Source organism: Mycobacterium sp. RTGN6 (assembly GCF_033804605.1).
Lineage (GTDB): Bacteria > Actinomycetota > Actinomycetes > Mycobacteriales > Mycobacteriaceae > Mycobacterium.
Window position 1 is genome coordinate 1 of record NZ_JAPZKZ010000002.1, and the last position, 55,718, is coordinate 55,718.

A 55,718-nucleotide genomic window follows, 5' to 3' on the forward strand; every position below is an offset into this window, starting at 1 on the left:
CTGGGCCACCCCAACACAGAGCGTGGGCGTGGACGCCGACGTGTACGCCGCCGGCCCAGTGGTGGGCGTGGACCTCAACGACGGTCATCTCGCGATCCGGCGGTTGGATGCGCACGGCAACCCCGCCGGCACAGCGCAACGCATCGACATCGACCTCACCGGCACCGCAGCCCGCCGCGACGCCCAAGTGCGCCATGCGATCACTCGGCTCATCCACTACACCCGCCGCCACGGAATCGACACGATCGCGGTGGAGGACCTCGACTTCGCCGACGCCCGCACTGTCGGGCGGGAAACCATGGGCCGCGGCCGACGCGGCAAACGGTTCCGCAAAACGGTGGCCGGGATCCCGACCGCGGTGTTCCGCAACCGGCTCACCGCCCAAGCCGCCGCGGCCGGCATCACCCTGTTCGCGGTCAACCCCGCCTACACCAGCGCCTGGGGCGATCAGCACTGGCGCAAACCCTATGAGAACGTCACCCGACACCAGGCAGCCGCCACCGTGATCGGGCGTCGCGCCCAAGGCCACAGGGCCCGGCGACGGAAAGGTGTGACACATCCACGACCAGAGGATCGTGGTGTGAGAGCTACCAACCAGACCGGACCCCACAGCCCAACAGCGACCACCGGGAACCGCCACCAGTCAGGGACACGGGGAATCAAATACCGTCCACCCGACCGGGCACGAACGCGGCAACCGAGCCGGGCAACCGTTACCCCGGCAACGGCCAACAACGGCCAACCCCATCAGTAACGGTTCTGATCGACTACTGAATGCTCACCAGTTCGTCGATGGAGTCGTAGGGCAGTGGCCCGTCGACCCACGCCGACACCACGCTGGAGTTGAGCACGATGCTGCCGCGGTGGTTGTCCAGGAACGCGATGTCGGCGGCGTCACGGCCCGTGCAGATTCGCACCAGGGTCTGACGCGGCGCCAGACACGTCGCATCGACCACGTGCCACCGTCCGTCCACGAAGGCCTCGGCGACGGCGTGAAAGTCCATCGGCTGACAGCCCGGCGCGTACACGGCAACCAATCGGGCAGGCACGTTCACGGCGCGCAACAGCGCGACGACGAGGTGCGCGTAGTCCCTGCAGACCCCGCGCCCGGCGAGCAGCGTGTCGACGGCCCCGTCGATGGGGTCGGACGAGCCGGGTACGTAGTACAGCCGCGATCCCACCCACGAAGAGACCTTCTCCAGCAGGTCTGCGGGATCGGTGAAGTCACCGAATTCGGTGGCCGCGAAGCCGAAGAACTTGTCGGCCTCGGCGTAGCGACTCGGCCGCAGGTACGTCGTCAAGTCGATGTCCTCGACGGGTGCGGGGTGCGCCCGGCCGACGATGGTGGCGTAGTAGTTCACCCATAGGCTGCCCCCGTCCACGTCCAACTTGTGGATCCGATTGCCGTGGTCGCCAATGAGTTCGGTAGCCTGAATCTCGTTGCCGTTCAACGTGAACGAGAGCCGCTCGGTGACGGTTGCCCCGGTGTGTGGGGCCACCGCGATCTGAAATTCGAGCGTGGTGGGCGCGTCGACCCACACGTCTAGCTGGGCGCCGACCTCGCGCCGTAGCTCACCAGCCGGTGACGACATGTGCCCGCCCCTTCTGCAGAAGTACGCCCCGCAGGAGCTGCGGGGCGGGATGACTTCCGTCTACCCCACCACGGGCGAGTTCAATCCGCGCGGCATCGGCGTCAAGACGAGCTCAAGACAGTGCGGACAAGCCCATCCCGATGCATGGGCCAACGGCCGCGCCGACCAGATCGCCGTATTCAGTGCCTCCGCCCATGCGGTCGCGGAACTGGATGCCCGCGGCGATGATGCCGAGCTTGAAGTACGCCAGCGCCATGTAGAAGTCCCAGTGCGCGAGCGGCTGATCCGCGGCGAGCGAATACCGGTGCGCCAGTTCGTCGGCGGACGGGATGAGCGGTGACGCCCACGCCGCGTTCGCATGCACCAGATCGAACGTGGGGTGGCGGTAGACGCACATCAGGGCCGCGTCGGACAGCGGGTCGCCCAACGTCGACATCTCCCAGTCGAGCACCGCCCGCACCTTGGTGGCGTCCTTCTCGTCGAGCATCGTGTTGTCGATGCGGTAGTCGCCGTGCACGATCGCGCTGCGACTCTCCGCCGGAATCCGCTCGCCGAGCTTGGCGTGCAGCAGCTTGACGTCGGCGTCGCGCGGATCGTCCTCGGCGCGCACCAACTCCCACTGCGATCCCCAGCGCCGCACCTGGCGTTCGAGGTATCCGGTCGGCTTGCCGAAGTCGCCGAGCCCGACGGCGTCCGGGTCGACCCTGTGCAGGTCGGCGAGCACCTTGATCAGCGCGTCGACGCAGGCGTCGATGATGGCCGCATCGCCGAGCGCTTCGAGTTCGTCGGCATGCCGGATGACGCGACCCGGCACGTACTCGACCATCTGGAACGGGGCGCCCAGCACCGAGTCGTCGTTGCGCATCGTCACCGCGTGCGCCACCGGCACCGGGGTGTCCTCGAGCGCCGCCACCACCTTGTACTCGCGCGCCATGTCGTGCGCCGACGGGGTCAGCCCGTGCAACGGTGGCCTGCGCAGCACCCACTTCGACGCGTCGTCGAATACCAGGAACGTCAGGTTGGACCGGCCCCCCGAGATGAGCTCGCCGTGAAGCTCACCGGTCCGCGGGATGCCGATCGACGTCAGGTGCTCGTCGAGGGCACCCAGGTCGAGGCCGTCCAGAGTGGATGTCACGGGACTTGTCTACCACCGCTGGTTTCTGGGCAGCAGGTCCCATACGTGCTCGGTGCCGTTGATCGACGCGACGCCCAGCGATCCGTCCCTCGACGACAGCAATCGAGTGACGCCCGCGTAGTCGACCTGTACGCACAGCAGCCGCTGCGTCTGCATGATGTCGTGCACCAACGCATTGATGACGCCTCCATGGCTGAACAGCGCGACGGTGTCCTCGTGGGCGGCGGTGGCGACGATGTCCGCGACGCCGGCCTTGACCCGGGCGATGAAGGCGTCCTCGTCCACCTCGCCGGGGAGGTGGCCGTCGATGAGACGTTGGAGGTCCTCTTGCGACGCCTCCTCTATGGGGACGTAGTGGGCGAGGTCGCGGTCGTACTCGGCGAGCCGTTCATCGACGTCGACGGTCAGCCCGAGCTTGTCGGCCACCGGCTCCGCCGTCTGCAGTGCGCGGCGCTGCGGGCTGCTCACCAACCGGGCGATGGGGAACCGGGCCAGCGCGTCGGGCAACCGCTTGGCCTGCTCGATGCCGTCCTCGGACAGCTCGGGGTCGGACCCCTGGCCGGGTTCGCTTCGCAGCGGCAGTGCATGCCTGATCACCAGCAGTTGCATGTGTGCCACCATATGGCCCGTGCGCGCATTCGCCTGCCCGGTGTGCAACGCCTTCGTCCCGTTCGAGTCGGAACGGTGCGCGAATTGCCAGGCCGCGCTGGGATTTCACCTGCCGTCCAAGTCGATGATGCGGGTGGTCGACGGCGAACAGTGGGTGCGCTGCACTCAACACGGAACGCTTGGCTGCAACTGGTTGGCGCCGGCCGAGTCGACGTACGAGCGGGGCCGTTGCCTGTCGGACTCGTTGATCCGCCGCGAGCCCGCCGCCGACGACACGCTGGCCCGCGAGAAGCTGGTGCCAACGGCCGCCGCGCTGCGCAGGCTGGTCTACCAACTCGACGAACTCGGGCTGCCGATCGAGCCGTTCTGGCGCCGCGAGGGCGGCCTGGCCTTCGACCTGTTGTCGAGCTACACCACCGGCGAGAAGGTGATCATCGGGCACGCCGGCGGCGTCATCACGATCGACTTGGTCGAGTCGCTCGACGACTACCGCGAATCGCTGCGGGTGCGCCTCGGCGAGCCCTATCGCACCATGCTCGGCCACTTCCGGCACGAGGTCGGCCACTACTACCAGAACGTGCTCGTCGAAACCGGCTCCGGCGCAACGCGATATCTCGATGACTGCCGAACCCTGTTCGGCGACGAGCAGGCGAGTTACTCCGAGGCCATCGCACGGCACTACCAGTTCGGCGCCCCGGAGGGTTGGGCCGAGACGTTCATCTCCGAGTACGCCACCATGCACCCGTGGGAGGACTTCGCGGAGTGCTTCGCGCACTATCTGCACATCACCGACACCATCGACACCGCCCGCGAGGCGGGCATGATGCTGCACGCCGACCGCGTGCGCTTCACCGCGACGGACATCGTTCCGCTGGAGTCCTACGCCGACGTGCCGGTCGAACGGATGTTGTCCGACTGGCATTGGATGGCGCTGTTCTTCAACCGGGTCAACACCGCGATGGGCAAGAATCCGTTGTACCCGTTCGACATTCCACCAGCGGTAGTGACCAAGCTCGGCTTCGTCCACCGAGTGGTGCGCTCAGCTGCGAAGGAGACCTGATGGGCTACGCCGACGAACTGTTCGACCTCACCGACAAGGTAGTGCTGGTCACCGGCGGCAGCCGTGGGCTGGGCCGGGAGATGGCGTTCGCCGCCGCGCGGTGCGGCGCCGACGTGGTCATCGCCAGCCGCAACCTCGATTCGTGCGTAGCCACCGCCGAGGAGCTCACCGCCGCGACCGGCCGGGCCGCGTTCCCGTACGCGGTGCACGTCGGACGGTGGGACCAACTCGACGGACTCGTCGACGCGGCCTACGACCGGTTCGGCAAGGTCGACGTGCTGGTGAACAACGCGGGCATGTCTCCGCTCTACGAGTCGCTGTCCACGGTGACCGAGCAGCTGTTCGACGCGGTGATGAACCTCAACTTCAAGGGCCCGTTCCGGCTCTCGACCTTGGTCGGCGAGCGCATGGTCGCCGACGGCGGCGGCTCGATCATCAACGTCAGCACGAGCGGATCCCGGCATCCGCGCCCGGAGATGTTGCCGTACGCGGCGTCCAAGGCCGGGCTCAACGCACTGACCGAGGGCTTCGCGCTGGCCTACGGCCCGACGGTGCGGGTCAACACGTTGATGCCAGGCCCGTTCTTGACCGACATCAGCAAGGCCTGGGACATCCCCGCGGCCCAGGCGGGCGCTGCGGGCTTCGCGCTGAAACGCCTCGGCAACCCGCCCGAGATCATCGGCGCCGCACTGTTTTTGATGTCGGATGCCTCCAGCTACACCAGCGGCTCGATCATCCGCGTCGATGGCGGCATTCCGTAACCGGAATTTACTGTCGCTGTTACGGTAAGCCCATGGCCCATCGCGTCGTGCACTGCGGAACCGGCAACATCGGCGCGGTCGCGCTGAGGGCGATCATCGCCCACCCCGACCTCGAACTGGTCGGCCACTACGTCAGCGCATCCGAGAAGGCTGGACGCGACTCCGGCGAACTCGTCGGGGTGGAGGCCGTCGGCGTCACCGCCACCGACGACTGGACCGACCTGTTCGACCTCGGCGCCGACTGCCTGACCTATTTCGGCAACAGCATCGGCCGCGAGGCCGACGCCATCGCCGACCTGGTCCCGTTCCTGGAACGCGGCACCAACGTCGTGACGTTCTCCGGCTTCGCGATCGCCCACCCGGAAACCACCCCACCCGAGTTGCGTGCGCCCATCGAGTCCGCCTGCCGCAAGGGCCGCAGCAGCTGCTTCTTCACCGGCATCGATCCCGGCTGGGCGACAACGGATCTGGCGATCGCCTCGCTGGCCGTCGCCAATCGAATCGACTGCGTGCGCGTGATGGAACTCGGGTGGTGGGGCGACTACACGGCCGAGTTCGTCTGCCGCGAATACTTCGGCTTCGGCAAGCCCCCTGGCTTCCAGCCGCTCCTGGTCACCGGTGGGTTCATCGAGACGATGTGGGCGCCGACGTTGCAACAGCTGGCCGAGGTGCTGGGCGTCGAGATCGAGGAGACCCGGGTGCTGTACGAGACCGACAGCGTGGACCACGACGTGGAGACGGGCTTCGGCATCGTCGCGGCGGGCACCGCATCGGTCGTGCACTTCGAATACCAGGCCCTGTCCGGGGGTAAGCCGTTCGTGGTGGTGGAGCACGTCGACTGCGTCGCGCGCGACGTCGGCAAGCAATGGAAGCAGCCCTACGGGCCGACCGACCTCTCGTTCCGCATCGCGGTCGAAGGCGACCCCAGCTTCGAGGTCGAGCTGACATTCGGCAAGGGTGGCGACACCCTGTCCGCGATGCCGGTGCTCAACTCGATCCCCGCCGTGTGCGAAGCGCGGCCGGGTCTCCTTGGGCCGCTGGATGTTCCGCGGTACTGGAGTCGCAACGTCAATCGAAACGCCGGAGGTACTAGGGCGTGACGATGTTGAAGTTCGGGTCTGGTCGGTCGAGCACGCCGAGCAACGCGGGCAGTGCGCTCTCGTCTCCCGTCAGCTCCACCCCCGGTGAAGTGGTGTCCCCGGCGGCGAACGCGAGCAGACGCAGCTTGGACGCGAACGTGACGGTGGCAGTCGCCGTCGCCGGATCCGCGGGCACCTTGCGGTGGACCAGCACGCCGTTGCGCAGGGTGAGCCGATAGTCGGCGGCGACGTCGACGAACGTCACGTCGATCACCAAGTCGAGGTCCCATGCCCGCGGCCCGTTCACGTTGATGGCGAACATGTCGAACATCTGCTCGGGAGTGAGTTGGGCCATCAGCGACGGTGACGCCGACTGCGTTGGAGTGCCGAACTTCGCCTCTCGCAGTTCCGTTGCGCCGGAGAGGAAGAAGTTGCGCCACACGGCGTTCTCCGCGCCGTAGGCCAGCTGCTCCAGCGTGTCGGCGTACAGTGCCCGCGCACCGGCATGCGCCTCGTCGGTGAAGATCGCGTGATCGAGTAGCGTTGCCGCCCAGCGGAAGTCACCGTCGGCGAAGGCCTGGCCTGCCAACTCGACCACTCGGTCGACTCCGCCCATCGCCTCGACGTAGCGCGGCCCGATCGCCTCGGGCGGATGCGTCCATAGCCGACCGGGATTGCCGTCGAACCAGCCCATGTAGCGCTGGTACACGGCCTTGACGTTGTGGCTGACCGAGCCGTAGTACCCGTGGGTGTGCCACGCCTTCTCGAGTGCGGGCGGCATCTGGAACGTCTCGGCGATCTCGATACCTGTGAAGCCCTGGTTGAGTTGGCGCAGCGTCTGGTCGTGCAGGTAGGCGTACATATCCCGTTGCAGCGAAAGGAATTCGACGATGCGCTCCTTGCCCCAGGTCGGCCAATGGTGCGAGGCGAATACCACGTCCGCGCGGTCGGAGAACGTGTCGATGGCCTCGGTCAGATAGCCCGACCACCCGTGCGGATCGCGCACCAGCGCGCCGCGCAGCGTCAGCAGGTTGTGCAGGTTGTGGGTGGCGTTCTCGGCCATGCAGAGCGCGCGGAACTTCGGGAAGTAGAAGTGCATCTCGGCGGGCGCCTCGGTGCCTGGCGCCATCTGGAACTCGATGTCGACGCCGTCGACGGTGTGCGTCTCGCCGGTGACGCTGATGTCCACCGTCGGGACGATGAGCGCCACCTCCCCTGTCGATCCGACCTGACCCAGGCCGCACCCGACCTGACCCTGGGGACCCCGCGCGAGCACGGCGCCATACATGTACGAGGCGCGGCGCGCCATCGCCGTCCCGGCATAGACGTTCTCCTGCACGGCGTGCTCGGTGAAGTGCTCGGGTGCGATGATCGCGACCTTGCCTGCGTCGACGTCGGCCTGGCTCGTCACGCCGAGCACGCCGCCGAAGTGGTCGACGTGGCTGTGGGTGTAGATGACCGCGCTGACGGCACGAGCTCCGCGGTGCGCGCGGTACAGCGCCAGCGCCGCCGCCGCCGTCTCGGTGGAGATCAGCGGATCGATCACGATGACGCCCGTGTCACCCTCGATGAAGCTGATGTTGGACAGGTCGAGGCCGCGCACCTGGTAGATCCCCTCGACCACCTCGTAGAGGCCCTGCTTGACGCACAGCTGCGACTGCCGCCAAAGGCTCGGATGCACCGACGTCGGCGCGTCTCCAGAAAGGAACGCGTAGGAATCGTTGTCCCACACCACCCTGCCGTCGGCGGCCTTCACCGCGCAGGGCTCGAGTGCGCCGATGAACCCACGGTCGGCGTCCGCGAAGTCGCGAGTGTCGGCGAGCGGGAGTTCGGTCAGATGGTCGGCGTGGGCGGCTTCGATGACCGCGGCTGGCGGCTTCTGCTCCATTTCTCCAAGCCTGCCATCATGGTTCGCGGCCGGGTGCCAAACTGGCCGCATGGACGTACGTCGCGTGGTCACGGGTCACGACGCCTCGGGCAGGTCGGTCTTCGTCAGCGACGAGACCGTCGCTCCCGACGTGCCGCTGTTGCTGCCGGACGCCGAGTTCCACCAGCTCTGGGGCGGCGACGCCACGCCGTCGTTCCCCGACGACGGCGCCAAGCCGACGTACCGAACGTACTTCGCGCCGATCGGCGGGTTCCGGTTCGGCATGTTCTCGATCCCGCCGGGGACCACCGCAGGCGGCCAGGACGCCGACGTGGCCGCCGCGCTCGAGGACACCGAACGCAAGCTTCCGGGGCTGCTTGCCTACTTGGACCCGACCGACCCCGGAATGCACACCACCGACACCATCGACCTCCTGGTCGTCCTCGAGGGCGCCGTCGTGCTCGAACTCGACGACGGCGCCGAGGTTACGTTGCACCCAGGCGACACCGTCGTGCAGAACGGCACCAGACACCGCTGGCGCAACCCCGGCGACAGCACCGCGCGGCTGGCGGTGTTCATGTGCGGCGCAAAGCATTCCGCTGTGACCCGCGCCGAGTGACCCCCAACGCGCCCGGTACGGGCTCCATCACCGTCACCAGCGCGACGGCCATCGGCGTCGGCGGGATGATGGGCGCCGGGCTCTACACCCTGCTCGGGCTCGCCTCGACGACGGCTGGCGTGTGGCTACCCGCCGCGTTCCTGGTCGGTGGCGCAGTGACGATCTTCAGCGTGTACTCCTACGCCAAGCTCGGGGCCAAGTATCCGAGCCGCGGCGGGGCCGCGCAGTTCCTGATCCGCTGTTTCGGCGACGGCGTGATCGCGGGCGGGCTCAACGTGTTTCAGTTCCTCGGCTGGATCATCGCGATGGCGCTGTACTGCGCGGGGTTCGCCGGATACGTGCGGGCACTGCTGCCATGGGAGACACCCGCGTGGTCGGGCAAGCTCATCGGCATCGGCTTGATCGTCGCGGTGGTGTTCGTGAACATGGTCGGCTCGAAGCTGGTGGGCCGGTCCGAATTGTTCGTCGTGACCATCGAATTGGCGATTCTGGCGGTCTTCGCGGTATTCGGGCTGATGAAGTCGGAGCCTGCCCGCTTCGCCGAGAACGGTGATCACAATTGGTTGGGTGTGCTGTTCGCCGCAGGCCTGCTGTACGTCACCTACGAGGGCTTCGGCGTGGTGACCAACTCCGCAGGTGACATGGCCGACCCCGCGAAGGACCTCCCGCGCGCGATGTTCACCGCGCTCGGCATCGTCGTGGTGGTCTACGTCGTGGTCAGCGCGATCGTCGTGATGACGCTGAGCCTGCCCGCGATGGACGCCAACCAGGGCCACGTGCTGTCCGAGGCCGGGGCCGCCGCGATGGGGCACGTCGGCTTCGTCGTCATCGGCGTCGCCGCGCTGCTGGCCACCGCGTCCGGCGTCAACGCCACCATGTTCGGCGACGCCAACCTGGCCTTCATGGTGGCCAAGTCCGGGGAATTGCCAAGGGATTTCACTCATGGTGTGTGGCGCGGCGGCAACGTGGGCCTGCTCGTCGCAGCGGCGCTGACGGCGCTGTTCGTCGTGTTCTTCCCGCTGTCGGCCGTGGGCTCGATGGCCAGCCTGGCATTCCTGATCGTGTACGGCACGGTGAGCGCAGGCCACCTTCGCGTCCACCGCGAGACTGGCGCCAAGCCGTGGCTGCTGGTGCTGGCCGTGGCGCTGAACCTCGCCCTATTCGTGCTGCTGCTCGGCTACACGATCCACACCGGACCGGCCAGCACGTGGATCACGCTCTTGGCCGTGCTGGTGTTGAGCTTCGTGTTCGAGGTCGGCTACCGGAAGCGCACTGGGCGCAGCCTGAAGCTGGAGGACACGCGTGCGGCCTAGGTGTGGCTGGCTAGCCATTGCTCGCCGCGACGCTTGGACGCTTGCGACAGCCACGCGTCCTGAATGAGCTCGGTCAGTTCGTCGAGCCCGACCCTGTGCAGTTCGCTCGCCCGCACCAGAACCGAGCGGTGTCCGTTGAAGTGGTCGGTCGTGAAGAACGGCGAATCCGGGTCCTGCACCAGCGCCAGCTTGTCGGCCTCGGATTCGACCCAGACGACGATCACGTCCGGGAACGGCGCGTCCGGCCGCGGGTTGCGAAAGAACACGAACGACTTGCCGCCCACTTGGTAGACGGGGTTGCCCTTGGACCCGTCCACCCGAGTCACGTGGGGCATCGCGGCGGCCAGTGCGTGTACGTCGTCGGCCGACGCCGGACGGTCAGACACGGTGCAACACCACGTCCGCCATCACCGAGTGCTCCACCGTCGCGGTCATATAGGTGCAGTGGGGCTGACGACGCCGGTCGGTCGGCGAGCCGGGATTGAGCAGGCGCAGGCCGCTGCCCGTCGTCGTGTCCCAGGGGATGTGACTGTGCCCGAACACCAGGACGTCGGTGTCGGGATGACGGGCCGCCATCCGCGCCTCCCGGCCAGCCGAGGCGCCAGTCTCGTGCACGACGGTGAACCGCACCCCTTCGATCGTCACGTCGGCCCGTTCGGGTAGCCGACGTCGCAACTCGTCGCCGTCGTTGTTGCCCCAGCACGCCACTAGCCGCGACGCCCTGCCTTCGAGCTCGTCGAGCAGCGCAGGCGTCACCCAGTCGCCGGCGTGCATCACCACGTCGGCACGAGCCACCTCGTCCCACAACGCCGCAGGTAGGTGCTTCGCCCGCGTGGGGAGGTGGGTATCGGCGATCAAGAGCAGGCGCACCTGCCAAAGGTATCGAACGGGTACGCTGTCGGCCAGGTGCACGACGTTGCTGTCGTAGCCAATGCGTGCGGAGAAAGCAAGGATGCGCTTGCTTGACATTCCTGATCAACTAGCCAACGATGGCTCCAAACTGGGGGTATCTGTGCTCACACGGCGAAGTTATCCGATTGTCGGAGTGGCTTCAGTAACGCTCGTGGTGTTTGCCTGTTTGCTCATCGGCGGGTGGGGCGGCCCCACCACGACTGGCACAGTAAGCACACTGGGGTCATTGACGTTCAGTCTCTTTGCCTTTGCCTGTGCCACGGCGGCCGCCATCATGACCGCCGGCGGACGGCGGCGCGCATGGGCGGCCATGGCGATCGGACTCTTCGGTTGGGTGGCAGGCGACCTGCTCGGCGTCTACTACGTCCTGATCCGCCAGACGGAACCGCTGTTCCCGTCGATCGCCGACGGGGCCTGCCTCTTACTGCCGGTGGCAGTGTGCGTCGCGTGGGTGCTCAACCCGCCGCTACCACGGCGGGCGGGCATGCGGGCGCTGCTGGACGCGGCAACCGTCGCCTCGGCCGTGTTCCTGGTGCTGTGGGTGACGGACCTGTCCGACGTGTTCGCCACCGCCGAGGGCAGCACGATCGAGCTCGCGGTGGCGTTGGCGTGTCCGATCTCCGACATCGTGATGATCACCATGGCGCTGCTTCTGCTGACCAACACCCCACCCGCGGTGCGCCGCACGGTCGGCATGGTCGCCGCCGGGTTGGTCATCCTCGCGCTGGCCGACAGTGCGTCGGTGTACCTGCGCACCCACGACTCCAACGCCGGTCCCGCCGTCGTCATCGGGTGGGCGGCCGGGCTGTTCGTCATCGGAACGGCTGCGCTGATGGCCGTGACCAACCCACGCTCCCAGGTTCGGCGTGGACCGCGTCGCTCCCAGCTCACGTTGTGGCTCCCATACCTACCGCTGCCCTTCGCGGTGGCGTTCGGCGCCGTGGCGCTATGGCCGGTGCCGCACGCGGCGCCGATCCTGATCGCGGCGGCCGTGATGGTCAGCGCCGCGCTGATCCGCCAGCTGACGATGATCGTCGAGAACCGAAACCTCGTCGACACCGTGGCCGACCAGGCGCTGAGGGACCCGCTGACCGGCCTCGCCAACCGGGTGCTGTTCGCGGATCAGCTGGGGTACGCCATGCGTCTGCAGCAGCGCGACGGACGCGACGTCGCAGTGCTGTCGCTCGACCTCGACGACTTCAAGCTCGTCAACGACAACCTCGGCCACCCCAGCGGCGACGCCCTGTTGCAGGCGGTGGCGGACCGGTTGCGCAGCATCGTCCCCGCGGGCGACACCGTCGCGCGGCTCGGCGGTGACGAGTTCGCCGTCCTCATCGAAGACGGGCCGGCGGAGGAGGTGGCGAACCGGGTCGTCGAGGTGTTCGACAAGCCGTTCTTCCTCGACGGCGAAGAGGTGTACATCCACCCCAGCGTTGGCCTGGCCAACGCACCCTCGCCCGCGGACGGGCTCATCGACGCCGACGAACTGTTCAAGCGCGCCGACCTCGCGATGTACACCGCCAAGCGCGCGGGCATCGGCGGCGTCCAGACCTTCACGTTCGACATGAGGCAGATCGACCGCGCCGAGATCCGGACGACGTGGGCCCAGAACGGCAAACGCCGTCGCGCGCCGCTCGCCAGCATCCAACTGCTCGGCCAGCTGCGCCGGGCCATCGACGATGACGAGCTCACTCTCGTCTACCAGCCCAAGATCAGCCTGTGCACGGGCGGCATCGTCGGCGTCGAGGCGCTGGTCCGGTGGCCGCATCCCGACCTCGGCCTGCTCACCCCGAACCAGTTCCTGCCCTTGGTGCGGCAGAACGGCCTGATGGGCGCCGTCACCGACCTGGTGCTCAACCAGGCCGCCCGCGACGCCGCCGCCTGGTACGAGGCGGGCCAGTGCGACCTACCCGTGGCGATCAATCTGTTCGCGCCGTCGCTCAACGACCTGACGCTGCCCGATCGCATCGGCGCCGCCCTGAACCGGGCGGGACTACCGCCCACCGCGATGTCGGTCGAGATCACCGAACACTTGCTGGTCTCCAACATCCGACGGGCCAGCACCGTCATCTCTGAGCTTCGCGCCAACGGACTCCGGATCGCCATCGACGACTTTGGCAGCGGCTACGCCACCATGAGCTACCTGCGCGATCTCTCCATCGATGAACTGAAGCTCGACCGCCAGTTCATCGCGCCGATCCTGCGCAGCGAGCGGGCCGCGGCGATTGTGCGGTCCGTGATCGATCTGGCCCATGCGCTGGGCATCGCCTGCGTCGCCGAAGGCGTCGAAGACAAGGCCACCGCCGACCGGTTGCGTGACTACGGCTGCGACATCGCGCAGGGCCACTACTTCTCCCGGCCCGTCGCCGCGGACGCGATCCTGGACCTGTGTCAGGTCGGCTGCAGCAGTTCGGCCATCTTCCCCATCACCAGCTGAAGGCCCTTGAAGGGCCGGATCATCACCTTGAACGACGTGATCCTGTCGGCGTCGTTCCAGGCGATCATGTCGATGCCGTTGACGTACATGCCGTCGATGGTGGCGGCGAACTCCAGCACGGCGGACTGCTCGGAGAACCACTGCCCGACGTAGTGGAAGTCGGTGCCCCCGAACAGCTTCGCGGCCGCACCAAGGTACGTCGCCGTCTTGGCCTTGCCTTCCTGCGGGGTGAACACCGCGGGCGAGTAGAAGACGGCGTCGTCGGCCAGGAGTTCATCGAGTGCATCCGGGCCGTGGCCGCCCTCGAGAAACGCGTGCCAACGCTCGATCACGGGTGGAGTCATGCGTCCATGTTCGCAGTGAGTGCGCCCGAAGGGATTCGAACCCCCAACCTTCTGATCCGTAGTCAGATGCTCTATCCGTTGAGCTACGGGCGCGTGGTGATGCGTATTCAATTGTCACAGCTGGCGCTAGCCAGTGTGGCGGAGGCGAGAGGATTTGAACCTCCGGTCCGCTTTAAGGCGGACAACTCATTAGCAGTGAGTCCCATTCGGCCGCTCTGGCACGCCTCCTGAACGATCCGAGGGTACCGGACCCAAGCCTGACCGCCGAGCGCACAGCGTACACAGCCGCAGCGGCCGAAGGCAAAGCACTTGTCCAGCCCGGCCGAGCCCGCCCATAGACTGTCCAGGTGACCGCCCGCCTGCGCCCCGAGCTGGCCGATCTACCGGCGTACACCCCGGGCCGCACGGTCCCCGGGGCCATCAAGATCGCCAGCAACGAGACCGTCGACGGGCCACTGCCCAGCGTGCGCGCCGCCATCGCGAAGGCGGTCGACGGCATCAACCGCTACCCGGACAACGGGTACGTCGAGTTGAAGGAGCGGCTCGCCAAGTACGTGAACTTCGCTCCCGAGCACATCTCGGTGGGGTCCGGGTCCGTCAGCCTTTGCCAGCAGCTCATCCAGATCACCAGCACCGTCGGTGACGAGGTGCTCTTCGGCTGGCGCAGCTTCGAGATCTACCCGCTGCAGGTGCGCACCGCAGGCGCCACCCCCATCCAGGTGCCGCTGCGCGACTACACGTTCGACCTCGACGCGATGCTGGCGGCCGTCACCGACCGGACCCGGCTGATCTTCGTCTGCAATCCCAACAATCCGACGAGCACGGTCGTCGACCCGGATGCGTTGGCGCGCTTCGTCGCCGCGGTGCCGTCGCACATTCTGATCGCCATCGACGAGGCCTACGTCGAGTACATCCGCGACGGCCTGGCGCCGGACAGCTTCGGAATGGTCCGCGAGCACGCCAATGTCGTTGTGCTGCGCACGTTCTCCAAGGCGTACGGACTCGCGGGACTACGCGTGGGATACGCCGTCGGCGATCCGGAGCTCATCACCGCGCTCGGCAAGGTGTACGTGCCGTTCACCGCGACCAGCGTGTCGCAGGCAGCGGCCATCGCGTCCCTTGACGCCGCCGACCAGTTGCTCGAGCGCACCGACGCCGTCGTCGCCGAACGAACGCGGGTGACTGCGGCCTTGCGGGCCGCCGGCTTCACCGTGCCGCCGTCGCAAGCCAACTTCGTGTGGCTCCCGCTGCCGGGGCGTGCCCAAGAGTTCGCGCAGGCCTCGGCGAACGACCGAATCATCGTCCGCCCGTATGGCGAAGACGGAGTGCGCGTCACCGTGGCCGCTCCGCACGAGAACGACGCGTTCCTCGCGTTCGCCACTCGATGGAGGGAAGCACAATGAGCAAGGCCCGCAACACCTTCGACGAGTTGACGGCCCGTGAGGGCGGGCTCCCCGACGCCGAACTCGACGCGTTCTGGGAGACGTTGGAACCCGCGGGCATCGATTTCCTGATCGGCGAGTGGAAGGGCGGAGAGTTCAACACGGGACACCGCTCCAACGGCTTCATGAAGAAGCTCAACTGGTTCGGCAAGACCTTCGTGTCCGCCTCGGACGCCAAGCCGCTGGTATGTCTGGACGCCGACGGCAACAAGTTCTCCAACACCGAGGCGATGAAGGGTGAGGCGAGCCTCTGGATGGAGGACTTCCGCGGCGAGGTGACCGCGACGATGGTCTACGACGGCGCACCCGTCCACGACCATTTCAAGAAGGTCGACGAGAAGACCCTCATGGGAATCATGAACGGCAAGAAGGCCGTCGACGTTAGTTCGGGAACGCCGCGGTACCTGTACTTCTACCTCGAACGCATCTAGCCCGCGCGACCCGTGTAGGCCAGCAGGCGGTTCAGCGCGCTCGCGGCGTCGGGGACATCGATCGGCGCGTCGAACCCGACGCTCTTGCGCCCCTCCGGCGTGATGATGCCGTGCGACAACCCAAGCACGTACTCGCACAACGACTCCGGGGCGTCCACCCGCTGACCCGTCGCCGCCGCGTAGTCCCATGCGTGAACCAGGAACTCGATCGACAGAATCCCGGCCATCACCGCGGCAGGCGCCTCGTTCGGGCCCACCGACACCATCCCGTCGAGCCCGCGCCTGCGCCACGCGTCCAATGCCGGGCGCGCCGCCGACATCACCTGCGCTTCGACGGGCGCCCCGGCATCGCGGTCGGGCAACTCGGCCCCGGCCGCTCCGCCGATCACCGTGATCGAGTTCATCAGGTGATCGGTCAGGCTCGCGACGTCGAATTCGCGGCACGGCGTCTGCTTGCCCGCGTCGCCGGGCTTCAGCGCCGCGAGTACCGGTTGCAGTACGGCGAGGCTGGATTCGGCGCTCTCGAGTTGGTCTGACGGCACGTCGGCGGACATGACGCCACGTTACGACGCCCGGACGCCTATCGTTGCGCAGATGAGCGCGCTCGTTCGGACCGCGGCGGCGGCCCTGATCCTGGTCGGCGCACTCGCCGGCTGCAGCCGCACCACGACCGGCACGGTGGCGATGACCACCGAACCCGGGCCACCGACGACGTCGCGCACGCCGAGCACCACGTCGAAGCCGACGACGCCGCGCTCCCCGACCTCCACCCCCCGAACCCCGACCGTGCCCGCGCCGGCCAACGCACTGACCATGACGTGCAAGGAGTACCTGGGACTCGACGACGAGACCAAGCTCGCGGTCGTTCAGGCGATCCTCGGCGAAGAAGAGTCGTTCCTCGGCCCCGACGAAGCGGAGCTGCTCAAGCCGCTCGCCGACGGGCTGTGCCAGCTGCTGCCCACCAGCCCCGTCAGCGAGGTCCTGATGGGCGGCGGGCTACCCGGGTAGCGATAGCCTTCCTGGCTATGGGCGATACCTACGAATCACTCACTGTCGACGTCGACGGTCACGTCGCACAGGTCACGCTGGTCGGGCCCGGCAAGGGCAACGCGATGGGGCCTGCGTTCTGGGCGGAGCTGCCCGACGTGTTCGCAGCCCTGGATGCCGACCCCGACGTCCGTGCGATCGTGCTCACCGGGTCCGGGCGACACTTCAGCTACGGCCTCGACATCGCGGCGATGGGCGACACCCTCGGCCCAATCCTGGCCGACGGCGCACTGGCCCGACCCCGCGCCGATTTCCACACGAGGCTGCGCACGATGCAGCAGTCGATCACTGCGGTCGCGGACTGCCGCACCCCGGTCATCGCGTCGGTGTCCGGATGGTGCATCGGCGGCGGCGTCGACCTGATCTCCGCCGTCGACATCCGCTACGCCAGTGCGGATGCGAAGTTCTCGGTCCGAGAGGTCAAGCTCGCCATCGTGGCCGACGTCGGCTCGCTGGCGCGGCTGCCGTTGATCCTGAACGACGGGCACCTCCGCGAATTGGCGTTGACGGGCAAGGACATCGACGCGGCGCGCGCCGAGAAGATCGGCTTGGTCAACGACGTCTACCCCGACGCCGAGGCCACGCTGGCCGCCGCGCATGCCACGGCGAAGGAGATCGCCGCCAATCCCCCACTTGTTGTCCAGGGCGTCAAGGACGTGCTCGACGAACAGCGCACCGCCGCCGTGTCGGCGAGCCTTCGCTACGTCGCGGCCTGGAACTCAGCGTTCCTGCCGAGCAAGGACCTCACCGAGGGCATCAGCGCGATGTTCGCCAAGCGAGCGCCCGAGTTCAAGGGCGAGTAACCAGCCAATCGTCAGCAATTCTGCATCAATTCGTCAGAATCGATGGCGTCACCAATTCGTCAGAATTGGCGTCCAATTTGCCGATCTAATTCACCCCTCTAATAATTCTCAGCCGCTCTTTATCTCGCATTCAGCGAAACCACAGCAGTAACTCGTTGCCGCAGGTAGAACGGCTAATCGAACGCGTGATCTCGACCACGATGCGCAATTATTCCCGCACTGTAGGACTTTGTGTTTGTTTTCACTAAGGGGGTGATTTTTCAGATTCGGCGCGGATATTCGTCGGCATGACAGATACAACGCATTTCACATCAGCCGATCGGCTACCCCTGCACACTGTCGGCGCTCCGCGGATCGCAGGCACCGCGGTGGCGTTCACGGAACACCTACACAGCCAGTCCGAGATCACCCGCGAACTCTCCGACGTCGCCCCGCCGGGATTCGAGCGCTTCACACAGACCAGCGGCGTGGAGACCCGCAATCTCGCAGTGCCGCTTTCGCGGTATCCGAAGCTGACGGGGTTCACCGAAGCCAACGCCGCGTACCTCGAGGTTGCAGTCGACCTCGGAGCGCAGGCCGTGTGCTCGGCCCTCGAGGCGGCCCGAATCGAGCCCTCCGAGGTCGACGTCATCGTGACGGTGTCGAGCACCGGCGTCGCAGTGCCGACGATCGACGCACGGCTGGCCTCCCGCGTCGGACTACGCCAAGACGTCAAGCGCGTCCCCTTGTTCGGCCTCGGCTGCGTCGCCGGCGCGGCGGGCATGGCCCGCGTGCACGACTACCTGCGCGGCTACCCGGGGCATGTGGCGGTGCTGCTATCGGTGGAGTTGTGCTCGCTCACACTGCAACGCGACGACGCCTCGATCCCCGCACTCATTGGCCTGTGCCTCTTCGGGGACGGCGCGGCGGCCGTCGTCGCCACCGGAGCAGACCGGGCTCCCGCCTACCCGACCGCGCCGTCGGGCCCGGCGGTGCTTGCCACGCGCAGCAGGCTCCTTCCCGACACGGTCGACGTGATGGGTTGGAACGTCAGCTCCAGCGGCTTTCAGCTCGTGATGTCGCGTGACGTGCCCAAGATGGCCGACGACCACCTTCGTGGCGAGGTCGACCGATTCCTCGCCGACCACGGGTTGACGACGGCGGACATCTCCACGTGGATCTGCCATCCCGGCGGTCCCAAGGTGATCGATTCGATCCAAAACGCGATCGGCCTCGCGCCCGCAGCACTCGCGCACAGCACCAACTCCATGCGGGAGCACGGCAATATCTCGTCCGCATCGGTGCTCGACGTGCTGCGGCGCACGATCGCCGAGCCTCCCGCGCCGGGCTCCCTCGGCGTGATGCTCGCGATGGGGCCGGGCTTCAGCTTCGAGCTACTGCTGCTGAGCTGGTAAGGGACCGATCATGTTCTACTACCTCTTCATCCTCGCCGTCGGCATCGAACGTCTAATCGAACTGGTCGTGTCCCGACGCAACGCCAACTGGTCGATTGCCCAGGGAGGCAAGGAGTTCGGCCAGGGTCACTATCCCGTGATGGTGAGCATGCATACGCTGCTCCTGGCCAGCTGCGTCGTCGAAGTCGCAACGACGCACCGGCCGTTCATTCCTTGGCTGGGCTGGCCCATGGTCGGGCTCGTCGTGCTCAGCACCGTCGTGCGGTGGTGGTGCGTGGCGATCCTTGGCAAGCACTGGAACCCGCGGCTCATCGTCATCCCTGGTGCACCGCTGGTGCACCGCGGACCGTACCGGTGGTTGCACCACCCCAACTACACGGCGGTCGCCGTGGAGGTTGTGGCGCTTCCGCTGATCCACTCGGCCTGGTTGACGGCGATCGTGTTCACCATCGCCAACGCCTTGGTGCTCAACGTGAGGATCCGGGCCGAGAACGTCGCACTGGGTTACGCCACCGCCGCCTGACCGGCTGGGTGGGTGACTGCGAACTTCAGCGCTATCGCGTGGACCAGCAGGCCGACCGCGATCATGATGAAGTCGAAGGCGCCCACCCAGGGGGGCGTTGCGTTGCCGATGTCGATCAGATGACTGATCGTGTGCAGCACGTAGTGCGCGGTGGCGAACGCCAGGGTCGGCACCCGCCAGCCCGGCCACTTGATCGCGGCTAGGTACATCAGCCCGAGCGGCAGTTCGAAGCTTGCCAAGTCGAAGATGTAGTGGACGTTGCGAATTCCGAATCCGCCGACGGTTTCGAACATGAAGCCCGGCGCGAAGATCATCACCAGCCCGAGCACCGTCGAGTAGACGCCGTAAATGACCAGCACCGCAACGACGACCCGCGTCTTGAATCGAGTGTCCATGTCGGCAGCCTAGAGCTAGCCAGCGCGTCTGCTTTGCGCAATCGCGATGGCATGCGCCGTACGTCGCTCGACGAAATCCTCGAAGTAGGGAAGCCGTTCGTGGTGGAGGAGGCCAGGCAGCGTCCAGTTCCATGACCGCTGCAAGGCGCGCAGAAACGCCTCGGGTTCACCCCAAGACAACGTCTTCTGCAAGCCGAAGTACATGGACGCAAGGAATCGTGTCAGCTCGGCGACGCGCAATTCCTTGAAGTCCTGCTGCGCAATGGCATCCTCGGTCGGCGCGGCCATGACGGCCACCCAGGCGTCCAACCGCCGGTCTGCGCGCGCATAGGCATGATCGATCGACTCGAGCAACCGTATCCGAGCGCGTGCTCCAGCACTCGTCACGTCATGAACGGCAACGGCATAAGTCACGTCAATCATCGATTCGAGTCCCGGGAGTCCACGGACGAGAATCGAATCGCGTTCCGCTTCGAGGACTCTGAGATCGTGATCGATCACCGCAACGGCCAGTTCGTCCTTCGACCTGAAGTGCCCGTACACCGACGCCTTGGCAACGCGGGCCTCGTCTGCAATCTCACCCACGCTAACTTCCGCGAAGGGCGTGACGGAAAACCGTCGGGTGGCTGCGTCGAGGATCCGATCACGAACGCTTGCGGATGCGGCACCTGCCGGATCTGGTGTGGTCATTGCGCTCGATCAGATGATGGATTGGACAAAGCCCGCGACGAAAGTAACACGCCCGGTTACGTCTGATGGGCCGCGGAGGGGTACGAAGCTCGCCAGTCGTCCTCGCAGCTTTCCGACTCGATCAGCTCGATTACCGCCGCGACGGTAGCCCGCAACGTTCCGCCATCCGACGCGGCGAGCCGAACCGCCCATCCGGCCTGATTGGGCAAGTCACTGACCGCAAGGTAGACACGCCTGTCGCCCATGAGCACGCTGAGCGACTCGAGGTCTCGCGACAGCGCCGTCATCGTTTCGTCGAACCCTTCACCGGCGACGTACACGGTCCCAAAGGCCGTCGGGGCACGGCGGACCCGCGGCATCGACTCGAGCGTCTGCGCGTCGAGTGCGAGCAGCGTTCCGTCCGGGGCGGTGACGGCCACGCCGGACTCATAGCTGCCAAACGTCTCGTCCGTCAGATCGGGGTGCAGCACAACGGCGTCCACGAGCACCGCCCGCCCACCCGGTTCGACGCACACCTGCAGGCGCTGGCGATAGCGCGCATGCGCAGTGAGGATGCGCGGCGAGGGGTCGAACAGCAGCCGACTGCTCGCGTCCACCCGCAGGCTGGTGTCCTCGACTGCCTGCGCACCACCGTGAACGCCGCTGACGGTCGTCGCACCCTGGCCACGGACCACTGCCGACCCGCCGTCGAGCACCTCGATCCGCTGCCTGACGACGTCACCGGGAATGACCGTGCCAGCACAGTTCTGGATGGTCACCGCCCCGACGCCGGGTCGTGCCGGGTCGGTGAAGACCCGCCCGATCAGCAGCGGCCACCGGTAGCGGCGCCGGGTCAGCGCGGTGCGCCCGGCGACGCTTGCGAACACCAGGTCGAGGGCGCTGCCGGTGCTCACACGAACAGCACCTCCCGCTCGAGCACGTCCATCACCGCCTCGATCCCCTCGCCGCTGCTGGCGTTGGTGGCGAGCACGGCTCGGCCGTTGCGCACTTCGTTGGCTTCCTTCAGCATCAGCGGCAGGTCGACGCGAACATAGGGTGCGAGATCAATCTTGTTGACCACCAACAGATCGCACCGCAGCACACCCGGTCCACGCTTGCGCGGGATGTCATCGCCCCCGGCCACGTCGATTACGAACAGCCAGTAGTCCACCAGATCCCGGGAGAACGTCGACGCAAGGTTGTCACCACCCGATTCGAGCAGAATCAGCTCGGTGTCGGGGTAGGCGGCCTCGAGGGCATCGGCGGCGGCGATGTTCAGTGACGGGTCCTCGCGGATCACGGTGTGCGGACAGCCGCCGGCTTCGACGGCCCGTACGCGCTGCGGGTCGATAAGCCCGGAGCGGCGGATCCGCTCCGCGTCCTCGGCCGTCACCAGATCGTTGGTGATCACCGAGACCGAGCGACTGCGCCGGGCGAATCCAGCGAGCAGCGCCTCGATGAGCGCGGTCTTGCCGGATCCGACCGGCCCGCCGATGCCGATGCGTGCGGCTCTCATCGCAGCATGTACTTCCTCGAAAATGCCACGGTGGCAGCCGGTTCGGCGGTGAGCAGCGCGCCATCGGCGCGGACCTCGAACGTGCGGGGATCGACCTCGACATGAGGAAGGGCGTCGTTGCGCACCATGTCCTTCTTGCGCAGCCCGCGTACCGACTTGATCGGCAGCACGTTCTTGCGCAGTCCCAAGGTCTGCGGTATGCCCGCGTCGATCGCGAGGGAGGACATGAACACGAACCCGAGTTCGGCGGCCGCGTCGCCAAGAGCGCCCCAGTTGGGCCGCTGGATGATCGGTTCCGACGACGAGATGGACCCTGCCGCGTCGCCGAGCGCCGCCCACGCGATCATCCCGTTTTTGAGTACCACCCTCGGTTTGACGCCGAAGAACGCGGGCTGCCAGATCACCAGGTCGGCCACCTTGCCGGGCTCGACGGACCCGATGTGCGCGTCAGCGCCGATCGAAATGGCCGGGTTGATGGTGAGTTTCGCGATGTAGCGCTTGACGCGTTCGTTGTCCGCGACGGCGGTTGTCTCCTCCGGCAGCCGCCCGATGCGCTGCTTCATCACCGCCGCCAGCTGCCAGCAGTTGGTGATGTTCTCGGCGAGCCGGCCCATGCCTTGGGTATCGCTGCCGAAGATCGAGATGGCTCCCATGTCGTGCAGGAAGTCCTCGGCGACCATGGTCTGTGGCCGGATCCGGGCCTCGGCGAACGCAATGTCTTCGGGCGCTTCCCAATTCATCAAGTGCGCGATCATCGTCATCGGCACGCCCTCGTCGAGCCCGGTGATCGTGTAGGGGTTGGTGGGGTTGGTCGTACCGGGAATGACGTTCTCGTAGCCGACGCACCGGATCAGGTCGGGGGCGTGTCCTCCGCCCGCGCCTTCCACGTGATACATGTGGATGGTCCGGCCGTCGATCGTCGACAGCGTCCGCTCGGAGAACCCGAACTCGTTGATCGAGTCGGTGTGCAAGTGCACCGCGAAGTCGGCGGAATCGGCGGCCTGCAGCGTCTTGTCGATGACGGCAGGCGACGCCCCCAAGTCTTCGTGGATCTTCACCGCGCCTGCGCCTGCGGCCACCGATTCCAAGACTGCCGCCGGATCGGAGGACCCGCGGCCGAACGCGACGAAGTTCATGGGTGTGTAATCGCCGGCCTTCAGGAACAGCCCGAGGTTGCGGGGGCTTCCAGTGGCGACTTCGAATGTTGGACCCAGCGATCCACCGATGAGGGTCGTGGTCCCGGTCGACAGCGCATGCTCGACCTGCTGTGGCGAAATCAGGTGCGCGTGGGTTTCGATCGCGCCGGCAGTCACGATCATGCCCTCGGCCGGGATCGGCGTCGTGCTGGTGCCGACGACCAGTCCAGGGGTGACACCGGGCATGGTGTCCGGGTTGCCCGCCTTTCCGATGCCGACGATTCTGCCGTCGCGGATGCCGATGTCCGCCTTGATGATTCCGACCACCGCGTCGACGATGACCGCATTGCCGATGACGTAGTCGAGGGCGCCGTCCGACGGCTTCGTGGAAGGTCGGTACCCCTCGCCATCCCGCACGGACTTGCCTGCGCCGGCGAGCAGCTCATAACCGGGTGCCGTGTCATCCCGTTCGACCTCGACGAAGAGGTCCGAGTCGGCGAGGCGGATCCGATCCCCCTTGGTGGGGCCGAACATGCGGGCGTAGGACTGCCGATCGATCGATGTCACCGGGCCGTCAGCCTTCACGCTGCGCGGCGAGTGCCGCATCGAGTGCGCCGGCTGCGTCGAGTGGCCCGTTGACCACTCCCGAGAAGCCCTGGGCGACACGATCACCGGCCATCGGAACGAGCTTCACCTCCACGGGGATACCGGGTTCGAACCGCACTCCGCCACCGGAGGCCACGTCGAGCTTGCGGCCCCAAGCCGCGCGGCGGTCGAACTCGAGCGCTGGGTTGGTTTCGAAGAAGTGCGATTGGCTGCGCACCTGAATATCCCGGTCGCCGCGATTGACGACCGTCAGTGACAGGCGCTCGGCGTCCGGGAAGAGCTCGATCGGTTCGTCCCCGACGATGACCTCGCCTGGGCGGATGTCGTTCTCCCCGGCGATGATCGGGTCGATCAGCGTGACGAGTTTGGTGCCGTCCGGGAACGGAGCGTCTACCGCCACGATGCGCACCATGTCGGGCACACCCGGCTCGCACACCTCGGCCGTGAGTAGCGCTGCGGCGTGGTCGATCACCTCGTCGTAGGCCATGTTCTTGCGCGCCGCGAGCATCACCTCGTCGGCCAGCAAGGCCACCGCTTCTGGGTGACTCAACGGGATGCCTTCGCGGAGGTTTCGCCGCGCCAGCTCGGCGGCGCTGAACACCGTGAGGCGCTCGAGCTCGGTGGGCGTCAAGTTCACACGATCTCCTTCATCTGCGGGGGGGTCAACTGGCGAACAGCCGCACGCCGTCATCGTGGCGCTGGGCCGCGATGTCGGCGTAGGCGGTGAAGGCGGCGGGCTCGGAGGGTGGCTGGCGTTGCAGCAGCTCGAGTAGGAGCGGGTTCACAGTCGTCACGACCCGTTGGGCGCCGAGGTGACCGCAAATTCCGAGCCGCAGTGCGGCACCGGTGATTCCGGAGACCACCTGCCACGCCGCGACGGCCTCCGCAGTTTCGAGGGTGAGGCCGGCGGCACGGAAGCAGACCGCCTGGGCCACCGCCAGGTGACCGGGCGCGGCCCCAGCGAGCACCCGGCCTCGATAGTCGTCGAGACCCGGGTCGATCACTGCGGCGAACGTGGTGAGGGTGGCCGCACCGGCGCGGCGGGATGCCTCCCGCAGCACCGACATCGTCGCGACGACCTCGGCGAAGGCGTCCACGGCGGAAGGGTCCGGGTCAGCCCACGCTCGCCGCATCAGGACGCGGTCGCGCCGATGCCAATTGCCCTCGAGCTGCTCTGCGACGAAGGCAGCCACGTCACCCTCGTCCTGGACGATTCCGTCACGGTGCGAGCCCTCCAACCCCGAGGAGAAGGCGAACCCACCTGACGGAAATGCGCTGTCCCCGAACCGCATGGCGGCAAGCAGCTGCCCAAGATCAGTCATCGAGCGACTCGACTCGCCCACTCTCGAGCAGCTCGACGATCCGGGAGGTGTAGTCGGCTCGCGGCCCCTCCAGGTGAACCACGACGGTGTCGTCGTGCTGGTCGACCTTCCAATGCAGGTGGCCGGCGAGGAAGCCGAGCCGCAACGCGGCCCCAATGTCCTTGGCCCGCAACGTCATCGTCCGTGGCGCCCCGGACCGCACCACCACCGCGTGATCGGGCTCAAGCAGCAACACCGCCCCGTCGGCGAGTGCGCTGCCCCGCGGCAGCACGATGGCGTAGTCGGTGCCCGCATCCGACGTCGCGCGCAGCCGTTTGCGATCGAGATCGTGAACATCCAGGTGGAGGTACTCGACGGTGTGATGGTGGCGCAGTTCGTGCAAGCGATCGGCGACAGCCTGGTCCGTCACCCACCCGACGATCCCGTCCAGCATCCGCACTATGCGGCCTTCGCAACGACCGGCGCGATCCTGCCGACCACGTCGGAATTTTGCTCCAGCGCGTAGCCGAACTGAAGGATCTCTGGCTCGGCGAACGGCTTTCCGATGATCTGCACCCCGAGCGGAAGCCCGTCTGCGGTGAACGCCGCCGGTATCGACAAGGATGGCAGTCCGGTGACGTTGGCCGGCGCCGACAGGCGCACGTAGGCGGGGGTCGCACCTTCGACGGTGCCGTCCCCCCACCTGACGAAGGGATCGGACCGCAGGGTCGCGGCCGCGGCCAGGGTGGGTGCGAGCAACACGTCGATCGAGGAGAACAGCTCCCTCCATGCGGCCTGGATCAGCGTCCGCAGCCGCAGCGCGTTGATGTAGTCAGTGGCGAGTTCTGCGGCGCCGACCTCGAGAAGCGTGCGGGTCTCGTCGGTGAACTTCTCCGGGGAATTGCGCAGGTAGTCCATGTGGTACGCGGTGGCCTCCGGCATCATGATCGCCCACTCGGTGGGAATGATGTGTTCGGCCATCGGAATCGTTACCTCGACCAGTTCGGCGCCGAGCGCCTCCAGCGTGGCTGCGGCGGTGGTGGCCGCCTGCGCCGCCTCGCCTGCGACCTGTTCGTTGTAGTAGTTGACCGGGATGCCGATCTTCTTCCCTGCCACGCCTGCGTCGATCCCGGTCACCATGTCCGGCACCGGCACGTCGACGGTGGCCGGGTCGGTGCGGTCATAGCCAGACATCGCGGCCATCACCAACGCCGAATCGACCACGTTGCGGCTGAGCGGCCCGACGTGGTCGAGCGACCACGACAGCGATGCGACTCCGACCCGGGAGGCGCGGCCGAATGTCGGCTTGAGGCCGACCGTGCCGCACAGCGCGGCCGGGATGCGGATGGATCCGCCGGTGTCGCTGCCGAGCGCGACGTGCACGACGCCGCTAGCCACCGCGGCTCCTGAGCCACCGCTCGACCCGCCTGGTGTGCGGTCCGGCGCCCAGGGGTTGCCGGTAGTGGGAGTGGTTGCACCGTAGGCGAATTCGTGGGTGTGGGTCTTGCCGATCAGGATCATCCCGGCTTCGTACAGCTTCGCGACGGACACCGAATCGGCATCCGGCACGTAGTCGGTCCGCTGCGCGGAGCTCGACGTGGTCCTGACACCGGCGGTGTCGTAGAGATCCTTTACGGCCAGCGGAATACCGTGCAGCGGACCCCGATACTTGCCGTCGCCGATCTCCTTCTCGGCGATCTTGGCCTGTTCCATCGCGATTTCCGGTGTGGTCGTGACGAACGCAGTGAGCGTGGGTTCGACCTCTTCCAGCCGGGCCAGCGCCGACTGGGTGACCTCGACCGGCGAAACCTCCTTGGTACGGATCTTCTCCGAGACCTCGGTCATGGAAAGTTCGTACAGTTCCATCGCGGTGTGCCTTCTGCTCAGTCCCAGGACGCCTTGAAGGCGACGGCCGGGACGGTCTCGCCAAGGCCCGGCGTCGAGGCCTTCCGAATCAGCGCGAGCGTCGATGAGTAGGTTTCGTAGTTCGCCGCCAGCCGATCCGGCGGCATGGCCAGCCCGGCGTAGGAGAACGCGGCAGACACTTCGGCTTCCGAAGGCACGGCTTCAAAATCCGACATGGCGTCAGTTGACTATGCGTCGGGGTCACCGAGGTGCACGGCCGGTTTCATCGTCATTACGCGGCACACGAGAGAGCGGTGGCGGAGGGATTTGAACCCCCGGACGGTGTTAGCCGTCTCTCGCTTTCAAGGCGAGTGCATTAGGCCGCTCTGCCACGCCACCGTCGACAAGCCTAAGGGGTGCCTACACCCGCCCCAACCGGGCCGGCGTGGCGTCGGCCTTCAGCGCCTCCCCGACGCGGTGGCAGCTCACCTCGAGTGCGGAGACCTGCGTGCGCGACAACTTTCCGAGGAAGTGGTTGCGAACCCCCTGGCCATAGGTCACCATCGCCGCGGCAAGCGCTTGGCGGCCCTGGTCGGTGATGCAGGCCAGCACGCCGCGCCCGTCATCGGGGCTCGAAATGCGTTGCACCAGGTTCTGCGTCTCGAGCCGGTGGATTTGGCGAGTCACCCTGCTGGGCAACGACATCAGTTCGTCGGCGACGTCGCCCATGCGCGCCGATCCGCCCGGCGACCTGATTAGGACGTCGAGTAGGCGGACGTCGTTGAGCGTCAGGTGATGCTGGTCGACGAGGGACCGATTGAGCGTGGCGTACACCCGCAACGCCGCATCCAAGAAATTTTGCCACGCGCGCTGTTCGGCGACGTCCAGGCCAGGCATGGCGCTGGCCGTTCGTCCGGTGGTTTGCTCCCCCATTGCGTCATAGTAGGACTGTGCCCCGCGAGTAGTAGCGTTATCGACATGCGTGCGATCATCGCCGAATCCCCAACTCAGCTCAGCTGGCATGAAGTGCCGGACGTCGCAGTTCAGCCGGGTGAAATCATGATCGAAGTCGCTGCTGCCGGCGTCAACCGCGCCGACCTGTTACAGGCCTCCGGCCACTATCCGCCGCCGCCAGGCGCCAGCGCCATCATCGGCCTCGAAGTCTCGGGCCACATCGCAGAGGTCGGCGACGGCGTTGACGGCTGGTCGATCGGCCAGCCGGTGGCGGCTTTGCTGGCAGGCGGCGGCTACGCGCAGCGGGTCGCCGTCCCCGCCGGGCAGGTGATGCCCGTACCCGCCGGCGTCGAACTGCACCACGCCGCCGGGCTCCCGGAGGTGGCGTGCACCGTCTGGTCCAACCTGATCATGACCGCCCATCTGAGCGAAGGCCAGGTGGTGCTGATCCACGGCGGCGCCAGCGGCATCGGAACCCACGCCATCCAGGTGGCCCGGACCCTAGGCGCGCGCGTCGCCGTCACGGCCGGATCCGCCGAAAAGCTGGCGCTGTGTACCGAACTCGGCGCCGACGTCGCGATCTCCTACCGAGACGACGACTTCGTCGAGCGCCTCCGCGCGGAGACCGGCGGAGCGGGCGCCGACGTGATTCTCGACATCATGGGTGCGGCCTACCTCGACCGCAACGTCGACGCGTTGGCCCCCGACGGCCGGCTCGTCGTCATCGGCTTCCAGGGCGGGGTGAAGGCAGAGCTCAACCTCGGCAAGCTGATGGCCAAGCGCGCGGGCGTGATCTCCACGGCGCTGCGCTCCCGGCCCGTGGACGGGCCGGGCGGCAAGAGTGCCATCGTCGCCGAGACGGTCGCCGCGGTGTGGCCGATGATCGCCGACGGCAGAGTGCGCCCGATCATCGGCGCCGAACTGCCCATCGAGCAGGCGGCCGAGGCGCACCGGCTGCTGAGTTCCGGCGAGGTGTCCGGGAAAGTGATTCTGCGCGTCTCTGATTGATAGCTCAGCCCAGCGAGGCGAGCGCGCGCACCAGCTGGTCGAGCTCGGCCACTGTGGAGTAGTGCGACAGCCCGATGGTGACCGCGCCACCGATGTCGTTGACGCCGATGGCGTCGAGCACCCGCGAGCTCGTATTGCACACGGCGAGCACGCCGTTGTCGGCGAGACGCTGCACCACCCGCTCGGCGGGCACTCCGTGCACCGCCAGGCTGACGACCGGGATGCGCACCTCGGGCTGCCCGATCAGCATCACCAACGGAAGCGAACGCAGCGCCATCACCAGATAGTCGAACAGCCGGTCCATGTAGCCAGCAGCGGATTGCATTGAGACGGCGAGTCTTTCGCGCCGAGTCCCGGACGCGGACTCATCGAGGTTGGCGAGATACTCGATGCTGGCCACCAACCCGGCCAACATACCGAACTGGTGGGTGCCGACCTCCAGCCGGGCGGCGCCGACGGCGAACGGGTCAATGGACACCGAACTGAAGGAATCGATCACGTTCGGATCGCGGAACACCAACGCCCCCACGGGTGGTCCGCCCCACGCCACGGCGTTCAACGCGACGACGTCGACCTCGAGCTCATCGATGTCGATCAACCGGTACGGCGCCGCGGCAGAGTGGTCGAGCACGACCAGCGCGCCGTTCTCGTGGGCCAGCTTGGTCACCGGCCGCAGGTCCGTCACGGTGCCCACGGACGACGACGCCGACGCGATCGCGACCAGCCGCGTGGGGCTGTCGATCAGGGTCTCCCACTGCCAGGCCGGCAAGTCGGCGGTCTCGATGTCGACCTCGGCCCACTTCACCTTCGCGCCGTAGCGACTCGCGGCCCGCAACCACGGGGCGATGTTGGCCTCGTCGTCGAGCCGCGTGACCACGACCTCCTGACCGAGCCCGATCCGCGACGGCCCGGCGTCGGCCAACGCGGACAGCAGGATGGCGCGGTCGGCGCCGAGCACGACGCCCCTGGGATCACCGCCGATGAGGTCGGCGACCGCCTGGCGCGCGGTCTTGAGCACGTTGGCACTGCGCTGCGCGGCGGGATGCGGCCCGACGTCCGTCGTCATCGATCCGCGGAACGCGGTGGACACGGTGGTGGCGACCGAATCCGGCAGCAGCATGCCGCGCTGGGCATCGAAGTGCACCCAGCCGTCGCCCAGCGACGGGTGCAGACCCCGCACCCGGGCGACGTCGTATGCCATGCCAGCCACCTTCGAGCGTCTGTGATCACTGCAAGCCGAAATGATTTCGGAGGTGCCCGCCCGCGCTGATGCCGCGACGGACCGGGTCACCTGGGCAGCCATACTAGTGCAGTGAGCTTGGCGTCCGGGGTGCTAGTGGCACTGTTGTTGCTGGTCATCCCTGGAGCAATCGTGGCGCGTACAGCGCAGCTAACGTGGCCCGTCGCCGTGGCCGTTGGACCTGCCTTGACCTACGGGGTTGTTGCGCTTGCAATCCTCCCGATGGGCGCAGTAGGCATTCCGTGGACCGCATGGACCGCGTTGCTTGCTCTCGTGATCGTTGTGATCCTCGTCACGGTTGCGCAACTGGCACTTTCGCGCTTCCGTGAGCGTGCCGCAGAGGACCGCGCACCGAGCCTCGGACCGGCCCTCGTGGTGGCCGCCGGGGTCGTGCTTGGCGCGCTGCTCGTCGGCTTCGCAGCAATGCGTGGGATACCGCACTGGCAATCGATCCCAAGTACGTGGGATTCGGTCTGGCACGCCAATACCGTGCGGTTCATCCTCGAGACCGGCCAGGCGTCGCCAACGCACATGGGCGATCTCCGCAACGTCGAGACCCGCGACGCGCTGTACTACCCATCCACCTTCCACGCACTGGCCGCCCTCCAATGCCAGCTCACCGGTGCGGCCCCCACGACGGCGTACACCCTGAACTCGCTCGCCGCCGCGGTGTGGCTGTTCCCCTCCAGCGCCGCGGTGCTCACCTGGCAGCTACTGCGGCCGCGCATGGACCAGTGGCGCACCGCGGGGTCGGCGGCCGCGGCGGCCGCGCTGTCGGCGTCGTTCACCGCCATCCCCTACGTCGAGTTCGACACCGCGTCGATGCCCAACATGGCCGCATACGGCGTCGCCGTGCCGACCTTCGTGCTGATCGCCTCGACGCTGAGGCACCGCGACCGCATCCCGCTGGCAGTGCTCGCACTGCTCGGGGTGTTCTCCGTCCACATCACCGGCGGCGTCGTCGCCGTGGTGCTCGTGGTGGCCTGGTGGCTGTGCGACGCGCTGTGGCGACCCGTCCGCGGGCGGCTGGCCGACTTCGTCAGCCTGGTGCTGGTGGCGGTCCCGACGGCGGCGCTCCTGCTACCGCAGTTCCTCGGCGTCCTGCAGCAGGCCGAGATCATCGTCGGCCACGCGTTCGTCACGCACGAGGGCAAGAAGAAGGCGCTGTTCGACGCCGTCGTGCAGCACACCCGTCACCTCAACGACTATCCGATCCAGAACATCGTCGTCGCACTCGCAGGCATCGGGTTCGTGATGCTGCTGGTGCGTCGGATCTGGTGGCCGGCCGCGGTGTGGGCGCTCATGGTCGTGTCGATCATCCACTCGTCGGCACCGTTCGGCGGACCGATCGGCGAGCTCACCGGCATGTTCAGCGACCTGTTCTACAGCGACCCGCGTCGACTCTCCGCCGTCATCACGCTGCTGCTCGCCCCGATGGCGGGCGTCGCGTTGTTCACCATGACGCAGTTCGTCGTCGAACAATGCCGAAAGTGGTTCGAACGCTTGAGGTCTCGTGAGACGTCGACGCGCTTCTGGCAGGCGGCGACGGCCGTCATCGTGCTGGCCGTGTCGATCGGCCTCGCGTGGCACTACTTCCCGCGGCACCGCTACCTCATCGGCGAGAAGTACGACTCGGTGATGATCGATGCCGACGACCTTCAGGCCTTCGACTACCTTGCCAAGCTGCCCGGTGCCCGCGACACCCTGATCGGGAACGCCAACACCGACGGCACCGCGTGGATGTACGCCATCAACGGACTGCACCCACTGTGGACCCACTACGACTACCCGCAGCAGCAGGGGCCTGGGTATCACCGCTTCATCTTCTGGGCGTACGCCGACGACGCCGACACCGATCCGCGCGTCGCGGAGGCCGTCCATGCACTGAACATCCGCTACGTAGTGACCGGCACACCGGTGGTCCGCGGGTTCGTCATGCCCGACGGGCTAGTGTCGCTAGACAAGTCGAGGTCGTGGAAGCAGATCTACGACAACGGCGAGGACCGCATCTACGAATGGCAAGGACCGTAGGAGTTCACGAGGCGATGACGAGCAACAACGGCGATTTCGAGATCATCGACGACGTCCACACCGACGACGACGTCGAGGCCGACGACAAGTCGATCACCGACCTGGTCGAGCAGCCTGCGAAGGTCATGCGGATCGGCACGATGATCAAGCAACTGCTCGAGGAGGTGCGGGCCGCTCCGCTCGACGACGCCAGCCGCAACCGGCTGCGCGACATCCACCGCACCAGCATCCGCGAACTCGAGGAGGGGCTGGCCCCCGAGCTGCGCGACGAGCTCGAGCGGCTCACCTTGCCGTTCTCCGACGACTCCATCCCTTCGGACGCCGAGCTTCGCATCGCGCAGGCACAGCTGGTCGGCTGGCTCGAAGGGCTGTTCCACGGCATCCAGACGGCGCTGTTCGCCCAGCAGATGGCGGCGCGCTCGCAACTGGAGCAGATGCGACAAGGTGCGCTGCCGCCCGGCGTCACCGGCATTCAAGGCGGACACGGGCCGACGCATCCCGGGACCGGCCAGTACCTCTAACAGTGACAATCGAGTCGTCCCACCCGTCCATCTCCACCCACAACGCGTGGGTCGAGTTCCCGATCTTCGACGCCAAGTCACGCTCGTTGAAGAAGGCGTTCCTCGGGAAGGCCGGTGGCACCATCGGCCGCAACGAGTCCAACGTCGTCGTCATCGAGGCACTGCGCGACATCACCATGTCGCTCGAGATGGGCGACCGGGTCGGGTTGGTTGGGCACAACGGCGCGGGCAAGTCGACACTGCTGCGGCTGCTTTCGGGCATCTACGAACCGACCCGCGGTTCGGCGACCGTCCGCGGCCGCGTGGCCCCGGTGTTCGACCTCGGCGTCGGCATGGACCCCGAGATCTCCGGGTTCGAGAACATCCTCATCCGGGGAATGTTCCTCGGTCAGACCCGAAAGCAGATGGCGGCCAAGGTCGACGAGATCGCCGAGTTCACCGAGCTCGGCGACTACCTGTCGATGCCGCTGCGGACGTACTCCACCGGCATGCGGGTACGCCTCGCGATGGGCGTGGTGACCAGTATCGACCCAGAGATCCTGCTGCTCGACGAGGGCATCGGCGCCGTCGACGCCGAGTTCCTCAAGAAGGCTCGCACCCGACTTCAGGATCTGGTCGCCCGCTCCGGCATCCTCGTATTCGCCAGCCACTCAAACGAATTCCTCGCCCGCCTGTGCAAGACGGCGATGTGGATCGACCACGGCACCATCAAGATGACCGGCGGCATCGAGGACGTCGTGCGCGCCTACGAGGGCGACGACGCCGCCCATCACGTGCACGAGATCCTCGAAGAAGACGAACGCGAGCGCCAGCATGAGTGAGACCGTATGCGCGGTCGTGGTCACCCACCGGCGGCTGGATCAGCTGGCCACTTCGCTCAAGGCAGTGGCCGGCCAGACCCGGGCGCCCGACCACCTCATCGTGGTCGACAACGACGACGATCCCCTTGTGCAGGAACTCGTTTCGGCACAACCCGTTCCGAGCACGTACCTAGGCTCTCGGCGCAACCTCGGCGGTGCGGGCGGCTTCGCGCTCGGCATGCTGCAGGCGCTCGCCACCGGCGCGGACTGGGTGTGGCTGGCCGACGACGACGGCAGCCCCGCCGACTCGGGTGTGCTCGGGACGTTGTTGGATTGTGCGACAAGGCATTCCCTTGCCGAGGTGTCGCCGATGGTGTGCGATCTCGACGACCCCGCCCGGCTGGCGTTCCCGCTGCGACGTGGCCTGGCGTGGCGGCGACGGGTCGACGAACTGCGCGTCGACGGCGCCGGCGACCTGCTGCCCGGCATCGCATCGTTGTTCAACGGCGCGCTGTTTAGGGCTTCGACGCTGGAAGCCGTTGGCGTTCCGGATGTCCGGCTCTTCATCCGAGGTGACGAGACCGACTTGCACCGCAGGCTCGTCCTGTCGGGGCTACCGTTCGGCACCTGCCTGGACGCGGTGTACCTGCACCCGCAGGGCACCGACGAGTTCAAGCCGATCCTCGGCGGTCGCATGCACACGCAGTACCCCGCCGACGAGACCAAGCGCTACTTCACCTACCGCAACAGGGGTTACCTGCAGGCGCAACGAGGAATGCGGCTTCTCGCGCCTCAGGAGTGGCTCCGATTCGGGTGGTTCTTCCTGGTGACCAAGCGGGACCCCGCTGGCTTCGCGGAGTGGATTCGGCTGCGCCGCTTGGGCAGACGCGAGAGGTTTCAGCGATGACGTTCACGGACGCGGCGGCGCAGTCGAAGACCTTCGCCCGCGCCTGGCAGGATCTGGCCGACGGGTTCGGCAAGCGCGAACTGTGGCTGCACCTGGGTTGGCAGGACATCAAGCAGCGGTACCGGCGTTCGGTGCTCGGCCCGTTCTGGATCACCATCGCGACGGGCACCATGGCCGTGGCCCTCGGTGGCCTGTACTCCAAACTCTTTCACCTCGAACTGCGCGAGCACCTGCCCTACGTCACGCTCGGGCTGATCATCTGGAACCTCATCAACGCCGCGATCCTCGAGGGCGCCGACGTGTTCGTCGCCAATGAGGGCCTCATCAAACAACTTCCGACGCCGTTGAGCGTGCACGTCTACCGGCTGGTGTGGCGTCAGATCATCCTGTTCGGGCACAACATCATCATCTTCGTCATCATCGCGATCATCTTCCCGCAACCCTGGAAGTGGACCGATCTGTCATTCATTCCCGCGCTGGCGCTGATCGCGCTGAACTGCGTGTGGGTGGCCCTGTGTTTCGGCATCCTGTCCACCCGCTATCGCGACATCAGCCCGCTGCTGTTCAGCCTCGTGCAGCTGCTCTTCTACATGACGCCGATCATCTGGAACGACCAGACGCTGCGAGACCAGGGCGCGGGGGGCTGGGCGAAGATCATCGAGTTCAACCCACTGCTTCACTACGTCGACATCGTGCGGGCGCCGCTGCTTGGCGCCGACCAGGAGCTCCGGCACTGGATCGTGGTGATCGCGCTGACCATCATCGGATGGACGGTCACCGCATTCGCCATGCGGCAATACCGGGGCCGCGTCGCGTACTGGGTGTAAAACACATCACGTGACGCTGATCGGCCGTGCTGAAGAGCTCCACGCGCTGCGAACCCTGATCACACGCGCCCGCAACGGGGTCAGCGGTGCGCTCATCGTGCGCGGCGAGCCAGGCATCGGCAAGACTGCGCTCTTGGAGGCGGCGACGTCGGAACTCTCCGGGACCAAGGTCATCCGCTCCGACGGCTACGAGGCCGAACTCTCGATGCCATTCGCTGCCCTGCAGCGGGTCGGCACGTCGTTGACCGACCAGCTCGATGCGCTGCCCGCCCGCCAACAGCAGGCGTTGCGCGTTGCGTGGGGCACCGCGGACGGGCCCGCACCCGACCGGTTCCTGGTCGGGCTCGGCATGCTCGGGCTGTTCGCCGCCGCCAGCAGTGTCCGTCCCATCGTCTGCGTCGTGGACGACGCACACTGGCTGGACTCCGAGTCTCGCGAAGTGTTGGCGTTCGTCGCACGCAGGCTGCAGGCAGAATCCACCGTGCTGCTGTTCGCGGCCCGCGACGACGTCGAGGCCGAGACTCAACTGGCAGGCATCACCGAGCTGCGGCTCGCAGGCCTCGACACCCCGGCTGCCGTGGCCCTGCTGTCTGCAGCAGCCTCCGACGTCGACCCATTCACCGCCACCCAGATCGCCGCCGCCACCGGAGGAAACCCACTGGCGCTCATCGACCTTGCGCGTGACCTGAGCATCCGCCAACTCAGCCGCCTATCGGTGTCGCTCGACCCGGTACCCATCAGCAACCACCTCGAGGCGCACTACCTCCGCCAGGTGCGAGAACTGCCGCCGGATGCCCAAACGTGGCTGCTACTTGCCGCCGCCGAGCCGTCGGGCCACCACACACTCGTCGCCAACGCGGCTGCGGCCCTGGGCCTTTCCGCTGACTGCGCATTCGACGCCGAACACGCCAACCTGGTATCGGTGGGCGACGTCATCGCTTTCCGCCATCCGCTGGTGCGTTCGGCGATCTACGGTGCCACCCACGGAGCCGAGCGCCGACAGGCCCATGCGGCACTCGCCAATCAAGCGGGTCGCCTCGGCCTCGTCGACGAAGAGGCCTGGCACGCCGCGGCATCCACGCCGGGTACCGACTCAGCCGTGGCCGACCGATTGGAGGCCGTAGCCCAGCGTGCGGCCCGCCGAGGCGGCCTGGTCTCTCAGGCCCGGCTACTCACCCGCGCGGCCGAACTCACGCCGCCGGGTCCGAAGCGCAACGACCGGTTGCTGTTCGCCGCAGGGGCGGCAGCAGAAGCCGGAGCGGCCCAGCTGTCCTCGGATCTACTCGACCGGATCGACGCCACGGACCTCGCTCCCGTGCAGCGCGGCCGGATGATCGTGACCCGCACGGAACTCGCCATCTTCATCGCCGACCCCGGCCCGATCGTGCGCTCGCCCGCGGACCTGCTCGCAGCGGCCGACGAATTCCACGGCCACGAACCCGAACTCGAGCAGATCGCCCTGTTGCGGGCGTTCGAGCTTGCGTTCGTCACCGACGTACTCATGCAGGGCACCACGATCGACGAGCTGGGCCGGCGCGTCAAGGCCGGCGCTGACGTGCTGGGCGGCCCGCGGGCCACGGTCATGCAGGGGCTCGCCGCACACGCGCTGCTGCCCTACGCCGAAGGCGTGCCCGTGATGCGCGCTGCACTCGCCGCCCTGGAAACGCTCGACGACGGCGCGATCACCACCTTCGGATACGTCGGAATCATCTTGGCCACAGCGCTTTTCGATAAGCTGGCTGGCGTCACCTACCTCGAGCGGCTCGGCGGGATCGCCAGAGAGGCCGGCGCCCTGCGCACGTTGGACACCGTGCTGTGGGTGCGCGCATTGTTCGAACTCGACACGGGCGACCCCGCCGCGTGCGGGGCGTTCGTCAAGCAGGTCCGCGAACTGCGCCAAGCCATCGGGTACGCCGCCGAGAACGTGGTAAACGTCGCCCATCTGGCATGGACGGGCACACCGCGCGACCAGTTGGAGCTCATCGCCGACGCCGTGCGCACCACCGGCTTCGGCGGTGTCTACACGTCGGCGATCTCGGCGATGGCGATAGTCGACCTTGCCGACGGCCGGTACCTGGACGCGTACAAGCGGCTCAAGCCGACAATGGACGCCCCGCTATTGCAGGTGACGTACATCCGGCTGGCCGACTACGTGGAGGCCTCGGCGCGCAGCGGTCAGCTCGACGACGCACAACGCACCGCACGCCAACTCACGACGATGGCGGAAGCCAGTCCGACACCCGCGCTGCGAGGACTCGACCACCGGTGCCGAGCGCTGCTGGCTTCCGATGCAGACGCCGAAGCTCACTACGCGCAAGCCATCGACCAGCTGGCTGCGGCCGACAGACCGGCCGACCTCGGACGAGCACACCTGCTCTACGGAGAATGGCTGCGTAGACGGAAGCGCCGCCGCGACGCGCGATCGCAGTTGCACACTGCCGTCGGTATCTTCGACCGAATCGGGGCACCGGCGTTCGCCAAACGTGCCCGCAACGAACTCGCCGCGACCGGCGAGAAGGTCAGCGAGCTGCACGTCGTCGCCGGCGTAGAGATGTCGCCCCGGGAGGCGGCGGTGGCGCAGCTGGCCGCGGCCGGTCACACCAACGCCGAGATCGGAGCCACGCTGTTCATCAGTGCCAACACGGTCGACTACCACCTGCGCAAGGTATTCGGGAAGCTCGGCGTCTCGTCGCGGCGCCAACTTGCCGAGCGCTTCGACGGGTAACGACTACGTGCCGCACGTGGTCCGCGGCCGCGGTTCCGTCGCGATGCTGTGCTCATGCCCTACGTCACGACAGAGGACGGCACGCAGCTGTTCTACAAGGACTGGGGCACAGCGGGCTCACCCGTACTGCTCTCCCACGGCTGGCCGCTGAACGCCGACGCGTGGGACGCGGCGGCGCTGTTCCTGGCCGCGCATGGGCATCGCGCGATCACGCACGATCGTCGTGGGCATGGTCGCTCATCGCAGCCGTGGCACGGCAACGAGATGGACACCTACGCAGACGATCTGGCGGCGGTCATCGAGGCATTGGACCTGACGGACGTGACGTTGGTCGGGCACTCGACGGGCGGCGGCGAGATCGTGCGCTACGTCGGCAGACACGGCACGTCGCGGGTCGCACGGCTGGTGTTGGTGTCGGCGGTGCCGCCGCTGATGCTGCGCACGGCCGACAACCCGGGCGGTTTGCTTATCGAGACGTTCGACGCCATCCGCGACGGCGAGCTCGCCGACCGCTCCCAGAGCTATCGCGACCTGGCCGACGGTCCGTTCTTCGGACACAACCGCAAAGGTGACGTATCCCAAGGCATTCGGGACGCGTTCTGGTTGCAGAGCATGGCCTGCGGGCATCGGGCTGCCTTCGAATGCATCGCCGGCTTCTCGGCCACCGACTTCCGTGAGGACCTTGCCAAGATCGACGTGCCGACACTCGTCATCCACGGCGACGACGACCAGATCGTGCCGTTCGAGGTCGGCGGGAAGCGTTCCGCCGAGCTCATCGACGGCGCCGAACTCAAGGTCTACCACGGGCGTCCGCACGGGTTGCCCGACACTGACCGCGACCGGCTGCACTCCGACCTACTGGCCTTCATCAACTCCTAACCGAAACGAGGAATCCATCATGACCGAGAACCAAACCCCTTGCGACACCATCGTTCTGGTGCACGGCCTCTGGATGACGCCGCGCAGCTGGGAGGGCTGGAAGGCTCACTACGAGCAGAAGGGCTACCGCGTTCTGACGCCCGGGTATCCGGGCTTCGAGATCGAGGTCGAGGAGCTCCGCAAGAACCCCGACGTCATCGCCAAGCTCACGGTGCCCGAGACCGTCGACCACCTGGCGAGCGTCATCGAATCCGTTGAGGTGCCGCCGATCATCATGGGCCACTCGTTCGGCGGCACGCTGACCCAGCTGTTGTTGGCCCGCGGGTTGGGCGCCGCCGCAGTGGTGGTGGACTCGGCTCCCACCGAGGGTGTCCGCGTCAACCCGCTGTCCCAGGTGAAGTCGCTTTTCCCGGCGCTCAAGAACCCGGCCAACATTCACAAGGCGGTCGGCTTCACCCAGGAGGAGTTCCACTACGCGTTCACGAACACACTCTCCCGCGAGGACTCCGACGCCGCCTGGGAACGCTATGCCATTGCGGCCCCAGGCAGTTGGGTCTGGCACTACGGCCTGATCGCGAACTTCCAGCCCGGCCACCAGGAGACGTGGGTCGACTACGACGCCGACCGCGCGCCGCTGCTCTTCATCGGGGGCGAGAAGGACCACATCATGCCGCCGTCGGTGAACAAGTCGAACGCAAAGCACTACTCGAAGTCGCCGGCCGTGACGGAGTATTACGAGTTCGCCGGTCGCGATCACTGGACTTGTGCCGCGCCAGGCTGGGAGGCCGTCGCCGATCACGCGTTGGATTGGGCGCTGGCGTATGCCGACACGAAGCCGCGGGGCCGACACGTTGTCTGATTTCTAGGGCAGTTATCCACAGTCTGGGTTTCATCCACAACTTTGGCTCGCCAACGCGGTGTCCAGGCAACACTTGTCGCGTGGTCGCTTAGATTCGAAAGTATGTTCGAGGGTTTCGGCGATGCCGTGCTAATCACCACCATTGGTGACGAAGCGCGCGCGGAGGCCGCTGCGGCGGCGCGGCGGCTAGCTGCGATCGCCGAGTTGGCCGACCGGCGCTGCAGCTCTGAGTTGGCCCTGTCCCGCGAGTATTGGGCCTGCGATGCGTTCGACAGCGTGGCCGCCGAGGTCGCCGCCGTGCAGACCATCAGCCACCGCGCCGCCATCAGGCTGGTGCATCAAGCGCTCGCGTTGCGCCACCGGCTGCCGAAGGTGGCTGCGTTGTTGGCCGAGGGCATCATCACCGTCCGCATCGCGGCCACGCTGACCTGGCGCACCCGGTTGGTCGACGACCCCGAGGTGATGGCGCGCGTCGACGCCGACTTGGCCGCCGCAGCCACCCGGTACGGATCGATGTCGGAGGCCAAACTGGAAAGCCAGGTCGACGCCTTGATCCAGCAGCACGACCCGGCCGCGGTGCTGCAGTACCAGGCGGCGGCGCGTGGCCGCGACGTCGGGTGCGGCGATCCCGACGACGCCACCGGCACCAGATCACTATGGGGCCGGTTGCTGATCACCGACGCCGAACTGGTCGAGCGACGCCTGGAGGCGATGGTGCGCGCGGTGTGCCCCAACGACCCGCGCACCGTCGGCGAGCGCCGCTCCGATGCCACGGGCATCGTCTTCGCCGGCGGCACCGATCTGCCGTGCCGCTGCGGATCAGCCGATTGCCCGGCCGCCGGGGCCGACGCCCGCGCCGACAAGATCACCATCACCGTGCTCACCGACCAACACCCCGACCCGGGTAGCACTGCCCACCCCGACTCTGACCCCGGACCCAGCGACCCCGAGCCCACCGGCGAGCCACCCACCACCGGTGCGTCGATCGGCATCATCGCCGGCGGTGGGGTGGTGCCCACTCCGCTGCTGGCCGAACTCGTCGCGATGGGTGCGGTCGTGACCACCGCACCCGACCCCGCCCAGTGCGGTCCCGAACCGGGCTACCGGCCCTCGCGACGGCTGCAACGCCTGGTCCGCAGCCGGGACATGACGTGCCGGTTCCGCGGCTGCAATCGCGCGGCCGAGTACTGCGACCTCGACCACACCATCGCCTACGAGTCCAGCCGGTTGACTCATCCCGGCAACCTGAAGTGTTTGTGCCGAAAACATCACCTGCTCAAGACCTTCTGGATCGGAGCAGGCGGCTGGGCCGATCGCCAACTCCCCGACGGCACCATCGAGTGGACCAGCCCCACCGGGCACCGCTACCGCGTCGCACCGGGTAGCCGCATCCACTTCCCACACTGGGACACCACCACGCCCGTACCGCCACTGACGCCGACGCTGGCCGAGCCCTGCGCAGATCGCGGGTTGGCGATGCCGCTACGCACACGCACCCGTGCCGCCGAACACGCCGCCCGCATCCACCGCGAACGAAAACGCAACCAAGACGCTATCGACAACAACCCGCCCCCGTTCTGAGACGGCGGCCCGGCACAAATCGCGCTAACGGCAAGCGAATTGAGTTTCGTCGAATCTCGACGCTACGGAGAACTGACCGCGTAGAGATGCCACTCGCCGGGCACGCCCTTGAGCACGTGCGCGCCGCGGTCGTCGAACGCGAGTCCTGACCCGATCACGAGGTCGCGCAGTGTGCTGGACACCAGCACCTCGTTCGGCCCTGCCAGTGCGCTCACGCGCGCTCCGATGTGCACCGCGATTCCGCCGATGTCGTCGCCGCGGACCTCGCACTCGCCGGTGTGCAACCCGGCACGCACCTCGATGCCGAGCGCCTGCACCGCGTCGCGAATTGCCATCGCGCAGCGGATCGCTCGCTGAGGACCATCGAACATCGCGAGAAAGCTGTCCCCCGCGGTGCTCACTTCACGGCCCCGAAACCGCGCCAGCTGTGCTCGGACGACGGCGTCGTGTGCATCAAGCAGCGCATGCCAATCGCGATCGCCGATCTCGGCGGCCCGACGGGTCGAGTCCACGATGTCCGTGAAGAGGACGGTGGCGAGAACCCGGTCGTCGGCTACGTCGGCCTGGTGTCCGGTGAGGAATTTGGCGACTTCCTGGAACGACGCTCGCCAGGGTTCCACGCTGTGGTAGAGATTGCGGCCCGGCACCTCGACGTACTTCGCGTCGGGTATGTGCTCGGCGATGTACTTGCCCTTCGCGGGCTGAACCCTCACGTCGTCGGAGTGCTGGACAACGAGAGTCGGCACACGAATTGTCGGAAGTACCGCCCGCACGTCCAGTTCGGAAAGGATCGGCAACATGAGGGCGAGGGTCCGCGGGCTGGCCCCCAGGCGTTCTGCTCGAGCCCACGTCGCCCGGATCTCCTCGTTCCACGGCATGTCCGGGTTTGCCAGATGATGGCTCTTTCCGCTGCCCCACATGCGGACGAACGCGGCGTGAGCTTCGTCTCGAACGAGTGTGGTGCCAGCCGCATCTGCGTAACCGTCGAGCACCACCAACGCGGTCGTGCGCGACGGATGTGTCGCCGCGAACAGCGCAGCGGTCGCGAACGCGAAGTTCGACGCGACGAGAACCGCTTCGCGACTCCCGAGGTCGTCGAGCACCGCGGTGATGCTGTCGGCCCATTGCTCCAGGGTCGGCAGCGCGTCCGGTGTGACGGGATCGGAGGCTCCCGTGCCCGGCTGATCGAAGTAGATCAGCCGACCGAGCGATGTCATCGCCTCGATCCACCCCTGAAACGATGGCAACTCCGGACCAACCTCACAGTTTGTGAACCAGTTCGGGACGGACACGATGTCACGCGGACCCTCCCGTGACGCGCGATAAGCGACACTCAAGTCCCCGTTCAGCGCATACCGTGTCTCCGAGAACATTGCGGAAGTCTAAGCCGAGGAGCGCGTGGCGCGGTGCGCATCTGCGGCGTTTATGCTGCTCACAAGCGTTCTGGTGAAGTGTTCTTCGGCCCGTCGGTGCCACCACACCCGCCACCAACAACAAGCCCACGCCATCGCCGCCGAACGCAAACGCAACCAAGCCCACCTCGACGCCAACCCACCACCGTTCTAGTTCCTAGGCACTTCCCAGGACGCTCGGGCGTTGTCGAACCATGAGCATTCCGCCATACCAACCGCCAACGCCTCCTCCGACGCCGGGAGCGGGCAACACGCTGCTGTGCCCGAAGTGCGCCGGTGTGATGAAGACCTACGAGCGCAACGGCGTGCACCTCGAACAGTGCGATACCTGCCGCGGGATCTTCCTGGACTTCGGCGAGCTCGAATCGCTGACGCAGATGGATAGCCGGTTTGCGGCCGCGCCGCCGCCGCCCCAGCAGCCGGGCTACGGCCAGCAGCCGGGCTACGGATACGGGCCGGAGTGGGGTAATCGCGGCGGGAAGCACTACCGCAAGCAGGGCTTCGGTCGGCTGTTCTTCTCCAGTTAGCCCATGCGGGCGCACGCCGCGACCAGTAGCTCGTCGGGCTGGTTCGCGGCCGCAGCGACGACGGCGGCGCGGGCGAACGGCTCGAGCACCGGCCATGGGTCGCCGGCGGGCACCGCGGGTCCATCGACCTCCCGATAGCCGTCGAGGAACGCGAACCAATCCGCATCGGGTACCAGCCCGGCCGCCCAGAACCCGGCTGGACGGCCCAGGTCGGCGGCCGGGTCGCCGACTCCGAGGTCGTCGACGTCGATCAATACGTACGACCCTTCGCGTCGACCCAGCTGTCCGAGGTGAAAGTCGCCGTGTACCAAGGTGATCGGTCGGTGCCCAGCCGGCCGCAGGCCGGCTGCCGCCCGCCGGATCACGGCGGCGTCGGGTCCGTCGCCCAACCTCGCGAGCGCCCGGGCCAGCCGTGCCGGACCCCCGTGCGGTAGCGCGAAGTCTCCCGGCGGCTCGCGGTGCAGGGCAGCCAAGAGCCGGCCGGCGTCGCCCCACGGCAAGGCAGCCGGGTCCGGCGTCACCACCTCGACGCGCGGCCACCGCGTCTGCCAACGGTCGCCGACCGGTACGGGGTCGAGCGTGAGCGGGGACAACAGACAAACCGACCGGGCCGCGACCCGCAGGCGTTCGCTCAGTGCCTGCGGGTCGGTGCCCAGTCGGTGAGTCTTCAGAACGACGTCGCCGTCGACGACGATCAGCGACGCGGCAGCGGCTGCGGCGCCGCGAGGTTGATCCGGTTCCACGCGTTGATCGTGACAGCCATCGCGATGACCTGGCCGAGTTCCCGCTCCGAGAACACTTCGGCCGCTTGCGCATACACCTCATCGGAGACAGGGCCGTGACGCAGGTCGGTGATCGCCTCGGTGATGGCCAGCGCGGCACGCTCCTGCTCGGTGAACAGGTCGCCGGCCTCCTCCCACGCCGCGACCAGGGCGAGGCGCTGTTCAGTCTCCCCGTGTTTGCGCGCGTCGGCGGTGTGCATGTCGAGGCAGAACGCGCAGCGATTCATCTGCGAGGCGCGGATCTTGATCAACTCGGCGATGGTCGGGTCGATGTCCTTGGCGGACGCGGTGCTCAGCGTCATCATCGCGTCGTACAGCTCCGGCGAGGCCTTGTAGATCTTGATGCGGTCGGTCGTGTTCTTGGTTTCGAGTGTTTGGGTCATGCCACCACGGTAGCGACTAAACACCCATCATCATGGTTCAATTCGTACATGGTTTCATGGGCCAATTCGGGGCGCCGCGACCTCCACCTGGATCTGGGGGAAGCCATCCGTCCTGGTACGAGGGGCGCCAAGGACCAACTGGTCGGCGCACTGCGTGACGCCGTCCGCTCCGGGCAGCTGGCGACCGGCACCGTGCTGCCGCCGTCACGGCAGCTCGCCACCGACCTGGGCTTGGCCCGCAACACCGTCTCCGAGGCGTACGCCGATCTCGTGGCCGAAGGCTGGCTGGCGTCCCGGCAGGGCGCAGGCACCTGGGTGGTCAACACCCGCGACATCCGGTCCTCGAACCGGCCCCGCGGCGCTCCGGGCCAGCCCGCCCACAACCTGATGCCCGGTTCCCCCGACGTGTCGGCCTTCCCCCGCAACGCGTGGCTGGCATCGGCGCGCCGCGCGCTCACGGCCGCACCCAACGAGGCACTGCGCAACGGCGATCCGCGCGGCCGCCCCGAACTGCGGGAGGCGCTGGCCGAATACCTCGGACGCGCACGCGGTGTCCGCACCTCCCCCGACAACGTCGTCATCTGCGCGGGCACCCGCAACGCCGTCGAACTGCTGGCGCGCGCGTTCGCCGGCCGCGGACCGATCGCCGTGGAGGGCTACGGGCTGTTCCTGTTCCGCGACGCCATCGCCGCGATGGGCGTCGCCACCACCCCGATCGGATTCGACGAGCACGGCGCCAAGGTCGACGAACTCGACCACCTCGACGTCGCCGCGGCCCTACTGACGCCCGCCCACTTCTTCCCGCACGGCGTGCCCCTGCACGCGGAGCGACGCACCGCGCTCATCGACTGGGCCCGTCGCACCGGCCGCTACGTGCTCGAGGACGACTACGACGGCGAGTTCCGTTACGACCGCCAGCCCATCGGGTCGGTACAGGGCCTCGACCCGCAGCGGGTGGCCTATCTCGGGTCGACGAGCAAGAGCCTGTCCCCCGCGCTGCGACTTGGCTGGATGGCACTGCCGGACGACCTCGTCGAACCGGTCATCGCCGCGGCGGGCGGTCAGCAGTTCTACGTCAACGCCATCGATCAACTGACCATGGCGGACTTCATCGCCGTCGGTCAGTACGACAAGCACATCCGCCGCATGCGCATCGCCTACCGACGGCGCCGTGACGAATTGGTAAGGCGGCTAGCCAGATTCGACGTCGGCATCAGCGGCCTGTCGGCAGGCCTGCACCTGCTCCTGCTACTGCCCGACGGCACCGAACACGCCGTGCTGCGTAGGGCGGGCGAAGCCGGCATCTCGCTGTCCGGGCTGTCACTGTTGCGGCACCCGCTGGCCGGTGACGACGTGCCCGAAGCGGACGGGTTGGTGGTCAACTTCGGCGGACCGGCCGAGCACGCGTTCAATGCCGCGGTGGACGCGTTGTGCGATGTACTCGAGGCCAGCGGCCTGACTTGACCGGGTCGTCCGCGCACGGGTGCCATACTGCTCGGCAGCACCTCGTCTGGACCGCATTGCGTCGTGCTCACCGATCGAGGCGAGTGATGTTCATGTCCGGGGTGCGCCGATGACCTCTCCGTCAGGCCGGTTCATGGCCGCCCTCTCGGCGTACCCCGACGGGGCGCTCGGCCCACTTCAACTGTGCGCGGCGTGCGTCGAGGTACTACCCGTGGACCGGGCGGCGGTCACGATTAGCGTCGCCGCCACGGCGTGGGAACCGTTGAGCGCCACCGACGACACCGCGGCCAGCATCGAAGCGCACCAGTCGATCACGGGCGAGGGCCCCGCCATCGACGCGATGCGACGCGGCGGTCCCGTACTGGTCGACGACCTCGCGGCGGAACTCGATCGGTGGCCCGGGTTCAGCGCTGCGCTCGGAAGCGACGCCCGCGGAGCGATGTTCGCGTTCCCGCTGCAGATCGGGGCCATCGCGGTCGGCGTACTCGACCTCTACCGCGCCGATCCGATTCCTTTGGAGCCCAACGAGATGACGAAGATGTTGGCCGTCGCCGACATCGTCACCATGGTGCTGCTGTCCCGCGTTCCTCCGATCAACGGGGTCGCGAGTGCGGCTGACGTGTGGTGGACCCCGTCGCCGGCATCCCGCGAGGTTCACCAGGCGACCGGCATGGTGGTGGCCCAGCTGGCCGTCCCACCCAGCGTCGCCTACCTGCGGCTGCGCGCCTATGCGTTCGCCCACGATCGGCCGCTGACCGAGGTGGCCCGCGACGTGATCGAGCGACGTTTGCGCCTCAATCCCGATGAGCATTGACCGAGGGTGGGTATAGGAAGACGATGGATGACGATGAGGAGAGCGCAATGACCGGTCGTGAAGGCCCACTGGTCCAGGCGTTCGTCGCGTTGGCGGACACTCTGGTGGACGACTACGACGTGGTGGAGTTCGCCCAGCAGTTGGTGGAGGACTGCGTCGCGCTGCTCGACACCGACTCCGCAGGTTTGTTGCTCGACGACCTGCGCGGTGGGCTACAGGTGCTCGCCTCGACCAGCGAGGAAACCCGGCTGCTCGATCTGCTTCAGATCCAGTCGGACGCCGGGCCGTGCCTGCAGGCCTACCGCACCGGGCAACAGGTGCTCGTCGACGATCTGCGCGCCGACCCGTCGCAGTGGCCCGAGTTCGCCGCGCGTGCCAGCGCCGAGGGCTTCAGTGCGGTGTACGCCATCCCGCTGCGGCTGCGCAGCGAACGCATAGGCGCGCTGAACCTGTTCCGCACCAAGCCCATCGGGATGACCGAATCAGACCTCCTGGTGGCTCAGGCGCTGGCCGATGTCGCCACGATCGGGATTCTGCACCAACGGGTACTCACGCGTGGGGCCGTGGTCAACAGCCAACTGCAGACGGCGCTGAACAGCAGGATCGTGATCGAACAGGCGAAGGGCGTGCTCGCGGAGCGCCAGGGCCTCGACATGGACCAGGCCTTCGTGCAGTTGCGGTCCATGGCGCGGAACTCCAATCGCCTGCTCAGCGAAGTGGCCCGGCAGGTCATCGAGGGCTCGAGCGAAGCCCAGCAGAACAGCGAGCCACGGCGCTAGGCTCAACCAATCGTTGCTCCAGACTCCCGGTGACGGCTCACGTATTGCCGCGAGCGGAGGAGTCGGGCAATGGAGGAACGGCGGCGGGCGACTCCGCCCACCGAGGTCTCGGGGTACCTCCGCGCGCTTCCGGCACTGCTGCTCCTTGACCGGATCCCCACGGCAATGCTCGGGGTCGGACTCACCGGCGACATCGTCTACGCCAACCCAGCCTGCGCGGACATGCTCGGGCACGCCGACGCCGAGGCCGTGCCGCGATTGCACCTGCCCGAACTACTGGTCGGCCACCTCGATCGCTCGCCGGGCGATTGTGTCGCATCACTGCGGTTCGCCGAATCCATCGTCAGCTGGAATCATGCCGACGGTCACGTGATTCGGACGACGGTGTCCGCGCCGCTGCTCTTGCGGAAGTCCGACCCACTGGTGCTGATCGGCATGATGGACGTGACCGACTGGCTCTGGGCCGGCGGATCGTGCTAGCGGTCAGCGTGTCGAGCCGTCCGGAGCCCGCTGACTAAGCTGCCCACGTGGCCGAGCCCCCGATGTCGCCCAATCTGAGTCTGACCACGCAGGTGTGGCGGTTCACCGTCACCGGCGGATTGTCGGCGATCGTCGACTTCGGCCTGTACCTGTTGTTCCTGTGGTTGGGCCTGCACGTCAACGTCGCCAAGACGCTGAGCTTCATCGCGGGCACGACGACGGCGTACCTGATCAACCGGCGCTGGACGTTCAAGGCGCCCCCGAGCACGTCCCGCTTCATCGCCGTGTGCGCGCTCTACGCCGTCACCTATGCCGTGCAGGTCGGTATCAACTACTTCTTCTACATGCTGTGGGACGACAAGCCCTGGCGCGTGCCAGTGGCGTTCGTCATCGCGCAGGGCACCGCGACCGTCATCAACTTCGTGGTCCAACGCGCGGTGATCTTCCGGTTGAAGTGAGGGCGGTACCCTCAATCCACGATGGCCACGAACCTGCCGACGACCTCGCGCGCCCTGACCGGTTTCGGGCGAACCGCACCGTCCGTCGCACAAGTCCTCAAGACTCCCGACGTCGAACTGATTGCCACCGCCGTCCGCGAAGCCGCCGACGCGACCTCGTCCAGTCCCTCGTACCTACGCCGCGGGGTACTCGCCAGGGGGCTCGGCCGCTCCTACGGTGACCAAGCGCAGAACGGCGGCGGTCTCGTCGTCGACATGACCGCGCTGAACAAGATTCACTCACTGTCCGCCGATTCGGCGGTCGCCGACGTCGACGCCGGCGTCAGCCTCGACCAGCTGATGAAGGCCGCACTGTCCTTCGGACTGTGGGTGCCGGTACTGCCCGGCACGCGCCAGGTCACCATCGGCGGAGCCATTGCCTCCGACATCCACGGCAAGAACCACCACAGCGCCGGTAGCTTCGGCAACCACGTGCTGTCGATGGACCTGTTGATGGCCGACGGCGAGGTCCACAGCATCACTCCCGACGGGCCGGACGCCGAGTTGTTCTGGGCCACCGTCGGCGGAAACGGCCTGACCGGCATCGTGGTACGTGCCAGCATCGCGATGACCCGGACCGAAACCGCTTACTTCATCGCCGACGGCGTGGCCACCAAGGACCTCGAAGAGACCGTCGCGGTGCATCTCGACGGCAGCGAAGACAAGTACACCTACTCGAGCGCCTGGTTCGACCTCATCAGTCCACCGCCCAAGCTCGGCCGGGCAGCGGTCAGCCGTGGCAGCCTTGCGACGCTGGACCAGCTACCCAAGAAGTTGGCCAAGGACCCGCTCAAATTCGATGCGCCGCAACTGCTTACAGTTCCGAACGTCTTCCCGATCAGCGCGATGAACAAGCTGTCTTTCATGGCGATCGGAGAGGTCTACTACCGGCTCGGCGGAACCTACAGCGGCAAGATCATGAACCTGTCGCAGTTCTACCACATGCTCGATCTGGTCGGCGGTTGGAACAATGCCTACGGGCCAGCGGGTTTCGCGCAACACCAGTTCTTGGTGCCGCCCGATGCGCTTGACGAATTCAAGGCCATCATCCGCTGGATTCAAACCCGTGGCCACTACTCGGCGCTGAACGTGTTCAAACTGTTCGGCCCGGGCAACCGCGCGCCGTTGAGCTTCCCGATGGCCGGGTGGAACGTCGCGATGGACTTCCCGAACAAGCTCGGCGTGAACGAGTTCCTCAACGAACTCGACGACCGTGTCATGGAATTCGGCGGACGGGTCTACACGGCGAAGGATTCCCGAGTCAACGCAGAGCGATTCCACCGGATGTATCCGCGCATCGACGAATGGATTGCAGTGCGCCGCAAGGCCGACCCGAATGGTGTGTTCGCCTCCGACATGGCCCGACGCTTGGAGCTTCTCTAAATGGTTCTCGACGCCACTGGCAATCCACAGACCATCCTGCTCCTGGGAGGCACGTCCGAGATCGGGCTGGCCATCTGCGAGCGCTACCTGCGCGACGCCAAGGCCCGCGTAGTGCTGGCCGACCTCCCCGACCACCCGCGTAAAGCCGACGCCATCGCCGCCATGACATCGGCCGGCGCCAAATCCGTCGAGTGGATCGACTTCGACGGCGTCAAGAGCGACACGCATCCCGCGGTGATCGATGCGGCCTGGGCCGGCGGTGACGTCGACATCGCGATCGTGGCCTTCGGGCTACTCGGCGACGCCGAAGAACTGTGGCAGAACCAGCGCAAGGCCGTGCAGATCGCCGAGATCAACTACACCGCAGCGGTTTCCGTTGGTGTACTGGTCGGCGAGAAGATGCGCGCGCAGGGTTCCGGCCAGATCATCGCGATGAGCTCGGCGGCCGGCGAGCGGGTGCGGCGGTCCAACTTCGTCTACGGCTCCACCAAGGCCGGACTCGACGGCTTCTACCTAGGGCTCGGAGAAGCGCTGCGCGAGTTCGGAGTTCGCGTCCTCGTCATCCGTCCAGGACAGGTCCGCACCTCGACGACGATCGCGCACTGGAAGGCGACCGGCGCCAAGGAGGCCCCGTTCACAGTCGACAAGGAGTACGTCGCCGAGCTCGCTGTCACCGCGTCGGCGAAGGGCAAGGAACTGGTATGGGCGCCAGGGGCGTTCCGGTACGTGATGATGGTGCTCCGGCACGTCCCGCGACCGATCTTCCGCAAGCTCCCGATCTGATCGTGCCCCTGCGGACACTCGGCCAGATGCTGGCCGCCATCGCGGTGGCGGTCGTCGTCTCGGTCGTCGCACTGGTGGCGATCGCACGGGTCGAGTGGCCCGCGTTCAATTCCAGTAATCAGCTTTACGCGCTGACTACGGTTGGTCAGTTCGGTTGTCTTGCAGCGCTTCTCGCATCCGGATTACTGTGGCGACGGGGCCGCCAGTGGCTGGCCCGCTCGATTGCCGTGGTGTTCCTTTCGGCGTTCTCAGTCGTCACCCTGGCCATGCCGCTCGGCGCCACCAAGCTGTACCTCTTCGGCGTCTCGGTCGACCAGCAGTTCCGCACCGAATACCTGACCCGGCTGACCGACACCGCCGCCCCGCACGACATGACCTACCTGGGCCTGCCGCCCTTCTACCCGCCGGGCTGGTTCTGGATCGGCGGCCGGATAGCCGCGCTGACCGGAACGCCGGCCTGGGAGATGTTCAAGCCGTGGGCGATCATCTCCATCACCGCGGCCGTCGCCGTCGCACTGGTGCTGTGGGTGGCGATGATCCGCTTCGAGCTCGCACTGGTCGTGACGACAGCGACCGCGGCGGTCATGCTGGCCTATGCCCCCGCGGAGCCGTACGCCGCGATCATCACCATGCTGCTGCCTCCTGTGTTCGTGCTGGCGTGGTCGGGGTTGCGAGGGGCGCGGCGCGGGACCGGCGGGCAGGAGCGCAGCGACTCGGGGAAACAGCACCGCGGGTGGGCCGCCGTCATCGGCACCGGCCTCTTCCTCGGCGTCGCCGCGCTGTTCTATTCGCTGCTGCTCGGCTATGCAGCATTCACGCTGACGATCATGGGCTTGCTCGTCGCGGCGACCCACAGAAGCTGGGCGCCGCTGCTGAGACTGCTCGCCATCGCGGCGATCGCGGGGGCGATGTGGCTGATCGGCTTGGGTCCGTGGCTGCTTGCCGCCATCAAGGGCTCGCCCGCCGACACGGGGACCGCGCAGCACTACCTTCCCATCGACGGAGCGCAGCTGACCTTCCCGATGCTGAGCTTCACGCTGCTCGGCGCGCTGTGCATGGTCGGGACGCTGTGGATGGTGCTCTACGCCCGCACGTCGACCCGGGCAGGTGCGCTGGCGGTAGCGGTGCTCTCGGTCTACGCGTGGTCGTTGCTGTCGATGGTGACCACCCTGGCGGGCACGACGCTGCTGTCGTTCCGGCTCCAGCCGACGTTGACGGTGCTGCTGAGCGCCGCGGGCGCGTTCGGGTTCGTCGAAGCCGCCATCGCGATCGCCGCGCGCTGGCCCACCCACTCCCGGCGCATCGTGGCGGCCGCCGCGACAGTGGGCGCCATCGGCGCGATGACCTTCAGCCAGGACATCCCCGACGTGCTGCGGCCCGACATCACCGTCGCCTACACCGACACCGACGGCTCCGGGCAGCGCGCGGACCGGCGGCCACCCGGGGCCGAGCGGTACTACGCCGAGCTCGACGCGAAGATCCGCGAGACCACCGGTCGGCCGCGCAACGAGACGGTCGTGCTGACCGCCGACTACAGCTTCCTCGCGTACTACCCGTACTACGGTTTCCAGGGCTTGACCTCGCACTACGCCAACCCATTGGCGCAATTCAAGGAGCGCTCCAAGGCCATCGAGAGCTGGGCGACGCTGACCAAGCCCGACCAGTTCATCGCGTCACTCGACGCGCTGCCCTGGGCGCCGCCGACGGTCTTCGTCATGCGACACGGCGCCAACGACACCTACACGCTGCGCCTCGCGTCGGACGTCTACCCCAACCAACCGAACGTTCGCCGGTACCAGATCACCCTCGACTCGGCGCTGTTCGACGACCCCCGTTGGTCGGTTTCGGACATCGGTCCGTTCGTCCTCGCAATCCGGACCACTAACATCTAGCCCCGTGACCGTCGCGGGAGCCAATCACCGGACTCCGCGTGCTATCGCCATCATCGCCGGACTGCTTGGCGCCGTGTTTGCGGTGGCGACGCCCCTGCTGCCCGTCACGCAGACCACCGCCCAGTTGAACTGGCCCCAGAACGGCGTACTGCAGAGCGTCGACGCGCCCCTGATCGGGTACGTGCCGACCGAGCTGAAGGTCACGATCCCCTGCCGCGCCGCCGCCGGATTGAACGGGCCCGCGAACGTACTGCTGTCGACGGTGCCCAAGCAGGCCCCGAAGGCCATCGACCGCGGACTGCTCATCGAGCGCGTCGGCACCGACCTGCTCGTCATCGTCCGAAACACCCCCGTCGTCAGCGCACCGCTGGACCAAGTGTTGAGCCCCGCCTGCCAGCGCCTCGAGTTCACCGCACACGCAGACAAGGTGACCGGCGAGTTCGTCGGGCTCAACGCCGACCCCGACCCGGACGGCACGGCCAATCCCGACGAGCCGCGCCGGGGCGAACGCAGCGGCTACGACTTCCGCCCGCAGATCGTCGGAGTGTTCACCGACCTGTCCGGCCCCGCGCCTCCCGGCCTGGAGTTCTCCGCCACCATCGACTCGCGCTACAGCACCTCACCGACGCTGCTGAAGACGATCGTGATGATCGTCGGCGTCGCCCTGACGGTGCTCGCGCTCGGCGCGCTGCACATGCTCGACAGCGCCGACGGCGTCCGGCACCGCCGCTTCCTTCCGCCGCGGTGGTGGTCGATGTCGCCGCTGGACGGGCTGGTGGCGGCCGGCCTGGTGTGGTGGCACTTCGTCGGCGCCAACACCTCCGACGACGGCTACATCCTCACGATGGCCAGGGTGTCCGAGCACGCCGGCTACATGGCCAACTACTACCGCTGGTTCGGCACCCCCGAGGCGCCGTTCGGCTGGTACTACGACCTGCTCGCCCTGTGGGCGCACGTCAGCACCGCAAGCGTGTGGATGCGGCTGCCCACCCTGCTGATGGGGTTGGCCTGTTGGTGGGTGATCAGCCGTGAGGTGATCCCGCGACTCGGCCACGCGGTGAAGCACAGCCGCGCCGCGGCGTGGACGGCGGCAGGCATGTTCCTGGCCTTCTGGCTGCCGCTGAACAACGGCCTGCGCCCTGAGCCGATCATCGCGCTGGGCATCCTGCTGACGTGGTGTTCGGTCGAGCGCGGCGTGGCGACCAGCCGGTTGCTCCCGGTGGCGATCGCGATCATCATCGGCGCGCTGACGTTGTTCTCCGGACCGACCGGCATCGCGGCGGTGGGCGCGCTGCTGGTGGCAATCGGCCCGTTGAAGACCATTGTCGCCGCTCATGTTTCACGGTTCGGCTATCTCGCGCTGCTCGCCCCAATCCTGGCGGCGTGCACCGTCACGATCATCCTGATCTTCCGCGACCAGACGCTCGCCAGCGAGGTCCAGGCCAGCACCTTCAAGGCGACGGTCGGCCCCAGCCTGGCCTGGTTCGACGAGCACATCCGCTACGAGCGGCTGTTCATGGCCAGTCCCGACGGCTCCATCGCGCGCCGCTTCGCGGTGCTGACGCTGCTCCTCGCGCTCGCCGCATCGGTGGCGATGTCGTTGCGCAAGGGGCGAATTCCCGGTACCGCGCTGGGTCCGAGCCGTCGCATCGTCGGGATCACCATCATCTCGTTCCTTGCGATGATGTTCACGCCGACGAAGTGGACGCACCACTTCGGGGTGTTCGCGGGCCTCGCGGGATCGCTCGGGGCGCTGGCCGCCGTCGCGGTGACCGCTGCCGCGATGCGCTCCCGGCGCAACCGCACCGTCTTCGCGGCCACCGTGCTGTTCATGTTGGCGCTCTCGTTTGCCAGCGTGAACGGCTGGTGGTACGTGTCCAACTTCGGCGTGCCGTGGTCGAATGCGTTCCCCGAGTGGCACTTCGGCTTCACCACAGTCCTGCTCGGACTGTCGGTGTTGGCCTTGCTGGTCGCCGCGTGGTTCAACTTCACCGGAAGGGGCGCTGGGCCGCCGGGCACAGGGCGGTTGAGCCGAATTGCCCAGGCGCCGTTGGCGATAGCCGTGTGGGTGGTCGTGGTCTTCGAGGTGGCGTCGCTGACCATTGCGATGGTCGGCCAGTACCCCGGATGGACCGTCGGCCGATCGAATCTCGAGGCACTCACCGGGAAGACGTGCGGCCTGGCAAGTGACGTCATGGTCGAAGAGGACTCCAACGCGGGTCTGCTCCAACCCGCGGGCAACGTACCCGTCGGCGCCGCGCTCGGCTCCGTCACCGCACAAGGCTTCAACCCCAACGGCATACCCGCCGACCTGTCGGCCGACCCCGTCATGGAACCCCAGGGCAGCGGCAACTTCGCCGACACCGATGGCTCCCTCATGACCGAAAGCGAGCCAGGCACCGAGGGCGGCACCACCGCGGCCGGCGGGGTCAACGGCTCCCGCGCGCGGCTTCCGTACGGCCTCGACCCGAGCCGCGTCCCGGTGATGGGCAGCTGGCGCGCGGGGCCGCAGCAGCCCGCCGTGCTCCGGTCGACCTGGTACCGACTGCCGCCACGCGATCAGGCCGGACCGCTGCTCGTCGTCGCCGCGGCGGGTCGGTTCGACCCGGGCGAGGTCATCGTCCAGTGGGCCACCGACGCCCAGGCCGCCAAGGGTCAGTCCGGCGGCGGCCTCGGGTTCGCCGACGTCGGCGCCGCACCGGCCTGGCGCAACCTGCGCGCCCCACTGGCCGCCATCCCCGCCGACGCCACCCAGGTTCGGATCGTCGCCAGCGATGACGACCTCTCCCCGCAGCACTGGATCGCGGTGACCCCGCCCCGCATCCCCGTGCTGCGCACCTTGCAGGACGTCATCGGCTCGACCCAGCCGGTCATGCTCGACTGGCTGGTCGGGCTGGCGTTCCCGTGCCAGCGTCCGTTCGGCCACCAGAACGGCGTCGTCGAGGTGCCAAAGTGGCGGATCCTGCCCGACCGCTTCGGCGCGGAGGCGAACTCGCCGGTGATGGACTACCTCGGCGGCGGCCCGCTCGGCATCACCGAACTGTTGGCCCGCGCGTCGCCGGTGCCGACCTACCTCAAGAACGACTGGTTCCGCGACTGGGGCGCGCTGCAGCGGCTGACGCCGTGGTACCCGAACGCGCAGCCCGCCAGGCTCGACCTCGGTACTGCCACCCGCAGCGGACTGTGGAGTCCCGCGCCTCTGCGGCCGAGCTAGGTCCGTCGCATACCCTTGTCCCTCGTGCCCGCACGGACCAGTCGACTCATCGCGATCGTCGCGGGCGTCGTCGGACTGCTGCTGTGCGGCCTGACACCGCTGCTGCCTGTCAAGCAGAGCACCGCGACGATTCTTTGGCC

Annotated in this window: 57 protein-coding genes and 3 tRNA genes (1 of these 60 running past the window's edge); 34 read left to right on the forward strand and 26 right to left on the reverse strand. The window is 67.3% G+C overall.

All coding sequences use genetic code 11. The features are described from left to right. The coding region (locus SLQ33_RS04280) for a hypothetical protein (protein ID WP_319452569.1) at positions 1-754 on the forward strand (754 nt) is incomplete at its 5' end. Between the two features lie 13 nt (positions 755-767). Here SLQ33_RS04280 and SLQ33_RS04285 read toward each other — a convergent pair. From SLQ33_RS04285 to SLQ33_RS04295, 3 genes are all read right to left on the reverse strand, one after another. After that, the gene (locus tag SLQ33_RS04285) at positions 768-1,592 is read right to left on the reverse strand and encodes a transglutaminase family protein (RefSeq protein ID WP_319452570.1); all 825 of its coding nucleotides are present in this window, start codon (positions 1,590-1,592) and stop codon (positions 768-770) included. Between the two features lie 112 nt (positions 1,593-1,704). Continuing rightward, the gene (locus SLQ33_RS04290) at positions 1,705-2,727 is read right to left on the reverse strand and encodes a phosphotransferase family protein (protein ID WP_319452571.1); all 1,023 of its coding nucleotides are present in this window, start codon (positions 2,725-2,727) and stop codon (positions 1,705-1,707) included. Positions 2,728-2,736: 9 nt separating this feature from the next. Further along, complete coding sequence (locus tag SLQ33_RS04295) at positions 2,737-3,336, reverse strand: histidine phosphatase family protein (RefSeq protein WP_319452572.1); 600 nt, start codon at positions 3,334-3,336, stop codon at positions 2,737-2,739. Between the two features lie 19 nt (positions 3,337-3,355). On the opposite strand from SLQ33_RS04295, the gene SLQ33_RS04300 reads away from it, so the two are divergent. Genes SLQ33_RS04300 through SLQ33_RS04310 form a run of 3 tightly spaced genes read left to right on the forward strand, consistent with a single transcriptional unit; the run spans position 3,356 to position 6,257 of the window. Next, positions 3,356-4,396, forward strand: a complete 1,041-nt coding sequence (locus SLQ33_RS04300; RefSeq protein WP_319452573.1) for a putative zinc-binding metallopeptidase — start codon at positions 3,356-3,358, stop codon at positions 4,394-4,396. Next, complete coding sequence (locus tag SLQ33_RS04305) at positions 4,396-5,157, forward strand: SDR family oxidoreductase (RefSeq protein WP_319452574.1); 762 nt, start codon at positions 4,396-4,398, stop codon at positions 5,155-5,157. The genes SLQ33_RS04300 and SLQ33_RS04305 overlap by 1 nt, the downstream gene beginning before the upstream one ends. A 32-nt stretch (positions 5,158-5,189) precedes the next feature. Further along, positions 5,190-6,257 (forward strand): dihydrodipicolinate reductase, encoded by a 1,068-nt coding sequence (locus SLQ33_RS04310; RefSeq protein ID WP_319452575.1) that lies wholly within the window; start codon positions 5,190-5,192, stop codon positions 6,255-6,257. On the opposite strand, the gene SLQ33_RS04315 is transcribed toward SLQ33_RS04310, so the two are convergent. Then, a complete protein-coding gene (locus SLQ33_RS04315; RefSeq protein WP_319452576.1) occupies positions 6,247-8,124 on the reverse strand; it encodes an alkyl/aryl-sulfatase in 1,878 nt (625 codons plus the stop codon). The two genes, SLQ33_RS04310 and SLQ33_RS04315, sit on opposite strands and share 11 nt — an antisense overlap. Before the next feature lie 49 nt (positions 8,125-8,173). Here SLQ33_RS04315 and SLQ33_RS04320 point away from each other — a divergent pair, with 49 nt between their 5' ends. Further along, positions 8,174-8,722 (forward strand): cupin domain-containing protein, encoded by a 549-nt coding sequence (locus SLQ33_RS04320; protein WP_319452577.1) that lies wholly within the window; start codon positions 8,174-8,176, stop codon positions 8,720-8,722. Beyond that, a complete protein-coding gene (locus tag SLQ33_RS04325; protein WP_319452578.1) occupies positions 8,719-10,035 on the forward strand; it encodes an APC family permease in 1,317 nt (438 codons plus the stop codon). The genes SLQ33_RS04320 and SLQ33_RS04325 overlap by 4 nt, the downstream gene beginning before the upstream one ends. On the opposite strand, the gene SLQ33_RS04330 is transcribed toward SLQ33_RS04325, so the two are convergent. Then, positions 10,032-10,421, reverse strand: coding sequence for an MmcQ/YjbR family DNA-binding protein (locus SLQ33_RS04330; protein ID WP_319452579.1), 390 nt, complete (start codon positions 10,419-10,421; stop codon positions 10,032-10,034). The genes SLQ33_RS04325 and SLQ33_RS04330 overlap by 4 nt on opposite strands. Next, complete coding sequence (locus SLQ33_RS04335; protein WP_319453250.1) at positions 10,414-10,905, reverse strand: metallophosphoesterase; 492 nt, start codon at positions 10,903-10,905, stop codon at positions 10,414-10,416. Before SLQ33_RS04335 ends, SLQ33_RS04330 begins: the two co-directional genes overlap by 8 nt. Before the next feature lie 268 nt (positions 10,906-11,173). On the opposite strand from SLQ33_RS04335, the gene SLQ33_RS04340 reads away from it, so the two are divergent. Continuing rightward, a complete protein-coding gene (locus SLQ33_RS04340; RefSeq protein ID WP_319452580.1) occupies positions 11,174-13,384 on the forward strand; it encodes a putative bifunctional diguanylate cyclase/phosphodiesterase in 2,211 nt (736 codons plus the stop codon). Here the strand turns inward: SLQ33_RS04340 and SLQ33_RS04345 are convergent. The 3 genes from SLQ33_RS04345 to SLQ33_RS04355 form a co-directional block, all read right to left on the reverse strand. Then, positions 13,339-13,728, reverse strand: coding sequence for a nuclear transport factor 2 family protein (locus SLQ33_RS04345; protein ID WP_319452581.1), 390 nt, complete (start codon positions 13,726-13,728; stop codon positions 13,339-13,341). The two genes, SLQ33_RS04340 and SLQ33_RS04345, sit on opposite strands and share 46 nt — an antisense overlap. A gap of 20 nt (positions 13,729-13,748) precedes the next feature. Next, a tRNA-Arg gene (locus SLQ33_RS04350) sits at positions 13,749-13,821 on the reverse strand. 43 nt (positions 13,822-13,864) lie between these two features. Next, positions 13,865-13,956: transfer RNA gene (locus tag SLQ33_RS04355), tRNA-Ser, on the reverse strand. A 119-nt stretch (positions 13,957-14,075) separates the two neighbouring features. Here SLQ33_RS04355 and hisC point away from each other — a divergent pair. Further along, a complete protein-coding gene (gene hisC / locus SLQ33_RS04360; protein ID WP_319452582.1) occupies positions 14,076-15,131 on the forward strand; it encodes a histidinol-phosphate transaminase in 1,056 nt (351 codons plus the stop codon). Beyond that, positions 15,128-15,601 carry a DUF4334 domain-containing protein gene (locus tag SLQ33_RS04365; protein WP_319452583.1) on the forward strand — a complete coding sequence of 158 codons (474 nt, stop codon included), beginning with the start codon at positions 15,128-15,130 and terminating at the stop codon, positions 15,599-15,601. Before hisC ends, SLQ33_RS04365 begins: the two co-directional genes overlap by 4 nt. Here SLQ33_RS04365 and SLQ33_RS04370 read toward each other — a convergent pair. Continuing rightward, positions 15,598-16,155: a TIGR03086 family metal-binding protein gene (locus SLQ33_RS04370; protein ID WP_319452584.1), complete on the reverse strand. Its 558-nt coding sequence runs from the start codon at positions 16,153-16,155 to the stop codon at positions 15,598-15,600. The two genes, SLQ33_RS04365 and SLQ33_RS04370, sit on opposite strands and share 4 nt — an antisense overlap. Positions 16,156-16,195: 40 nt before the next feature. Here SLQ33_RS04370 and SLQ33_RS04375 point away from each other — a divergent pair, with 40 nt between their 5' ends. The 4 genes from SLQ33_RS04375 (at position 16,196) to SLQ33_RS04390 (ending at position 19,368) form a co-directional block, all read left to right on the forward strand. After that, positions 16,196-16,609: a hypothetical protein gene (locus SLQ33_RS04375; RefSeq protein WP_319452585.1), complete on the forward strand. Its 414-nt coding sequence runs from the start codon at positions 16,196-16,198 to the stop codon at positions 16,607-16,609. A gap of 17 nt (positions 16,610-16,626) precedes the next feature. Then, on the forward strand, positions 16,627-17,451 hold the full coding sequence (locus SLQ33_RS04380; RefSeq protein ID WP_319452586.1) for a crotonase/enoyl-CoA hydratase family protein: 825 nt from the start codon (positions 16,627-16,629) through the stop codon (positions 17,449-17,451). A 287-nt stretch (positions 17,452-17,738) separates the two neighbouring features. Continuing rightward, positions 17,739-18,845: a type III polyketide synthase gene (locus SLQ33_RS04385; RefSeq protein ID WP_319452587.1), complete on the forward strand. Its 1,107-nt coding sequence runs from the start codon at positions 17,739-17,741 to the stop codon at positions 18,843-18,845. Between the two features lie 10 nt (positions 18,846-18,855). After that, positions 18,856-19,368: an isoprenylcysteine carboxyl methyltransferase family protein gene (locus SLQ33_RS04390; protein ID WP_319452588.1), complete on the forward strand. Its 513-nt coding sequence runs from the start codon at positions 18,856-18,858 to the stop codon at positions 19,366-19,368. Here the strand turns inward: SLQ33_RS04390 and SLQ33_RS04395 are convergent. From SLQ33_RS04395 to SLQ33_RS04450, 12 genes are all read right to left on the reverse strand, one after another. Beyond that, positions 19,350-19,763 carry a hypothetical protein gene (locus SLQ33_RS04395; protein WP_319452589.1) on the reverse strand — a complete coding sequence of 138 codons (414 nt, stop codon included), beginning with the start codon at positions 19,761-19,763 and terminating at the stop codon, positions 19,350-19,352. The two genes, SLQ33_RS04390 and SLQ33_RS04395, sit on opposite strands and share 19 nt — an antisense overlap. A gap of 15 nt (positions 19,764-19,778) precedes the next feature. Continuing rightward, complete coding sequence (locus tag SLQ33_RS04400) at positions 19,779-20,453, reverse strand: helix-turn-helix domain-containing protein (RefSeq protein WP_319452590.1); 675 nt, start codon at positions 20,451-20,453, stop codon at positions 19,779-19,781. A gap of 56 nt (positions 20,454-20,509) precedes the next feature. After that, positions 20,510-21,346 carry an urease accessory protein UreD gene (locus tag SLQ33_RS04405; RefSeq protein ID WP_319452591.1) on the reverse strand — a complete coding sequence of 279 codons (837 nt, stop codon included), beginning with the start codon at positions 21,344-21,346 and terminating at the stop codon, positions 20,510-20,512. Beyond that, a complete protein-coding gene (gene ureG / locus SLQ33_RS04410; RefSeq protein ID WP_319452592.1) occupies positions 21,343-21,948 on the reverse strand; it encodes an urease accessory protein UreG in 606 nt (201 codons plus the stop codon). The genes SLQ33_RS04405 and ureG overlap by 4 nt, the downstream gene beginning before the upstream one ends. Then, positions 21,945-23,651 (reverse strand): urease subunit alpha, encoded by a 1,707-nt coding sequence (gene ureC / locus SLQ33_RS04415; protein ID WP_319452593.1) that lies wholly within the window; start codon positions 23,649-23,651, stop codon positions 21,945-21,947. Before ureC ends, ureG begins: the two co-directional genes overlap by 4 nt. Before the next feature lie 7 nt (positions 23,652-23,658). Continuing rightward, the gene (ureB, locus tag SLQ33_RS04420) at positions 23,659-24,327 is read right to left on the reverse strand and encodes an urease subunit beta (protein ID WP_319452594.1); all 669 of its coding nucleotides are present in this window, start codon (positions 24,325-24,327) and stop codon (positions 23,659-23,661) included. 25 nt (positions 24,328-24,352) lie between these two features. Then, positions 24,353-25,012, reverse strand: a complete 660-nt coding sequence (locus tag SLQ33_RS04425; protein WP_319452595.1) for an urease accessory protein UreF — start codon at positions 25,010-25,012, stop codon at positions 24,353-24,355. Further along, positions 25,005-25,445 carry an urease accessory protein UreE gene (gene ureE, locus SLQ33_RS04430; protein WP_319453251.1) on the reverse strand — a complete coding sequence of 147 codons (441 nt, stop codon included), beginning with the start codon at positions 25,443-25,445 and terminating at the stop codon, positions 25,005-25,007. The genes SLQ33_RS04425 and ureE overlap by 8 nt, the downstream gene beginning before the upstream one ends. 5 nt (positions 25,446-25,450) lie before the next feature. Further along, positions 25,451-26,836: an amidase gene (locus SLQ33_RS04435; RefSeq protein ID WP_319452596.1), complete on the reverse strand. Its 1,386-nt coding sequence runs from the start codon at positions 26,834-26,836 to the stop codon at positions 25,451-25,453. Between the two features lie 38 nt (positions 26,837-26,874). Further along, positions 26,875-27,072, reverse strand: a complete 198-nt coding sequence (locus SLQ33_RS04440) for a hypothetical protein (RefSeq protein ID WP_319452597.1) — start codon at positions 27,070-27,072, stop codon at positions 26,875-26,877. A gap of 76 nt (positions 27,073-27,148) precedes the next feature. Continuing rightward, positions 27,149-27,235: transfer RNA gene (locus tag SLQ33_RS04445), tRNA-Ser, on the reverse strand. A gap of 21 nt (positions 27,236-27,256) precedes the next feature. Next, entirely contained in the window at positions 27,257-27,769 is a 513-nt protein-coding gene (locus SLQ33_RS04450) for a MarR family winged helix-turn-helix transcriptional regulator (protein WP_319452598.1), read from the reverse strand. A 45-nt stretch (positions 27,770-27,814) separates the two neighbouring features. On the opposite strand from SLQ33_RS04450, the gene SLQ33_RS04455 reads away from it, so the two are divergent. After that, positions 27,815-28,798 (forward strand): NAD(P)H-quinone oxidoreductase, encoded by a 984-nt coding sequence (locus SLQ33_RS04455; RefSeq protein ID WP_319452599.1) that lies wholly within the window; start codon positions 27,815-27,817, stop codon positions 28,796-28,798. Between the two features lie 4 nt (positions 28,799-28,802). On the opposite strand, the gene SLQ33_RS04460 is transcribed toward SLQ33_RS04455, so the two are convergent. Then, positions 28,803-29,999 (reverse strand): cysteine desulfurase-like protein, encoded by a 1,197-nt coding sequence (locus tag SLQ33_RS04460; protein WP_319452600.1) that lies wholly within the window; start codon positions 29,997-29,999, stop codon positions 28,803-28,805. 111 nt (positions 30,000-30,110) lie between these two features. On the opposite strand from SLQ33_RS04460, the gene SLQ33_RS04465 reads away from it, so the two are divergent. The 9 genes from SLQ33_RS04465 to SLQ33_RS04505 all read left to right on the forward strand — a co-directional run bounded on the left by SLQ33_RS04465 (position 30,111) and on the right by SLQ33_RS04505 (position 41,168). Then, positions 30,111-32,069, forward strand: coding sequence for a DUF6541 family protein (locus tag SLQ33_RS04465; protein ID WP_319452601.1), 1,959 nt, complete (start codon positions 30,111-30,113; stop codon positions 32,067-32,069). 14 nt (positions 32,070-32,083) lie between these two features. Further along, a complete protein-coding gene (locus SLQ33_RS04470; protein WP_319452602.1) occupies positions 32,084-32,590 on the forward strand; it encodes a bacterial proteasome activator family protein in 507 nt (168 codons plus the stop codon). 8 nt (positions 32,591-32,598) lie between these two features. After that, on the forward strand, positions 32,599-33,411 hold the full coding sequence (locus SLQ33_RS04475) for an ABC transporter ATP-binding protein (protein WP_319453252.1): 813 nt from the start codon (positions 32,599-32,601) through the stop codon (positions 33,409-33,411). Next, entirely contained in the window at positions 33,404-34,297 is an 894-nt protein-coding gene (locus tag SLQ33_RS04480) for a glycosyltransferase family 2 protein (RefSeq protein WP_319452603.1), read from the forward strand. Before SLQ33_RS04475 ends, SLQ33_RS04480 begins: the two co-directional genes overlap by 8 nt. Further along, the gene (locus SLQ33_RS04485; RefSeq protein WP_319452604.1) at positions 34,294-35,124 is read left to right on the forward strand and encodes an ABC transporter permease; all 831 of its coding nucleotides are present in this window, start codon (positions 34,294-34,296) and stop codon (positions 35,122-35,124) included. Before SLQ33_RS04480 ends, SLQ33_RS04485 begins: the two co-directional genes overlap by 4 nt. 10 nt (positions 35,125-35,134) lie before the next feature. Continuing rightward, positions 35,135-37,849 carry a helix-turn-helix transcriptional regulator gene (locus SLQ33_RS04490; RefSeq protein WP_319452605.1) on the forward strand — a complete coding sequence of 905 codons (2,715 nt, stop codon included), beginning with the start codon at positions 35,135-35,137 and terminating at the stop codon, positions 37,847-37,849. Between the two features lie 54 nt (positions 37,850-37,903). Continuing rightward, the gene (locus tag SLQ33_RS04495) at positions 37,904-38,728 is read left to right on the forward strand and encodes an alpha/beta hydrolase (protein WP_319452606.1); all 825 of its coding nucleotides are present in this window, start codon (positions 37,904-37,906) and stop codon (positions 38,726-38,728) included. A gap of 19 nt (positions 38,729-38,747) precedes the next feature. Then, a complete protein-coding gene (locus SLQ33_RS04500) occupies positions 38,748-39,587 on the forward strand; it encodes an alpha/beta hydrolase (RefSeq protein ID WP_319452607.1) in 840 nt (279 codons plus the stop codon). 102 nt (positions 39,588-39,689) lie between these two features. Beyond that, positions 39,690-41,168 (forward strand): HNH endonuclease signature motif containing protein, encoded by a 1,479-nt coding sequence (locus SLQ33_RS04505; protein WP_319452608.1) that lies wholly within the window; start codon positions 39,690-39,692, stop codon positions 41,166-41,168. A gap of 62 nt (positions 41,169-41,230) precedes the next feature. Here SLQ33_RS04505 and SLQ33_RS04510 read toward each other — a convergent pair whose 3' ends face one another. Next, positions 41,231-42,541: an adenylate/guanylate cyclase domain-containing protein gene (locus tag SLQ33_RS04510; protein ID WP_319452609.1), complete on the reverse strand. Its 1,311-nt coding sequence runs from the start codon at positions 42,539-42,541 to the stop codon at positions 41,231-41,233. 233 nt (positions 42,542-42,774) lie between these two features. On the opposite strand from SLQ33_RS04510, the gene SLQ33_RS04515 reads away from it, so the two are divergent. After that, positions 42,775-43,107, forward strand: coding sequence for a zf-TFIIB domain-containing protein (locus SLQ33_RS04515; RefSeq protein ID WP_319452610.1), 333 nt, complete (start codon positions 42,775-42,777; stop codon positions 43,105-43,107). Here the strand turns inward: SLQ33_RS04515 and SLQ33_RS04520 are convergent. After that, entirely contained in the window at positions 43,104-43,850 is a 747-nt protein-coding gene (locus tag SLQ33_RS04520; RefSeq protein WP_319452611.1) for a phosphotransferase family protein, read from the reverse strand. The genes SLQ33_RS04515 and SLQ33_RS04520 overlap by 4 nt on opposite strands. Further along, on the reverse strand, positions 43,802-44,272 hold the full coding sequence (locus SLQ33_RS04525; RefSeq protein ID WP_319452612.1) for a carboxymuconolactone decarboxylase family protein: 471 nt from the start codon (positions 44,270-44,272) through the stop codon (positions 43,802-43,804). The genes SLQ33_RS04520 and SLQ33_RS04525 overlap by 49 nt, the downstream gene beginning before the upstream one ends. A 48-nt stretch (positions 44,273-44,320) precedes the next feature. On the opposite strand from SLQ33_RS04525, the gene SLQ33_RS04530 reads away from it, so the two are divergent. From SLQ33_RS04530 to SLQ33_RS04575, 10 genes are all read left to right on the forward strand, one after another. Further along, positions 44,321-45,736, forward strand: coding sequence for a PLP-dependent aminotransferase family protein (locus SLQ33_RS04530; RefSeq protein WP_319452613.1), 1,416 nt, complete (start codon positions 44,321-44,323; stop codon positions 45,734-45,736). A gap of 109 nt (positions 45,737-45,845) precedes the next feature. Then, positions 45,846-46,550, forward strand: a complete 705-nt coding sequence (locus tag SLQ33_RS04535) for a GAF and ANTAR domain-containing protein (protein ID WP_319452614.1) — start codon at positions 45,846-45,848, stop codon at positions 46,548-46,550. 47 nt (positions 46,551-46,597) lie between these two features. After that, positions 46,598-47,329 (forward strand): GAF and ANTAR domain-containing protein, encoded by a 732-nt coding sequence (locus SLQ33_RS04540; RefSeq protein WP_319452615.1) that lies wholly within the window; start codon positions 46,598-46,600, stop codon positions 47,327-47,329. A gap of 69 nt (positions 47,330-47,398) precedes the next feature. Beyond that, positions 47,399-47,809 carry a PAS domain-containing protein gene (locus SLQ33_RS04545; RefSeq protein WP_319452616.1) on the forward strand — a complete coding sequence of 137 codons (411 nt, stop codon included), beginning with the start codon at positions 47,399-47,401 and terminating at the stop codon, positions 47,807-47,809. Positions 47,810-47,871: 62 nt separating this feature from the next. Continuing rightward, positions 47,872-48,267 carry a GtrA family protein gene (locus SLQ33_RS04550; RefSeq protein WP_319453253.1) on the forward strand — a complete coding sequence of 132 codons (396 nt, stop codon included), beginning with the start codon at positions 47,872-47,874 and terminating at the stop codon, positions 48,265-48,267. A gap of 21 nt (positions 48,268-48,288) precedes the next feature. Then, on the forward strand, positions 48,289-49,689 hold the full coding sequence (locus SLQ33_RS04555; protein WP_319452617.1) for an FAD-binding oxidoreductase: 1,401 nt from the start codon (positions 48,289-48,291) through the stop codon (positions 49,687-49,689). Then, the gene (locus tag SLQ33_RS04560; RefSeq protein WP_319452618.1) at positions 49,690-50,472 is read left to right on the forward strand and encodes a decaprenylphospho-beta-D-erythro-pentofuranosid-2-ulose 2-reductase; all 783 of its coding nucleotides are present in this window, start codon (positions 49,690-49,692) and stop codon (positions 50,470-50,472) included. It abuts the gene before it with no gap. A gap of 26 nt (positions 50,473-50,498) precedes the next feature. Continuing rightward, a complete protein-coding gene (locus tag SLQ33_RS04565) occupies positions 50,499-52,364 on the forward strand; it encodes a galactan 5-O-arabinofuranosyltransferase (RefSeq protein ID WP_319453254.1) in 1,866 nt (621 codons plus the stop codon). 4 nt (positions 52,365-52,368) lie between these two features. Next, positions 52,369-55,578: an arabinosyltransferase domain-containing protein gene (locus SLQ33_RS04570; RefSeq protein WP_319452619.1), complete on the forward strand. Its 3,210-nt coding sequence runs from the start codon at positions 52,369-52,371 to the stop codon at positions 55,576-55,578. A 24-nt stretch (positions 55,579-55,602) separates the two neighbouring features. Continuing rightward, a protein-coding gene (locus tag SLQ33_RS04575) for an arabinosyltransferase domain-containing protein (protein ID WP_319452620.1) crosses the window boundary here: on the forward strand, positions 55,603-55,718 show its beginning. It continues 3,145 nt past the right edge of the window; the window shows 116 of its 3,261 coding nt (coding positions 1-116); its start codon is at positions 55,603-55,605; the stop codon falls past the right edge of the window.

What these genes read in the sequence shown, in the direction of transcription:
- SLQ33_RS04285 (WP_319452570.1), bottom strand. Translation starts at nt 1,592, where the DNA reads ATGTCGTCACCGGCTGGTGAGCTACGGCGCGAGGTCGGCGCCCAGCTA.
- SLQ33_RS04295 (WP_319452572.1), bottom strand. Translation starts at nt 3,336, where the DNA reads ATGCAACTGCTGGTGATCAGGCATGCACTGCCGCTGCGAAGCGAACCC.
- SLQ33_RS04305 (WP_319452574.1), top strand. Translation starts at nt 4,396, where the DNA reads ATGGGCTACGCCGACGAACTGTTCGACCTCACCGACAAGGTAGTGCTG.
- SLQ33_RS04310 (WP_319452575.1), top strand. Translation starts at nt 5,190, where the DNA reads ATGGCCCATCGCGTCGTGCACTGCGGAACCGGCAACATCGGCGCGGTC.
- SLQ33_RS04315 (WP_319452576.1), bottom strand. Translation starts at nt 8,124, where the DNA reads ATGGAGCAGAAGCCGCCAGCCGCGGTCATCGAAGCCGCCCACGCCGAC.
- SLQ33_RS04320 (WP_319452577.1), top strand. Translation starts at nt 8,174, where the DNA reads ATGGACGTACGTCGCGTGGTCACGGGTCACGACGCCTCGGGCAGGTCG.
- SLQ33_RS04345 (WP_319452581.1), bottom strand. Translation starts at nt 13,728, where the DNA reads ATGACTCCACCCGTGATCGAGCGTTGGCACGCGTTTCTCGAGGGCGGC.
- SLQ33_RS04365 (WP_319452583.1), top strand. Translation starts at nt 15,128, where the DNA reads ATGAGCAAGGCCCGCAACACCTTCGACGAGTTGACGGCCCGTGAGGGC.
- SLQ33_RS04370 (WP_319452584.1), bottom strand. Translation starts at nt 16,155, where the DNA reads ATGTCCGCCGACGTGCCGTCAGACCAACTCGAGAGCGCCGAATCCAGC.
- SLQ33_RS04375 (WP_319452585.1), top strand. Translation starts at nt 16,196, where the DNA reads ATGAGCGCGCTCGTTCGGACCGCGGCGGCGGCCCTGATCCTGGTCGGC.
- SLQ33_RS04380 (WP_319452586.1), top strand. Translation starts at nt 16,627, where the DNA reads ATGGGCGATACCTACGAATCACTCACTGTCGACGTCGACGGTCACGTC.
- SLQ33_RS04385 (WP_319452587.1), top strand. Translation starts at nt 17,739, where the DNA reads ATGACAGATACAACGCATTTCACATCAGCCGATCGGCTACCCCTGCAC.
- SLQ33_RS04390 (WP_319452588.1), top strand. Translation starts at nt 18,856, where the DNA reads ATGTTCTACTACCTCTTCATCCTCGCCGTCGGCATCGAACGTCTAATC.
- SLQ33_RS04395 (WP_319452589.1), bottom strand. Translation starts at nt 19,763, where the DNA reads ATGGACACTCGATTCAAGACGCGGGTCGTCGTTGCGGTGCTGGTCATT.
- SLQ33_RS04400 (WP_319452590.1), bottom strand. Translation starts at nt 20,453, where the DNA reads ATGACCACACCAGATCCGGCAGGTGCCGCATCCGCAAGCGTTCGTGAT.
- ureG (WP_319452592.1), bottom strand. Translation starts at nt 21,948, where the DNA reads ATGAGAGCCGCACGCATCGGCATCGGCGGGCCGGTCGGATCCGGCAAG.
- SLQ33_RS04425 (WP_319452595.1), bottom strand. Translation starts at nt 25,012, where the DNA reads ATGACTGATCTTGGGCAGCTGCTTGCCGCCATGCGGTTCGGGGACAGC.
- ureE (WP_319453251.1), bottom strand. Translation starts at nt 25,445, where the DNA reads ATGCTGGACGGGATCGTCGGGTGGGTGACGGACCAGGCTGTCGCCGAT.
- SLQ33_RS04435 (WP_319452596.1), bottom strand. Translation starts at nt 26,836, where the DNA reads ATGACCGAGGTCTCGGAGAAGATCCGTACCAAGGAGGTTTCGCCGGTC.
- SLQ33_RS04440 (WP_319452597.1), bottom strand. Translation starts at nt 27,072, where the DNA reads ATGTCGGATTTTGAAGCCGTGCCTTCGGAAGCCGAAGTGTCTGCCGCG.
- SLQ33_RS04450 (WP_319452598.1), bottom strand. Translation starts at nt 27,769, where the DNA reads ATGGGGGAGCAAACCACCGGACGAACGGCCAGCGCCATGCCTGGCCTG.
- SLQ33_RS04455 (WP_319452599.1), top strand. Translation starts at nt 27,815, where the DNA reads ATGCGTGCGATCATCGCCGAATCCCCAACTCAGCTCAGCTGGCATGAA.
- SLQ33_RS04460 (WP_319452600.1), bottom strand. Translation starts at nt 29,999, where the DNA reads ATGGCATACGACGTCGCCCGGGTGCGGGGTCTGCACCCGTCGCTGGGC.
- SLQ33_RS04470 (WP_319452602.1), top strand. Translation starts at nt 32,084, where the DNA reads ATGACGAGCAACAACGGCGATTTCGAGATCATCGACGACGTCCACACC.
- SLQ33_RS04480 (WP_319452603.1), top strand. Translation starts at nt 33,404, where the DNA reads ATGAGTGAGACCGTATGCGCGGTCGTGGTCACCCACCGGCGGCTGGAT.
- SLQ33_RS04485 (WP_319452604.1), top strand. Translation starts at nt 34,294, where the DNA reads ATGACGTTCACGGACGCGGCGGCGCAGTCGAAGACCTTCGCCCGCGCC.
- SLQ33_RS04495 (WP_319452606.1), top strand. Translation starts at nt 37,904, where the DNA reads ATGCCCTACGTCACGACAGAGGACGGCACGCAGCTGTTCTACAAGGAC.
- SLQ33_RS04500 (WP_319452607.1), top strand. Translation starts at nt 38,748, where the DNA reads ATGACCGAGAACCAAACCCCTTGCGACACCATCGTTCTGGTGCACGGC.
- SLQ33_RS04505 (WP_319452608.1), top strand. Translation starts at nt 39,690, where the DNA reads ATGTTCGAGGGTTTCGGCGATGCCGTGCTAATCACCACCATTGGTGAC.
- SLQ33_RS04510 (WP_319452609.1), bottom strand. Translation starts at nt 42,541, where the DNA reads ATGTTCTCGGAGACACGGTATGCGCTGAACGGGGACTTGAGTGTCGCT.
- SLQ33_RS04515 (WP_319452610.1), top strand. Translation starts at nt 42,775, where the DNA reads ATGAGCATTCCGCCATACCAACCGCCAACGCCTCCTCCGACGCCGGGA.
- SLQ33_RS04525 (WP_319452612.1), bottom strand. Translation starts at nt 44,272, where the DNA reads ATGACCCAAACACTCGAAACCAAGAACACGACCGACCGCATCAAGATC.
- SLQ33_RS04530 (WP_319452613.1), top strand. Translation starts at nt 44,321, where the DNA reads ATGGTTTCATGGGCCAATTCGGGGCGCCGCGACCTCCACCTGGATCTG.
- SLQ33_RS04535 (WP_319452614.1), top strand. Translation starts at nt 45,846, where the DNA reads ATGACCTCTCCGTCAGGCCGGTTCATGGCCGCCCTCTCGGCGTACCCC.
- SLQ33_RS04540 (WP_319452615.1), top strand. Translation starts at nt 46,598, where the DNA reads ATGACCGGTCGTGAAGGCCCACTGGTCCAGGCGTTCGTCGCGTTGGCG.
- SLQ33_RS04545 (WP_319452616.1), top strand. Translation starts at nt 47,399, where the DNA reads ATGGAGGAACGGCGGCGGGCGACTCCGCCCACCGAGGTCTCGGGGTAC.
- SLQ33_RS04550 (WP_319453253.1), top strand. Translation starts at nt 47,872, where the DNA reads ATGTCGCCCAATCTGAGTCTGACCACGCAGGTGTGGCGGTTCACCGTC.
- SLQ33_RS04555 (WP_319452617.1), top strand. Translation starts at nt 48,289, where the DNA reads ATGGCCACGAACCTGCCGACGACCTCGCGCGCCCTGACCGGTTTCGGG.
- SLQ33_RS04560 (WP_319452618.1), top strand. Translation starts at nt 49,690, where the DNA reads ATGGTTCTCGACGCCACTGGCAATCCACAGACCATCCTGCTCCTGGGA.
- SLQ33_RS04565 (WP_319453254.1), top strand. Translation starts at nt 50,499, where the DNA reads ATGCTGGCCGCCATCGCGGTGGCGGTCGTCGTCTCGGTCGTCGCACTG.